Consider the following 57,671-nt stretch of genomic DNA (forward strand, 5'->3'; position numbering starts at 1 on the left):
GCAGGCTAGAGTTCGGTAGGGGAGATCGGAATTCCTGGTGTAGCGGTGAAATGCGCAGATATCAGGAGCGGCCGCACCCCTCTTGTGTGTCAGATCTCGTATGTCAGACCCGGGCCGCGATCTCGCCCAGGTACGCCTCCGCCTTGGCCGGCTCGTAGAAGAAGTTCTCGAAGTCCGACGGGTCGTTGAAGCCGTTGGCGAAACGGTCCGCTATCGGCTGGAACTTCCCCGCCGCGCCGATGATGTTCAGGACGTGCTCCGGCGGCGGGGCCAGCATCGCGTTGGTCCACTTCGTGACGTGCCGCGCCGTGTGCCAGTAGCGGTCGAACGCGGCCTGCATCCACTGCTCGTCGAAGGGCTCGTCGCCCCGCTCGACGATCGAGGCGAGGTACGAGGCCGCGCATTTGGACGCCGAGTTGGAGCCCTGCCCGGTGATCGGGTCGTTGGCCACGACCACGTCCCCGACGCCGAGGACCAGGCCGCCGCTGGGCAGCCGCCCGATGGGGTGGCGCACCGTCGGGGCGTAGCGCCCGGCCAGCGTGCCGTTGGCGTCGGTCAGCTCGACCTTGGTGGCCCGCGCGTACTCCCAGGGCAGGTACCGCTCCAGCAGCTCAAGGGTGACCGCGAGGTGCTCGTCGGGGTCCTTTATGCCCTGGAAGACGTCGAGCGGGCCGCCGGGCACGCCCTCCCAGAAGAGGATGTCGGCCCGGCCGGAGTTGGTGAGCGTCGGCATGACGAACAGTTCGCCGACGCCGGGCACCAGGTTGCAGCGGACCGCGTCGAAGCCGGGGTGCTCGGGGCGCGGCCCCATGCCGTGCACATAGGCGACGGCCAGCGCGCGCTGCGGCGCGGCGTACGGGGAGCGCGAGGCGTCCCGGCCGAACATCGACACCAGCTCGCCCTTGCCCGCGGAGACCAGCACCAGGTCGTAGCGGCGGGCGAAGAAGTCGAGGTCGGAGACTGCCGCGCCGTGGATGACGAGCTGCCCGCCGCGCTGCGCGAAGGTCTCCATCCAGCCGGCCATCTTCACCCGCTGGTCGACCGACTGCGCGTACCCGTCCAGCATGCCGACCCAGTCGACGGCGCGCGAGGAGTCGGGGGCCGCGACGGAGACGCCGAGGCCCTTGATGCGGGGGGCCTGGCTCTCCCAGAAGTTGATCTGGAGGTCGCGCTCGTGCTGGAGCGCCGTGTGGAACATGCACTGGGTGGACATGACCCGGCCGGTGCGGACCTCGTCGGCGGTGCGGTTGGACATCAAGGTGACCTCGTAGCCCTGCGACTGCAAGCCGAGGGCCAGTTGGAGGCCGGACTGGCCGGCTCCTACGACGAGTATCTTCCGCATGGTTCTCCAGCTCTTATTCGGGGGTGACGTCGTGCGCGTGGCCGACCATGGCCAGCAGCGATTCGACCACCGTGATACGTCTGCGGGCATCCATGATCACAACAGGTACGCGCGGAGGCACGGAGAGCGCGTCGCGCACGTCCTCCTCCTCGTAACGGGTCGTGCCCTCGAAGTGGTTGACCGCGACGATGTACGGCAGCCCGCAGCTCTCGAAGTAGTCGAGCGCGGGGAAGCAGTCCTCCAGCCGCCGGGTGTCGGCCATCACCACCGCGCCGATCGCGCCGCGCACCAGGTCGTCCCACATGAACCAGAAGCGCTTCTGGCCGGGCGTGCCGAAGAGGTAGAGCACCAGGTCGTCGTCGAGCGTGATCCGGCCGAAGTCCATGGCGACCGTGGTCATGGTCTTCTCCGGCGTCGCCGCCAGGTCGTCGACGTCCTCGCTGGCCGCGGTCATCACGGCCTCGGTCCTGAGCGGGGTGATCTCCGAGACCGTGCCCACGAACGTCGTCTTGCCGACGCCGAACCCGCCGGCCACGACTATCTTCGTGGCGACCGGCGCCCGGGTACGGTCCGTCTGCCAGCTCTGCAACCCCTCCTCGGCGGCCGGCGAGGCCATCACCGTGTCAGAGTCTGCGAAGTCCACTCAACACCCTTTCCAGCAGCGCGCGGTCGGGCTGGCCGGTGCCGTGCCCGGTGCCGTAGACGCGGATCTTTCCTTGGTCGGCCAGGTCGCTGACGAGCACGCGCACGACGCCGAGCGGCATCTTGAGCAGCGCGGAGATCTCGGCGACCGAGCGCATCCGGCGGCACAGCTCGACGATGGCCCGCATCTCGGGCATGACCCGCGAGTTGAGGCCGCCGGATTCGAGCTCCCGCCGCTCCTCGGCGGCGTCCAGCGCCGCCACGAAGGTCTCAACGAGCAGGACGTGTCCGAAGCGGGTCCGTCCGCCGGTGAGCGAGTACGGGCGTACCCGCGCGGGTTTCTTGTCCGAACCGCGGACGGGCAATCGGCGTGCGGAGGTCACTGTTCTGCCTGCCTTGGCTCCATCGACTTCCGCAGCTCGCTGCGGAGTTCAGGGGTGAGGACATGACCGGCCCGGCCCACGAAGAGCGCCATGTGGTAGGCGACGATGTTCATGTCGCAGTCGGGGGCGGCCTGCACGCCGAGCAGCGAACCGTCGCTGATCGCCATGACGAACAGGCTGCCCTCGTCCATGGCCACCATCGTCTGTTTGACGATGCCGGCTTCCATGAGCTTGGCGGCGCCCGTCGTCAGGCTGCCGAGGCCCGAGACGATCGTGGCGAGGTCGGCGCTGGAGCCCCGGGGCCCCTCGTGCGCCGCCGGGCCGGGGGCCGCGGCGCTCTGCTCCGGGTCGGAGGAGAGCAGCATCAGGCCGTCCGAGGAGACGACGGCCACCGACCGTACGCCCGGCACCTCTTCGACCAGGTTCTCCAGCAGCCAGTGCAGGTTACGGGCCTCGGTGCTCAGCCCGTACGTACTCGGCGCATTCAATCGCGTGCCTCCTCGGCAGTGCCATCCTCATCCAGCGCCCCCGCTTGCTGATGGTCAGTGTTCCGCATCTTCATCCCCGCCGTGATCTCGGCCTCGGCGTCCCGGCGTCCGTCCCGCGCCCCCTGCTGGAAGCCGCCGAGCTGACGCCGCAGCGCCTCCGCGTCGACTCCCCTGCCCTGACGTGGTGCGGAGCCCTGGAGTGTCACGGTCCGCGGGGTGCGCTTGGGGAGGCCCTTGCCCGTGGTCCGCTGATCGGCTTCATCCGCGAACGGGTCGGCGAAGGGGTCGGCGAACGGGTCGGCGGGGACGGATTCGGCGGGGCGCAGCCGGGCCGCCCCGGCGGGGTGCGGCAGGTCGGCCGCGGGCCTCGCGTGCTCGTCGGGGCCGGGCGCGTACGCGCTCGCGACCTGGCCGGTGACGGGCGGCGGCACGGCCCCGGTCGGCGCGTCCGGCACGGCTCGTACGGGCCGCTCGGACGCGTCCGGTGGGGTGGTTTCCGCGCCGGAGGAGGTCTCGCCGGACCGCCGGGCGTGTCGGCCGGCCGGCGGCTGCTGCGGGTCGGGGATGGCGGCGAGCTGGATGGTGCGCTCGGCCGCCTCGATGAGGGGGTCCGGGTCGGCTTTCCGCTCGGGCGGGGCGGATTCGGGCGTGTCGGGGCTCTGGGCCGGGGTCTGGTCGCGGCCTTGGCCTTGGCCCTCCTGGTCGCGGTCTTGATCCCGGTCCCGGTCCCGGCCTTGGTCGCGGGCTTGGCTCTCGCGATCCCGGCCTGGGGTACGGCCCTGGTCCGGCGACGGTCGCGCCGGCGCCGGTTCCCACGGTCCGATCGGGTTCGCCTCGGCGGCCGGGCCCGGTGTGGGCTGCCGCTCCGGGCCGGTGTTCTGGCGCGGCACCGCGGCCGGTTCGGCCGGCGGCGTGCCGTGCTCCGGACCGTCCCCGCGCGTCCCCGGCCCGCCCGCGGCGAGCGTCTCGCCGGTGCGCGCGGCGTTGCCCGGGAGCGCGTTGGAGTTGGCTTCCGCTATCGAGCCGGGCAATTGGACCGCCGGAGCCCCGGCGCCGCCCGGCACGACCGGCGCCGGTCCCAGCCCCGAGGGCCCGGTGGGCAGGAGCGCCTTCGGGAGGACGACGACCGCGGTCATGCCGCCCTGCTGCTGGGTCCGCAGCTGCACCCGCACGCCGTGCCGGGAGGCGAGCTGCGCCACCACGTAGAGCCCGAGGCCGAGCGTCTGCTCGCCGTCCGCGGTGTGCGCCTCCTGCGGGTCGGCCGCGGTCAGCAGGGCGTTGACGGCGGCCAGCCGCTCGCCCGGCATGCCGATGCCCTCGTCCTGTACGGAGAGCATGACGTCGCCGCTCTCCAGCAGCCAGCCGGAGAGCTGCACCCGGGCGTCGGGCGGCGAGAACGCCGTCGCGTTCTCCAGGAGCTCCGCGACCAGGTGGCTGGTGTCGTCGGCCGCGAAGCCGGTGACCTGCGCGTGCGGCGGCAGGGCCTGGATCTGCACCCGCTCGTACTTCTCGATCTCGCTGATGGAGGCGCGCAGCACGTCCAGCAGCGGCACATTGCCGGGGTGTCCCGAGCCGTGCTCCGCGCCCGCCAGGACCAGCAGGTTCTCGCTGTGGCGGCGCATGCGGGTGGCGAGGTGGTCGAGCTTGAAGAGCGTCTCCAGCCGCTCGGGGTCCTGCTCGTTGGCCTCCATGGTCTCGATGACGGCCAACTGCCGCTCGACGAGGCCGAGGGTGCGCAGCGAGAGGTTGACGTACGTGCCGTGCACGGTGCCGGTCAGCGCGGCGATCCGCTCGCGCAGCCGCGCCTGCTGGGCCTGGAGCTCCGTGCGTTCGTCGGCGAGGGCCTGGCGGGCGCCGATGAGCCGGGTCCGTTCGCCCTCCAGCTGGGTGATGCGCTCCCGCTGGCCCGCGGCAGTCTCGTGCAGCGTGTTGACGGACCGTACGACCTCGGCGAACTCGTCGTCGCGCCCCTTGAAGGCGACGGGCCGCTCCCCCGCCGGGTCGGCGGCGACGCGCCGGGCGCCGAGCCGCAGGGCGGCGAGCGGGCGGGTCATGGAGCGGGCGGCCTGGGCGGTGGCGCCGACGGCGACGAGGAAGCAGAGGGCGAGCAGCGCGGCGTCCAGCTCAAGGGCGGTGACGTCGTCGTCCCGGAGCTTCTCCAGCCGGGTGGTCTCGCTGCCGGCGAGCGCCGATTCGACGCCGCGCATCCGGTCGATGCGGGCGGTGAGGGCGGATTCGACGTCGCTTTTGGAGAGGTCGCGGTCGGCCGCGGAGAGTTCGGAGCGGGCGGTGAGGCGGGCGAGGTAGTTGTCGGCCGTGGTGACGTCGGGGCCGTTGACGGTGGCGCTGTAGGAGTCGCGGGCGGTGGCGGGGGCGAGCTGCTCGAAGTCGGCGGCCGCGGACTTCTCGCGGATCTCGGTCCGCTGGGCTGCGGCGGTGAGCTGGTTCTGCGCGGGGCCGTGCGCGGAGAGCGCGCCGAGGAGCAGGCCGCGGGTGGCCGACGCCTCTTCGACGGCCCGGCCGAGCGGCGGCAGGGCGGCGGCGGAGCCGATGCCGGCGCGGGCCGGGAGCTGCTGCGCGAGGGTGTCGGCGACGCCGTGCAGGGCCTGGACGGTCTTGGTGTAGGCGTCGAAGGTGTCGACGGCCTTGCCTGGGCCGGTCAGGGCCTGCTGGCGGGTCTTGGGGAGCGCGTCGAGCAGGGCGCGTACGGGACCGGGGGCCTGGCCGCGGTACTCGGCGACCTGCCGGTCGACGCGGGCGCGCTGGCTCTCGGTGACGCCGCCGGTGCCCGTGGCGCGGCCGGCGGCGACGAACTGGGTCATCGAGTCGCGCTCGTCGGCCAGGGAGTGGGCGAGGGCGACGGCGCCTCTGTTGGCTTGGGAGAGGTCCACGAGGTGCTGCGCGTCGTGGAGGTCGTCGACGGCGCCGAGTATGCCGGGGACGCCCGCGCCGAGCACGGCGACGGCCGCGACCGCGACGGAGACGACCAGTCGGTTACGTACGCGCGCGGTGCGCCGTCGCGCGACCGTCGTCTGCTGCTCGTGTGTACCGCCCCGAAGCCGCTTTTTCCGCACCGGTGCTCACAATCTTCGCTCGCCTGTCCCTATGTGGTGCCAGGAGGTGACGACGGTTCGGTCAACGGCGCGGACCACCCCTGGTGCCGATTTCGACTTTTGACCCTTTCAGCCCGGATCAAGGGTGGGTGCCCATCGCCTCCCCAGCCACTCCAAGGAGTGAACATCAACCAGAAGCTGACCCTCAACTTCTGTGCGGGGCCTGTGCGGCCCTGGGAAGGGGGCCGGCTGGAAAACCTCTTGGGGGCCTGGAAGGATGCCCGCCCGCAGCTCAGAGCCCTGCCGGGCGCCCGGCCGCCGATTCGCCGGCCGCCCCGAGGATGCCGCTCCCGGCTCGGGCGGGTCCCGGCCGCGCCCCGCGCGACCCGCGCCGCGCGTCCGCGTGCGGCCTCCGGCAGACTGGCCGGATGCGCATCGAACTCGCCACCCGGCCCGGAGATCCCCAACGCCCCAATGAGGACTTCGTGTCGGTGGCGCTGCCCGCAGGTGGACAAGGTGGAGCAATAGTGCTGCTGGACGGCGTGACGCCGCCGCCGACCGACACCGGCTGCACGCACGGCGTCCCCTGGTTCGCGTCCCGGCTGGGCGGCTCGCTGCTCGAACTGTGCGCCTCGCGCCGGGAACTGACGCTCACTGAGTGCCTGGCCGAGGCGATCGTCCGGACCGCCGACGCCCACCGCGAGAGCTGTGACCTTTCTCACGTCCGCACCCCTCAGGCAACCGTCGTCGCGGCCCGCTGGGACGCGGAACGCGTCGAACATCTGGTTCTGTCCGATTCCGTACTGCTCATCGAGCGCCCGGACGGCTCGGTGGACCCCGTCCTCGACGACCGCATCGACGCGCTGGCCGCCCTCGGGCCGGTGACGGACGACCAGCGCAACGCCGAGGGCGGGTTCTTCACCGCCGCGGCCGACCCCGCCGTGGTCGCCCGCGCGGTGACCGGGACGGCGCCGCGTACGGACGTACGGGCCCTGACCGCGCTCACCGACGGGGCGTCGCGCTGGGTGGAGATGTTCGGCGAGGGGAGCTGGCAGGACTGTCTGGCGGTGCTGCGCAAGGAGGGGCCGGACGCGCTGATCGACCGGGTGCGGGCGGTGGAGAACACCGATCCGGACGGCGGGGCGTTCCGCCGCTGGAAGCGCCACGACGACGCGGCCGCCGCCTTCATCGAGCCCTGACCTGCCGGGCTCCGCCGACGGGCGCGCCGGAGGTCAGGCTTCCGCGCGGGCGTTGAACTGGTGCAGCAGCCGGGCCAGTTCGGCGATTTCCGCACGGTCCCAGTCGGCGAGCCTGCGCACGTACTGCGCGCGGCGGGCGTCCCGTACGCGCGTGAAGCGGGCGCGGCCCTCCTCGGTGAGGGAGAGGAGCGAGGCGCGGCCGTCGGCCGGGTCGGGGGCGCGGGTGACGAGGCCCAGCTCGTCCAGGGCGCGCAGTTGGCGGCTCATGGTGGCCTTGCCGACGCCGAAGTAGGCGGCGAGGTCGGTGGCGCGCTGGGGGCCGCACTCCTGGAGCCGGACCAGGAGTCCGTAGGCGGCGGCCTCCAGTTCGGGGTGGACTTCCCTGGCCATCTCGCCCGAGGAGGCGCGGGCCCGGCGCAGGAAGACCGCCAACTCGCGCTCCAGGGCGAGGAACGCGCGGTCGTCCGCGCTTCCGGCAACGGTGCGGTCGCCGCCCTCCGCGGGCGGCGGGGTCCCGGTGTTGTGCACGTCAGCGCCCTCTCCAGCTGTTCAGGTCTGAAACTTTCCGCTCACCGCGGTCGTATCGCCGCAGCTTGGCCAGTATTTCGCAGGATTAGACCAACGGCAGCACCCGGCCCCTCTATCGCCGCACCCTTCCGCGCCCGTAGCGTCTGGCCTGTCATGGCCACTCCAACCCATGGTTTCTACACCGGCAAAGGGCGGGAACAAGTCATGATGTATGAGGACATCCCCCACTGAGTCCCTCGGAGGCACGCATGCCCGAGCACAGATCCGGTCCGGCCCGCCGCGGACTCCGCGCGCCGGCCGGGAGCCCCTTCGCTCTCGTCTCCCTCTGCTCCGCCCTCGCCCTCCTGCTCTCCCTCCTGGCGCTGCCCGCGACGGCCGCAGCCGCGGACGGCGCCCGGACCGCCCGCCCGGACCGCGGCTCCGAGCCGTCCCACCCGGACCGCGACTGGATGGGCTCGACCCTCCCCTCCCACGAGCCCCACGCACGCGCCGGCCACGTCCCGCGGCCCCGCCTCAGCGCCTCCGTCGAGGGCGTGGACGTCTCCAGCCACAACGGCAACGTCAACTGGCAGACCCTGTGGAACAGCGGCGTCCGCTGGGCCTACGTCAAGGCGACCGAGTCCACCGGCTACACCAACCCCTACTTCGCGCAGCAGTACAACGGCTCGTACAGCGCCGGCATGATCCGCGGCGCGTACCACTTCGCCACCCCCGACACCTCCTCCGGAGCGGCGCAGGCCGCCCACTTCCTCGCCCACGGCGGCGGCTGGTCGCGGGACGGCAAGACGCTGCCCGGCGCGCTCGACATGGAGTACAACCCGTACGGCGCGGCCTGTTACGGCAAGAGCGCGAGCGCGATGGTCGACTGGGTCCGCGACTTCTTCAACGCCTATAAGGCGAAGACCGGCCGCGATCCGGTGATCTACACCTCGACCAGCTGGTGGAAGGCGTGCACCGGCAACTACGCCGGGTTCGGCGCCGCCGATCCGCTGTGGATTCCCCGCTACGGCCCCTCGGTCGGCGAACTCCCCGCCGGATGGGGCTTCTACACGATGTGGCAGTACACCTCGACGGGCCCGACCGTCGGCGACCACAGTGTCTTCAACGGAGCGTACGACCGGCTCCAGGCGCTCGCCAACGGCTGACGGCGACCGGCCGGACGAGGGCGGGCGCCCCCTGGACGTGTACGGGCGGACGCGTCCGTACACACGAGGGCGGGCCCCCGGGCATCGGTGCCGGGGGCCCGCTCGCTCGCTCAGCCGCTCACATCAGGCGGTGATGTCAGCCGCACAGCCCCGCCGGGCGGGTGCGCGTGACGAGATCGGTGTAGCCGGTGGTGCCGTCGATCCACACCACCTGCTTGCCGCCCGCCGCCACGGGCGAACTCTGCTCGCCGCGGTTGCAGGAGACCCGGTTCCTGGCCTTCCCGTCGAGCGAGAGCTGCCAGAGCTTGGGCAGCGTCTCGTTGCGGTACTCCGTGTCGGGCAGCACCGTGTTGACCGTCACCGCCTCCTCGGAGACCGTCAGGTCGAAGGGGAAGAGGGCGTTCGGGCCCGTCTCCTTGCTGATGTCGGCCGCCCCGGTGCCGTCGGGGTTCGCGCGGCGCACCGCCATCTGCCCCTCGTCCGTGGCCACCTCGTCCGCCAGCCAGTAGACGCCGGAGCCGTTGATGCCGGTCTGGCCGATGCCCTCGGGGGCGCCGAGCTGCCCCATCAGGGTCGTCTTGCCGGACTTGAGGTCGAGCACCTCGGTGCCCAGCTTGTACGTGCCCGCCTCGGGGTAGAGCTTGGCGTACGCGATCCGGCCGCCGTGGATCGACGGCAGCGCCGAGCCCAGCTGGTACTTGCCGCCGTCCACGTAGGTCGGCTCCCGGTCGCCGGGCCGCAGGTAGCCGACGTGCCGGCCGCCGAACGGGTCCATGGACTCGAAGGCCACCACGCCGGCCTCGACCCGCAGGCCGGAGACGTCGGTGGTGCTGGTGTAGAGCTTCTTGATCGGGCCGCCCGCCAGCGGCCGGGACAGGATGTCCAGGCTGGTCGTGCCGTAGGCCGCCCAGACCACGGTCTTGCCGTCGGTCGCCGGGTAGACGTGGAAGCGCCCGTCGTTGGGGCTGATGAGCTTGGGGTGGCCGGAGCCGTCGGCGCGGCCCGCGTAGACCGAGTACGGCTCGGAACCGTCGTCGTTCGACTTGGACGTGACCCACCAGCCGCCGCCCGCGCCCACGCCCGTACCGGCGGTGTTGAGCTTGCCGAGGAGCTGGTCGGAGTCGACGCCGAGGGCGTTCTCCCAACCGGGCACGATGCCATGGGCGTTGAACGACCGCTTGACGGCGTTCAGGTCCTTGGCCGAGACCTTGAGGTCCTTGGCGGCCGCGAGCACCGCGTTGCGCCCCTCGGTGAAGCCGTCGAGCGGCGTCATGTACGCGGTCAGCGCCTTGTACACGATCTTGTCGGCGAGCACCCGGCCGACGTCCTCGCGGATGTCCCACAGCGCGCCGGAGAAGATCGTCGAGTTGAGGTGGACGCCGCCGTTGTCGGTGGCGAAACCGACGCCCAGGAAGTTCTTGGACGTGGTGTGCCCGTCGTTGAGGTCGCGGAAGGCGCACTCGCGCGGGGTCTTGGTGCGGCAGAGGTGCTCGCCCAGCAGCCCGGAGTCCGGGTCGTCCATCGCCATGCCGGCCGAGTCGACGTCGATGGCGTTGCCGAAGTAGTCGGCTATGCCCTCGTTCAGCGCGCCGGACTGCCCGGCGTAGACGAGGTTCGCGCTGTTCTCGACGACGCCGTGGGTCATCTCGTGGCCGACCACGTCGAGGTCGGCGGAGAGCGTCTTGTACTCGTCGTCGCCCTGGCCGTACACCATCTTGGTGCCGTCCCAGAAGGCGTTGATGTACGGCAGGCCGTACTGGGTGACGCCGACGAGCGAGTTGATGGTGCCGCCGCGCCCGTCGAGGCTGTCCCGGCCGTGCACCTTCTTGTAGTAGTCGTAGACCTTGCCGGCCGCCCAGTGGGCGTCGACGGCGCCCGCCTCGGTGGCGTCCGCGCCGAAGGCCGGGGTAGGGGAGCCGAACTCCTTGATGCCGGCGGGCCACCGCCCGGAGACCTCGCTGACGTCCTTGCCGCGCACGTCCCAGGTGGAGACCAGGTTCTTGCTGGTGCCCCACATCCGCGAGTAGTCGTTCATCGTGTACTCGTTGCGGGACGCGTCCTTGTAGAGCCCGAGCGACACGGCGCTGCCGTCGTACTTGACGCCCGATCCGGTCGTGCCGGGGAAGTCGACGGCGGGGGCGCCGGCCGTCGCCTTTCCGCCGTTCGCCCGCGTCTTGGCCGACTTGAGCGCTTTGGCTGTTTTATTCGCCGACGTGCCGAACGTCTTGATACTGCTGTACTGAAGAAGCGGGAATCCCGCCTTCGCGTCGACATAGACCTCGCGCTGAACCGGCTCACCGGTGGCCGGATTCGTACCGTGCACGGTGACGTGGTGCGCGAGCATCCCCTCGCCCTTGGGCAGCACGACGAGGCCGCGGGAGGTGCCGGTCAGCGCCTTGGCCGACGCGGTGCGGACGCCCTTGGCCGGGGCGATGTCGCCCTTGTCGAGCTTGGCGCCGCCGAGCTGACGGGCCGTCGCCGTGACCGCCCGCCGGACGGCGGTCTCCTGGGAGACCGTCGCCTTCGTGTCGGCCTTCAGCCCGGTGAAGTACTTGCCGGAGGTGCCGGTGACGGTCCGTTTGCCGCCCTGGCGCTCCATGCGCACGACGTACTGGCCGCCGAGCACGTCGACGCCGTGGTGCTTCTGCTGAAGCCGTACGGTCTCGTCCGCGCCGCTGCGCACCGACTGGGCGGGCGCGAGGTCGCGCCGCGGGTCGGCGATCCGGTAGCGGCTCTCCTTGCCGGCGAGGTGGGCGCGCGCCGCGTCGGCCGCGCTGCCCGCGCCGTCGGCGGCCTCGTGAATGCCGGACACCAGCGCCGGAGTCTCGGTGCCCGTACCGGGGATCACCTCGGCCCCGGGCGCCTGTCGCGGTGCGGCCGCCTGGGCGGGGACCGCGGTCACGACAAGAGCGGCGGCGCCGATCAGCGCCGCCACTCCCGTCATGCCGCCGGCCCCGCCGGCTCTCGATCTTCCTGTACGTGCTCTGGACTTACGCAAGGTTCCCCTCCCGTACGTACCTGACCGCCGGAACATCTCTGGGCAGCGATATGCAACCTGTGATGAGTCGGACTATCAATGGGGCGGGGTGGGTTGGGGGCTGTTATCGGACACATGTGCCGACTTGGAGTCAGGGCGCGATTACGGATACCATGATTTTAGTTGCCATAGGCAACTAACAATAGGGGCAAAAACGCCTGCGTGAAACGCCGCCGGACCGCGCCGACCAGCGCTCCGGCTACGGGAGGAACCCTCAATGTCCAACGCCGACCCCACATTTCGCACATACGTGGAGGAAATCCTTGAAGCCCTGACCAACACCCCCGACCGCGAGGCCCTGGTCCACGGGGAACGCCGGATCAGCGCCGGGGAGTTCACCGAACTCGTCCACCGCATGGCGCGGGCGCTGGACGCCCAAGGCGTGGCCCGCGGCGAGACCGTGACGCTGCTCAGCGGCAACCTGCCGGAGACCGTGGCCGCCCGCTACGCCGCCGGTCTGCTCGGCTGCCGCGTCAACCACCTCTACAACAAGCTCTCCGCCGAGTCCCAGGCGGTCATCGTGCGCGACGTCGAGACCCGCGCACTGCTCGTCGACCCGCGCCTCACCGACCGGGCCGCGGAGGTGGTCGCACAGGCCCCGGTGGAAACGGTCCTGACGCTGGGTCCGGCGGCGACCGGCGCCGACCTGCTGGAGCTGGCCGCCGCCCAGCCCGCCGACCCGTTCCCCAGCCAGGCGCGGCCCGAGGACGTGGCCACCATCCGGCACACCGGCGGCACCACCGGCCACCCCAAGGGCATCTGCACCACCTACGGGCAGGGCCGCTGGTTCCGTTCCGCGACGCTGGATCTGGAGGACTCGCACCGGCAGCTGGCGTGCACCACCCTCGCGCACGCCGCGGGCATGATGGCCGACGCCACCCTGACCGGCGGCGGCACCGTGGTACTACAGGACGACTTCGACCCCGCGGCCGTGCTCGCCGCGATCGAGCGCGAGCGGATCACGCAGCTGTTCATGCTGCCGCCGCTGCTCTACCGGATGATGGACCACCCGGACGCGGCCCGCACCGACACCTCCAGCCTGCGCAACCTGGTCTACGGCGGCTGCCAGTCGTCGCCCGCCCGGATCGCCGACGCCATCCGGCGCTTCGGCCCCGTGCTGGTCCAGGGATACGGCCAGAACGAGGCCGGCGGCATCAGCATCCTCGGCACCGAGGACCACGACCCCGACCGCCCGGACCGGCTGCGCTCCGCCGGGAAGGTGATGGACGGCGTCGAGGTCGCGATCCGCGACGAGGACGGCCGAGACCTGCCGCACGGCGAGCACGGCGAGGTCTGCGTCCGCTCCTCCCAGCTCATGGAGGGCTACTGGAAGCAGCCCGAGCTGACGGCGGAGGTGCTGCGGGACGGCTGGCTGCACACCGGCGACATCGGGTTCCTGGACGACGAGGGGTATCTGACCATCGTCGACCGGCTCAAGGACATGATCGTCGTGGTCGGCGGCCATGTGTACACGACCGAGCTGGAGGACCTGCTCAACTCGCATCCGCGGGTCCTGCAGAGCGCCGTCTTCGGCGTCCGGGACGCCGACCGCATGGAGCGCGTGCACGCCGTCGTGGTGCCGGCGCCGGGCCATGAGGTCGACGGTCAGGAGCTGCGGGACATGGTGCGCGAGGAGCGCGGCGCGATGTACGAGCCGGCGCACATCGCCTTCATGGACACGCTGCCGCTGACGGACGTGGGGAAGCCGGACAAGAAGGAGCTGCGCCGCCTGGCCGAGGCGGAGCGGGAGCTGACGGCGGCTCACTGACGGGAACGGCCCGTACGCGGCGCGGGCCGCGCACACGGAACCGGCCCCTCCCCCGGGCCGCCTGGGCGACCTGGGCGGAGGGGCCGGTTCCACCGGGCGGCCCGTTCGCGTCCGTCACGGCCCGTCACGCCGCGACCGGGACCTCCGTACCCGTCGCGGCCGCCGCGGCGGGCTGAAGCGCCAGTTCCAGGACCTGGCGGACGTCCGAGACCGGGTGCACGTCGAGCCGGTCGAGGATCTCGGCGGGTACGTCGTCGAGGTCCGGCTCGTTGCGCTTGGGGATGACCACCGTGGTGATACCGGCCCGGTGCGCGGCGAGCAGCTTCTGCTTGACGCCGCCGATGGGCAGCACCCGCCCGGTCAGCGACACCTCGCCGGTCATCGCCACGTCCGGGCGGACCTGGCGGCCGGAGAGCAGCGAGGCCAGCGCGGTGGTCATGGTGACGCCCGCGCTCGGCCCGTCCTTCGGCACGGCCCCCGCCGGTACGTGCAGGTGGACGCCGCGCTCCTTCAAGTCGCCGACGGGCAGCTCCAGTTCGGCGCCGTGCGAGCGCAGGAAGGAGAGCGCGATCTGCGCGGACTCCTTCATGACGTCGCCGAGCTGCCCGGTCAGCGTCAGCCCCGCGCCGCCCGTCTCGGCGTCGGCGAGCGACGCCTCGACGTACAGGACGTCGCCGCCCGCGCCGGTCACGGCGAGACCGGTGACCACGCCGGGCACGGCGGTGCGCCGCTCGGCCGGGTCCTGGGCCGACTCGGGGGTGTGGTGCGGCCGCCCGATCAGGCCGCGCAGTTCGCCCGCGCCGACGGTGAACGGCAGCTCCCGCTCGCCGAGTTCGTGCTGGGCCGCGACCTTGCGCAGCAGCCGCGCGATGGAGCGCTCCAGGTTCCGTACGCCCGCCTCCCGGGTGTACTCGCCGGCGAGCTTGCGCAGCGCCTCGTCCTCCAGCACCACCTCGTCGTCGCCCAGCCCCGCGCGCTCCAACTGCCGCTTGAGGAGGTGGTCGCGGGCGATGGTGACCTTCTCGTCCTCGGTGTAGCCGTCGAGCCGGACCAGCTCCATGCGGTCGAGCAGGGCCTCCGGGATGGCTTCGAGGACGTTGGCGGTGGCGAGGAAGACGACGTCGGACAGGTCGAGTTCGACCTCCAGGTAGTGGTCGCGGAAGGTGTGGTTCTGCGCCGGGTCGAGGACTTCGAGGAGGGCGGCGGCCGGGTCGCCCCGGAAGTCGGAGCCGACCTTGTCGATCTCGTCGAGCAGGACGACGGGGTTCATGGACCCGGCCTCCTTGACGGCCCGTACGATCCGGCCGGGCAGCGCGCCCACGTACGTACGGCGGTGGCCGCGGATCTCGGCCTCGTCGCGGACGCCGCCGAGGGCGACGCGGACGAACTTGCGCCCCATGGCACGGGCGACACTTTCGCCCAAACTGGTTTTTCCGACGCCCGGCGGGCCCACGAGCGCGAGCACCGCGCCGCCGCGCCGCCCGCCGACGAGCCCGAGGCCCCGGTCCGCGCGGCGCTTGCGGACCGCGAGGTACTCGGTGATCCGCTCCTTGACGTCCTCCAGCCCGGCGTGGTCGGCGTCCAGGACGCCCTTGGCCCCGGCGATGTCGTACGCGTCCTCCGTCCGCTCGTTCCACGGCAGTTCGAGAACGGTGTCCAGCCAGGTCCTGATCCAGGACCCCTCAGGGCTCTGGTCGGAGGACCGCTCCAGCTTGTCGACCTCCTTGAGGGCGGCCTTGCGGACGTCGTCGGGCAGCTCGGCGGCCTCGACGCGGGCCCGGTAGTCGTCGCCCTCGGCCGCATCCGACTGGGATTCGCCGTTGAGCTCGGACAGCTCCTTGCGCACGGCCTCCAGCTGGCGGCGGAGCAGGAACTCGCGCTGCTGCTTGTCGACGCCCTCCTGGACGTCCTTCGCGATGGACTCGGCGACGTCCTGCTCGGCGAGGTGATCGCTGAGCCAGGACACGGCGAGCCGCAGCCGCGCCACCGGGTCGGCGGTCTCCAGCAGCTCGACGCGCTGCTGGACGGAGAGGAACGGGGAATATCCGGAGTTGTCGGCGAGCTGAGAGACATCGTCGATCTGCTGCACCCGGTCCACGACCTGCCAGGCGCCCCGCTTGCGGAGCCAGCTGGTGGCGAGGGCCTTGTACTCCTTCATCAACTCGGCGACGGCGCCGGGCACGGGCGCGTCGGGAGCGCTCTCCTCGATCTGGACGCCCTCCACCCAGAGCGCCGCCCCGGGCCCGGTGGTCCCGGCCCCGATCCGCACGCGGTGGACGCCGCGGATCAACGCGCCGGGGTCCCCGTCGGAGAGCCGCCCGACCTGCTCGACGGTGCCGAGCGTGCCGACGGCGGCATACGTCCCGTCGACGCGCGGCACCAGCAGCACCTTCGGCTTCCCGCCGCCGGAGCCGCTGGACCGCGCGGCGGCCTGCGCGGCCTCCACGGCGGCCCGTACGTCGGTGTCGGAGAGGTCGAGCGGCACCACCATGCCGGGCAGCACGACCTCGTCGTCGAGGGGCAGCACAGGGAGGGTGAGCGGTGTGGACGTCGAAGCCATGATCTTCCCTTCAGCAGGCAAGTTGAGCTATATGGACTCAATGCATATGAGGCTCCTGTTGTTCCCCGGCGGGTGTTCGCTGTGAGCGATCACGGCGGGCTGTCCTGTGGTGCCGAACTCTGCACATTCCAGCTTTACTCTGCATCCGATCTTGCGTAGGTCAGAGTTACCTTGCGTCGAGGGGCGGAGTTAGCAGAACGTGGTCAGTGCGTTAGGGGTGGTGCCCGGCGGTGTGCCGGGGCCGCCGCGGGTGGGGTTCGAGGTCGGGTACATCGACGCGGGCGGGTCGGAGCTTCGGCGCCCGCTGGCGGATGTGTGGGCGGTGCGGTTCGAGGATGCTGCGCCGGTACGTAGGTTCAAGCCGTACAAGGGACAGCGGCATCTGCCGGGGCTGTGGTGGTCGTCGACGGTGGGCGGGCACATCGGGTACGAGTCCTGGCTGGAGCGCGATCATGTGATGTTGCTGGACTTCGACCCGGCCGTGGTGGGGATCTCCTCGCAGCCGTTCTGGCTGTTCTGGGCCTCGGAGACGGGCAGGGGCGTCTCGCATGCGCCGGACTACTTTGCCCGCCGGGACGACGGCGGCGCGACCGTGGTCGACTGCCGTCCGGTGGATCGCCGGGGGTCGCGGGACTGGGCGAAGTTTGAGGAGACTCGGGCGACCTGCGCCCAGGTGGGGTGGGAGTTTCGGCTGGTGGGGGCGCCGGATGCGGTCGTGGTGCGCAATGTGCGGTGGCTGGCGGGCTACCGCACGCCCCGGCACCGGGTGGAGCCGGTTGCCTCCGGGCTGCGGGAGGTGTTCGCCGAGCCGCTGGCGCTGATGGACGGGGCCGCGGCGGTGGGGGATCCGGTCGCGGTGTTGCCGGTGCTGTTCCATCTGCTGTGGTCGCACGAGCTGGTGGTGGATGTGTCGGTGCCGCTGCACGCCGGGACGCTGGTGTCGCCAGGGGCGGTTCGGTGACGGCCGGACGGAATGTCCCCGTGCTGCGGCCCGGGGACTGGATCACTTATGACGGCGGGAACCACCAGGTGGTGGGCCTGGCGGGGGCGTCGGTGCGGCTGCGCTCGCAGGGCGGGGTGGAGTCGGTGGTGCTGGCGTCGTATCTGATGGCGTCGCCGGACTTCGCGGTGACCGGCTCGGATCCGCTGCCGGCGCTGGAGCCTTCGGGTCTGCTGGCGGCGCTGCCGGAAGCGGTGCGGTCGGCGGCACACGAGTGGGAACGGCACATGGTGGAGGTCGAGACGGGTCTGCCTCTTGGTGCCAGTCCGGGCATACGGCCGCGGCCCGAGTACGACCCGGCCCTGCGTTCGCTGATGGAGCGGATCGCGGCGAAGGCGGACGAGTTGGGGGTGAGTCTGCGCACGATGCAGGCCCGCAGGTCACGTTACGTTCAGCAGGGGGTTTGGGGACTGGTCGACCAGCGGGCGACGCGGACGTGGGAGACGACGGGACGGGCGGATGCCCGGCTGGTCACGGCGATCTGTGAGGCCCTGGACGCGGAGACGAACACGTCGACGGGGACCCGGTCCCGGCTCATCCGCCGGGTGGTCAAGATGGTGGAGGCCGCCCACGGCGAGGGGGTGGTGCCGCTGCCGAGCAAGAGCACCTTCTACAAGCTCGTCGATGTGCTTTCCACGGGGAAGCACACCTTCGGTTCGGCGGTCACTCGGCGGCAGGCGGGGAACCGGCCCGAGGGGCCGTTCACGCCGACGTTCGCGGACCGGCCCGGGGAACAGGTGCAGATCGACTCCACCCCGCTGGATGTGATGGTGGTGCTCGATTCAGGGCTGACCGCCCGCGCGGACTTGACGATCGCGGTCGATGTCGCGACCCGCACGATCTGTGCTGCGGTGCTGCGGCCGGTGGGCACGAAGGCGGTGGACGCCTCGCTGCTGCTGGCCCGGATGCTGGTGCCCGAGCCGATGCGGCCGGGCTGGTCAGCCTCGCTGCGGATGGCTGCTTCACGGATGCCGCACCTGCGGCTGCTGGACGTGGACGCGCGGATGGAACAGGCCGCCGCGAAGCCGGTGATCGTGCCGGACACCGTCGTCATCGACGGCGGGAAGGTGTTCATCTCCGACACCTTCATCCGGGCCTGCAACCGTCTCGGGGTCTCCGTCCAAAGATCAAGACCACGCACGCCTACCGACAAGGCCATCGTGGAGGCCACCTTTTCCGCGATCAACTCGCTGTTCACTCAGCATCTCGCCGGCTACACCGGAGCGAACGTCTCCCGCCGCGGCGAGAAGGTCGAGGACCAGGCCGTCTGGACGCTCCCCGAGCTCCAGGACCTTCTTGACGAGTGGCTTCTGGCCGGGTGGCAGGCCAGACGGCACGACAGTCTGCGCGACCCTTATCGGCCGAAGCAGGCGATGTCGCCGAACGACAAGTACGCCTCGCTGGTCGCGGCCTGCGGCTATCTTCCTCTGGTGCTGCGAGGCGAGGACTACCTGGAGCTGCTGCCGGTGGCCTGGCGGGCGGTCAACGACTACGGCATAAAGATCAGCTACCGCACCTACGACAGCGCGGACCTGGGGCCGCACCGGCGCCAGCACTCCGGCCATTCGGCCAAGCGCGGGCTCTGGGAGGTGCATTACGACCCCTACGACCTGTCCCGGGTATTCGTACGCACCCAGCAGGGCTGGATCGCCGTTCCGTGGGTCCATCTGCCGCTGGTCAACGCCCCGTTCGCGGACTTCACCTGGAGCCACGCCCGCCGTCTGGCCGCCGAGGCCGGTCTCGATGACACCAGCGAGGCGGTCGTCGCCCGCGTGCTGGACGAGTTGCTGACCCGTGCCGAGCACGGGCCGGACAAGCGCACGGCCAAGGTCGTGGGCCGCACCCGGGTGGCGGCCGCCGTCCATGCGCCCGCCGCGGCCCCCGCGATCGACTCCGATGCCGCATCCGAACCGGAGCCCGAGGTCCAGCCGTCCGCGACGGTGGTGCCCTTCGGGGTCTTCGATGCCCACGCCGAAGCCGAAAGGTGGCTATGAGCAAGCCCTCCCCTGCCCGCACCCCGGACACGGACATGGCCGACCAGGCTCCGCCGGACAGCCCGCTGACCACCAAGGAGGGCTGGCGGCACTTCGTCGGGCGCGAGCCGGTCCCGCCCCGGCTGCTGACCGCCGCCGAGCGGGCGGCGCTGAGCCGGTCCGAGCGTCTTGGTGAGGATGAACGGCGCCGGGAGTATCACGCCGACCTGCCGATGGTGAACACTCCGACCATCCGCAAGGTCATCGCCACGTCCCGGCTGCTGATTCAGCTCAACCGCAACCAGATCTCCGCCCGCCGCGGCGTGATCCTCTCCGGAGCCTCCGGCACTGGGAAGACGACCGCGCTCACGCAGTTGGGGCGGGCTCACGAGCTGGCCATCCGCAAGCAGCACCCGCGGGATCGTCACCGGCTCCCGGTCGTCTATGTCACCGTCCCGCCAGCGGCCACACCGAAGATGCTCGCGATGGAGTTCGCCCGCTTCTTCGGCCTGTCCTTCCCCACCCGGGCCAACGTCACCGACATCGTGGACGCGGTCTGTGCGACGGCCGCCCATGTCCATGCCGACCTCGTACTCGTCGACGAGCTGCACAACCTGAACCTGGCAACGCGGTCCGGGGCTGAAGCATCCGACCAGTTGAAGTACTTCGCGGAACGGCTGCCCGCCACCTTCGCCTACGCGGGCATCGATATCGAGTCCCGGGGCCTGTTCGCCGGCACCCGGGGACGGCAGATCGCCGGTCGTTTCGTCGTCATCCCCGCCGCCCCGTTCTCCCACGCCACCGACCAGGACCACGGCACCTGGCGGGCGCTGGTCGCCACCCTGGAATCTATGCTCCGGCTGCACCGCCACGAGCCTGGCACGCTCGCCGAGTTGAGCGAGTACATCTTCCACCGCACCGGCGGCATGATCGGCAGTCTCTCCCAGCTCATCCGCGGCGCCGCCGTCCTCGCCGTCGAGGACGAGAGCGAACGCATCACGCAGGACCTGCTCGCCCTGGTCCCGATCGACTTCGCCGCCGAGCAGTCCGAGCAACTCACCGCACCGGCCAAGCCCCCCTCCCGCCGGAGGCGCGCGGCCTGATGCTCGTGCGTACTCTGCCCGACCCCGTCCCGCCCGCCCGGCACGAGATCGCCGCCTCCTACATCAGCCGCCTGGCCACCCTCCACGGCCTGGACGTCAACGGCCTCTGGACCCAGGTCACCGAGCGGGAGAAGTCCGGCGGCATGCGCCGCGTCGTCGTCCCCGAACGGCTCGCCGCCCTCACCGGCCGGAGCGTTCACGCCCTCGCCGGAGCCCTGCCGGAACTGCGCGACCCACAACCCGAGTGGGCGATGTTCCGCCACCAGCCGCAGACCGGCTGCCACCGCTGCGACGCCCAACATGCCGGCGGAAAGGTGACCCGGCTCCTGCCGCACCACCGCTACGTCTGCCTGCGCCACCGCACCTGGATCGGACCGCCCGACGTCAACCAGCCCGCGGCCGACCTCGACGAGATCCCGGCCATCGTTCACTCCCAGCGCCGTCACCTACGGCTGCTGCGTCGCCATGGCTGGGCCGCCACCTACGACGCGGTACTGACCGCCTTCAGTTTCTGCGGGCACATCTGGGACACTGTCCGCCCGCCCGAGGACCGCCGGCACGTCTGGCACACCTGGGACGCACGGGCCCGCGTCCTCATACCCGACGACGAGACGACCGCCTTCCGCACTTACAGCACCTCGAAGCTGTTCGCCGCGGTCTATCCCGAAGCCGTCGGCCTGGCCACGCTCATCACGTCGCCCCACTGGCGCCACCGCGCGGGCGGGACTCTCCTCGACCAGCTCCGCTTCCTCGACGAGATCAGTCGCCGCATCAGCTACCCCTACACCGACAAGCCCGAGCTCGGCGACGCCATAGCGCACTGGGCCACCGTCGACTCCTGGCGACCGCCGTCCTCTCCGACGAACACGTACAGCCCAGCCAGGGCCCAGTGCCTCCTCCCACCTCTCCACGGCGGCAGCCTCAAGCGGCACGAGAAGAGCGCGCTCTGGTTCAGCCGGAACCGCAAGGCCGGATCCGCCCTGCTCCGGCACAACCACATCCGCCCCGTCATCGACCGCGCCTGGGCCCAGGACTACGAACGGATCGAAGGAGCCATCTGGCATAGCAAGCGCACCGACCAGCAACTCCTCGACCAGACAGCCCGCGAGCGAGTGGAGCAGAAAGCGGGCCGCTGACCATCCGACCTCGAAGTGCCGAGACAGCAGTCCGCCGGGGCCGATAGGTCTCGCAGTTGAAGAAGTCGAGTCGGCCCCGTTCAAGCAGACACCTCATACGTTGCCGGTCAGCCAGCCGCCGAGAACCACCCCACAAATCGTCACCTACAACTAGTCCTCACATGTCTTCCTAGCTGTGTTCCTAACAGTTTTCATAGATGGATTCCTAAGGCACCCGCTGAAGTGATGAGTCGGTGTGCCCAGTCGCGCCGCTCAGTCACTGAGGTCCCGTCACGAACTGTGGCAGCATGGCCATATGACGACGGCAAGCACTCCAGCAACCTCTCCAGCTCAGCCGGGAACACTGCCCCAGCGGGACACCATCCGCCTCCTCCTGGAGCGCTCATCACGCCCCAACCGCACCGTCCCCATCCGCAGGGAGTTCCTGCAGAAGGGCCCCAAGGGGACCCCTACCCCAGGCCAGCTCTGCGAGCTCGTCCGCAAGTCCCAGCCGCGGGCGCTCGACCTCTACCTGCTGGTCAGTGCCGTCACAAGCGGCGGCGACTTCGACGTCACTGAGTGGGCGACTACGTGGGCCCGCTCGGTGGGCAACTACGACGAGACGGCCGGGCCAACTACCGTCTCCAGGGCCTGGAAGGCACTCCTCAACCTGAAGCTGATCGAGAGGAAGAGGGGTGAGAAGGGGAAGGCCACCATCATCAAGCTCCGCGAGGACGGTTCGGATACCCCCTACACGCCGCCCAGCAGCAGCGGCGGGGACCCGTACTTCCAACTGCCCTACGAGTACTGGGACCACAGCCTGAACGAGTCCCTGAGCCTACCGGGCAAGGCCATGCTGCTGATCACTCTCAGCCAGCGCAAGGAACGATTCACACTCCCCCAGGATCGGATGCCGAGTTGGTACGGCATCTCTGCCGACACTGCTGGCAGGGGGCTCACGGAACTCCAGGACAAGGGCGTTCTTGCGCATGTCGAGGACGAGCCGTTCGACACGCTCAAGACCCGGACCGGCTTGGCTTCCAGGCCCGTCTACTCCCTTCTGGCTCCGTTCACGCCGCGCGGCCTGGGATACGCCACACCGCGGTCGGGATCGACGGCCGACGGCCATTCCAACGTGCAGTCGAAGGCGTCTTGACAGCGCCAAGCTCCTGCATGCCGCACCGCTCCGCCCCTGGTTGGCGCCGGAAGGAACGGTGCGGCACTACCGCCAGTAACTACCTGACAGTTGGAGAACACCAGTGAGCAACCCCGAAGTGCAGCGTCGCCCCGAGTGTTCCCCCCTCCATGATGCAACGTCGCCGCTGGAGCCGACCAGCCGCACGGCTGACAGCAACGAGTCGGCACCGTCCGCCAACTCCGTCCACGTGGTCATCAACGGCGCCGGGTCACACGTCAACATCACCTCCGCCATCGCCAAAGACAACAGCGAGAGCAAGGTCGGCGTCGGCAAGGAAGCAGCAGATCAGCGCTCCCCCCGGACCAAGAGGAAGATCTGGGCCGCCATCGCCACCGTCATCACGGTTCTCGGCTCCATCGCGGGTGTGCTTGCTCTGTTCCTCTGACCCACTCAAGGCATCGGCGGCACTCACCCTGGGAAGTGCCGCCGACGCCTTCACTGGGTTGCGCCAGTCCCCGCAAAATGCAAAGTAGATCTGCAGAGATCGCTCCACCGGCGACCCAAATCACTCTGCCTCTCCCAGGCCACAACCTTGCCGGATGCAGAGATCAGTCGCACAGGACAGCGGGCGCTGCCCTGTAGCGGCTGACCTTGCATCTGCCAGGTTGGCCTGGCACTTGTGGCTGCATAGCTCAGTTGGATCTTGCGCAGAACTGCGGGCCGAAGGAGACGGAGGATCGCGGACGGCATCGTAAGCGACAGCGCGCACAGGAAATCGGCTGCACCCTGCTGATCTGCCCAGGTGCAGCGGACCAGGGGCTCTGCCACGAAAGGAGCGCGCGCGAGAGTCTGTAGCCACGGATCTCACGGACGTTCGACAGCACCCTGCGAGCCCCCGCACTCTGCTGGCCAGAGACGGAGCCGATCAGGAGGGCGTGACAGTGGACATCCGGAGCATGCGCAGGCGGCGGGCAAAGCGGCGGCGCAGGCTGGCCGAGCTGATCCTGGGGCAGATGGGGCACCGCAGAATCAGCCGGGGCGCGATGGCGAGGCGGGTGGGATACGACCGGTCGGTGATCTCCCGTGCGCTCTCTGGGCGCTCGCAACCGACGTGGCCTGTACTGATCGCGATGATCGGGGCCCTCGATGGTGCCAGGATCGGCCCACGCCAGCTATGGCATGAGCAGGCCCAGGACCTGTGGCGGGAGGTGGACGATTTCACCCGTCGGATCCATCGGGCCAGAGCCGCAGCACGCTGGGAGGGAGGGCCCCCCGGCGGCTTGCACGAGCACGCCGACCTCCTGGTGGCCCTCGCCGCCCTCTTGCAGAAGCGCTCGGTGTCGAGGCGGGAGGTGGCTCGACACAGCGGCTGGTCGCCGTCCGCCGTCAGCGCAGCCCTCCGAGGGGATCGCGGCCTCCCGCAGGAACTGATGATCGCGATCGTGCGTGCCTGCGGCGAGGATGAGCAGGCAGTGAACCTCTGGCTGGAACGGTGGGTGGCACTCACAGCGCCAGAGCTGCGCGAGCGCCGGCGCCGCAGATGGCGGGGCTACCAGCGCCGCTGGTACGCCCAGCAGGCGGATGCCTCATGAGTCGGTCTGCGCACCGCGCCCAGATCCGGAGGCCGTGCACCACCCTGGAGGTGCGCGTGGAGGACGTCCTGTACCTACGGCTACGCATCGCGCGGCTCCCCCGCTGGCTGCCGTACACGGTACCCACTGCGCTGTCCACGCTCGCCACATGGCTACTGGCGCGGTAGCGGCTCCAGCCATGGCCCCTGCCGATCACACATGGCCACCGAAGAGGCAAAATCATACTGACCAATCGCAGGACTGCTCGTACAAGTTGTCCTTCACCTCGCTCGTCATCACCACCGAGCGATGCAGCCCTCAATCGGATCGGACAGGCGCTGCCCTGTGACGTCGAAAGCCGCAACCGCCGTGCGACACAGTCCCGGCCACCCCCACAGCCGGGGTACGCGTTAGCCTCGGGGGATGCGTGTACTGATCACTGGGGCGACCGGCTATGTCGGCCATGCTGTCGCGGTCGCTCTGGCCGGGGCGGGGCATGAGGTCGATGCCCTCACGCGGGATCCGGACTCGGACAGGGTGCGGGGGCTGCGGGACCTCGGTGTCCGGCCGCTGCGCGGGCGTCTCGCGGACCGTGCCGTGCTCGACGGGATACTCGCCAGTGCGGACGCCGTGGTCCATACCGCCTTCGATGCGGATGACCCCGTCGGCGCCGATCGTGCTCTGTTCGGCGCTCTCGCCGACGCCGGTGGCCGCCGGCATCTGGTGTATACGACCGGCTGCTCGGTCTACGGTGAGCACGCCCACGCGGTGCTGACGCCTCAGACCCCCGTCGACGACGGCAATCGACGTGCGCGGCTGGAAGCCGAACTGCGCGGTACCGGGCTGCCGCACACCGTGCTGCGCCCCGGGATGGTGCACGGCGGTGATGCGCGCAGTTCGATCGTCGGGGACTGGTTCCGCGAGGCCCGGTCCTCCGGGCCGGTGCACCGGGGGCGGCGGGACAAGGTGTGGTCCTGGATTCACGTCGAGGACCTGGCGCGTGCGTACACGGCTGTGCTGCGTGCGCCCGAGGAACATGATGGGCGCGCCTACCTGCTGGCCGACGCACATCCCGTGGCCCCGCTGGCCGTCGTCGAAGCCGCTGCCCGGGCGGCCGGCAGCACCGACGCTCCGGCCTTCGCCTCGATCGAGGACGAGAAGCCGGTGTACCGGGTGTTCGACCGTGACGAGGTCATCGACTCCTCCACCGCCCGGGACGCGTTGGGGTGGGCCCCGCAGGAGAGCGATGTCCTGGCAGCGCTGCCTGCTTCGTTCAGGCAGTGGTCGGCCGCCCGGCCCTGAGCGGAGTCTGCCGGGGAACGGAGATCGAGCCGCCTTGGTCGACGACGCGAGGCGGGTCCGCACAACCCCGGCGCGGCCTGCGAAGGAACACCTTTCGCTGCGCTGGTCGCCATACCCAGCCCGCCACAGCGTTCGACCGCACGGGACAGGCGCGCACGGGACGGCTGAATCCGCGCAGGCCGAAGCGTCACTTCGCGGGAGCCGAGCGAGGTGGAGCGCCACTGCGCGGGATACGTGCGAGGTGGAACGTCACTGCGCGGGAGCCGTGACCGCGCGGGAGCCGTGCGGGCCGGAGCGTCACTTCATCGGCGGGAAGGGACCGCTCAGGCGTCGACGGGGCCGGTGCCCGGCCGGCCGGGGAGGCGCAGGTTCTCGTGGACGATGGCGCGGGCGAGGGCGGTCAGGTCGGCGTCCGCGGCGTGGGCGTGGGTGCGCAGGAGGGCGAGGGCCTGGCCGGTGCTGAGGGCGTGGCGGTAGCTGATCATGCCGATGGCCTGGTGGACGACGGCGTCGACGGGCAGCAGCCAGGCGTCGGTGAGGTCGTCCCCGCCGGGCAGGGGCGCGGTCAGGAGCAGCAGTTCCGCGGCGTCGGTGTGCAGCTGGGCGGTGTGCAGGTCGCCGGGGGACGCCGGGCCGGGCCGGTCGCGGTAGAGGGTGAGGACGAGTCCGGCCCGCCGCGCGGGGCCGAGGCCGTTGCGGGCGGGCAGGGCGAAGGCGGCGCGGATGCGGTGGGCCCTGGCCTGCTGGGCGTAGCCGGCCCACTGGCCGGTGGCGTGCGGGTCGTCGAGATCGTCGGCGAGCACCGGCGCGCCCTGGCTCAGGGCCTGTACGCAGGGGCCTTCGCCGAGGTTGATCTGCAGGGTCTCGCCGCGGTCCGCGAGCGGGCCGACGGCGCACAGGGAGACCCGCTGGGCCAGGGCGGTGTCGGCCGTCAGCGTCAGGCCCACCGAGTAGGCGTCGTGCAGGGACGTGCGGCAGGCCTCGCCGAGGCGCCGGGCCGGGTGGGGCCGGCCCGCATAGGCGCCGGCGAGGGCGACGGCTTCGGCGCGGGGGCCGGTCACCGCGGGCTCCGTGCGCGGATGGGCGGGCGTGCGGTGCGGTGGGCACACATGGGTGCGTTCCGATCTCCGGCGTCTGCCGCCGATGCTGCCCTGACCGGAAGCCAGTGCCAGGAGTGGTGGATGAGCAACGTCGCCTCGGCCGGCTGCTCCTCCACCCTACGCTTCCGCCCGGCGTCTCACCGTGCTTACGTCACCGTGCTTACCGGCGGCCGGTGACCGTCTCTCTCGCCCTCCGGCGTTTTCCGGCGACTTCCGTCCCCCGGCCCGGCATGGCCCGTCCGCGGCTGCGGGCCCGTCCCCTCGGGTCGACGTCGGCAAGTGAGCGGAAGAAGGGCGGAAGAGGGCGGAAGGGGCGGGAAAGTCCCTAGAATTGAGCCGCCGAAAACGTCGTTCCGCGCCGCGGGGCGGCTGCCGGACCCGGCTGTGCGGGAGGTGGGCAGGTGGGCGCCGACCGCGACCTGGCTGCCGTACTGGGGCATCTGGCCCCGTCCGGCGCCGATACGGGGCTGGTCGGCGTCGATCCGGCGGTGTGCGCCCGGGCGCTGGCCGTGGACGGCGTCGCCGTCTCCGTACTGACGGACAGCGGTTCGAGCGAAGTGCTGTGGTGCTCCGACGGCGCCAGCGCGCGGCTGGAGGAGCAGCAGTTCACGCTGGGCCAGGGCCCGGGGCCGGAAGTGGGCGTACGCTGCGCGCCGGTGCTGGTGCCGGACATGTCGCGGGTCCCGGCCGACCGGTGGCCCATGCTGCTGCCCGAGGCCGCGGCGCTGGGGATCGGGGCCGTCTTCTGCTTCCCGCTGCACGTGGGTTCGGCCTGCCTGGGCACCCTGACCCTGCAACGCGCGGCGCCGGGCCCGCCGGCGGAGGCCACGACGACCGGCGCGTGGCTGGTGGCCAACGCGCTGACCGCCGTCCTCCTGGAGGGCGGGCCGCGCTGGGACGCCTTCGCGTCGGCGGAAGGGGGCTCGGACTTCTACCGGGCCGCCGTCCACCAGGCCAGCGGCATGATCAGCGTGCAGGCCGGGGTGCCCGTGGCGCAGGCGCTGCTGCGGCTGCGGGCCCACGCCTTCCGCCACGGGCGCCGGGTGTCGGAGGTCGCCGAGGACGTGGTGGCCCGCAGGCTGAGCTTTCGAGACGATGGAGACGGGCCGGCCGCCGCTGCCGGTGAAGGGACTGACGGACCATGACACGTGAGGAACAACTGCTGGCGGCGATGGTGGAGGCCGTGGACACGCTGGTCGACGACTTCGACCTGATCGAGTTCCTGCACCAACTGTGCGACCACTGCAACGAGTTGCTGGATGTGGCGGCCGTGGGTGTCATGCTCGCCGACCCCGAGGGCGGACTCCAGGTGATCGCCGCCTCCGACGAGCACACCCGGCTGCTGGAGCTGTTCGCCCTCCAGACCGAGCAGGGGCCGTGCGTGGAGTGCTATCGCAGCGGCGCCGCCCGCCTCAACATCAGTCTCGGCTCCCCCGTCCAGAGCGCGGCGTTCCCCCGCTTCGCCGCCCGTGCCCGCCGGACCGGCTTCACCACCACGCACGCCCTGCCCATGCGGCTGCGCCAGCAGGTCGTGGGCGCCATGAACCTCTTCGACACCCGCGAGAAGGACCTCAGCCCGACCGACGCACGGGTGGCGCGCGCCCTCGCGGACGTGGCGACCATCGCCATCCTCCAGCAGCGCACCATCGTCTACGGCGACGTCGAGCGGGCCCAGTTGCGGGCCGCCCTGTCCAGCCGCATCTGCGTCGAACAGGCCAAGGGCATACTCGCCGAGCGCCGGCACACCGACCTCGACGGCGCCTTCGACGCTCTGCGCCGCCACGCCCGTGCTCATCGGATGCCCCTGACGGAGCTGTGCCGACAGCTCATAGACGGCACCCTCGACATCTCGGCCGTCCAGCACCCCTGAACCCGCTACCCGGCCCGGTATCCGCCCCAGCCCCCGGCGGAAGGACGTGTTCCGCTGCGTTCCCCGCCCGGCGCTCACCCCGCAGCAGGGACACGCTCATGGACCACGACCATCACGCCGCGGCGTGGCAGCGGCTCAGCGCCGCCGTCTTCACCAGCGGCTTCACCCTCGCCAGTGCCTGCCGGACCTGCGCCGACGACCTGGACGCCGACTTCGCCGGCACCACGCTGATCACCTCCGGGGAACTGCGCCTGCTGGCGGGCGCCACCGACGAACGGGCCCACCTGGTGGAGGACGCCCAACTGGTCACCGGCGAAGGCCCGTGCATCGACGCCTACCTCCACCGTGAGCCCGTCGACGTCACGGATCTGCGCCAAGCGCACGCCCGCTGGCCCGCCTACGCCCCCATCGCCTGCGAACAGGACGCCCGCAGCGTCATGGCCCTGCCCCTGAGCCTCGGCAGCCTGGTCGTCGGCGCCCTGGACCTCTACCGCAGCACCCCCACGCCCTTCACCCCGGACCAGCGGGCCCGGGCCGTCGCCTACGCCCGCATCATCGCCCTCCTCGCCGTCGACGAACACCCACACCTGCTCGCCGGCCGGGACCGCCCGGTCCAGCGCGGCCCCCAGGGCTACCCGCCCACCGTCCACATCGCCGCCGGCATCCTCGCCGCCAAATACGGTCTCCTCCCGGACGACGCCCTCGCCCGGCTCCGCGCCCACTCCTTCCGCCACAACCAGCCCCTCCTCCACACCGCCCAGTACGTCCTGACGCACCAGAACCTCGACTAGCGCGCGGCAGCACCGGGGGGGCGCGTACGAGCCCGTAAAAGCCGTGTCCGAACCCGCCCCGAGCCGACGGCGTCAGGCTTCCCCGGTCCCGGAGGGGCGGCCCCTCACCTGGCGCCAGGCGCCCGGAGCCATGCCTTCCCTGCGCAGGAACGCGCGGCTCAGGGCGCTGCCCGTGTCGTAGCCGACCCTGACCGCGATCTCCTGGACGCTCAGCGGCGTCTCGCGGAGCAGGGTCTTCACGCGGTACATGCGCCACGCCGTGAGGTAGCCCAGCGGGGTGTCCCCCGCCTTCTCCTTGAACAGGACGGCGAACGCCGAGCGGGACATGCCCGCCATACGGGCCAGGGCCTCGACCGTCCAGGGGTGGGCCAGGTCCTCGTGCATCTCGCGCATGACCGGGGCCAGCCGCGGGTCCCGCAGCGCGGCGAGCCAGCCGACCGCGCCGCCGCCGAACTCCGCGCAGCAGGCCCGCAGCGCCTGGACGAACAGCACGTCGGACAGGCGGCTCATGACGAAGCCCGCGCCGATCCGGCCGGTCGCGCCCTCCGCGGCGATGAGGTCGAACGTGGAGCGGAGCAGGCGGCCGGCCGTATCGTCCAGGCTCAGCCGGAACAGCGGCGGCAGGAGGGTGAACAGCAGCTCGGCCGCCACGGCGTCGAAGGCGAACCGGCTGGAGACGATCTCCGTCAGCGCGCCGTCGCCCCCGGCGCGCGCCACGGCGCCGGGGGCGTGGGCGAAGACGTCCGCACAGTCGACGACCGGCCTGCCGCGCTCGTCCTGGAGCGTGAAGCCGATCCCCGCCCGCACCAGGAAGCAGTCATCGGCCGTCAGCCGCCGCGGGCCGTCGAGGACGTCCGCGGTCAGCAGGCACGAGCCGCTGGAGATGAGCACCAGCCGGGCGAGGTGCCGGGGAGGGAACGAGATGCCCCAGGGGGCGCGGGCCGCTATCCGCACGTACCGGGCGTCCTCGATCTTCATCGTGGCGAGGAGGTCGTCGATCGGGTCCACTCCCACCTCCTGGACGATCGGCACCGAATCCTGGACTCGATGGTACTTTCCGTCCAGCCGCCCGGCCCTAGCGTGAAGGCGTGAGAGCTACAGCCGCCGGTGCAGCCGGAGAAGAGCAGTCCATGCGCGCGTTCGAGGTGAGCGGCGGCCCCGGCGCCCCGGTCGTCCCCGTGGAGCGGCCCGTGCCCGTCCCGGCCGCCGGGCAGTTGCTCGTACGGGTGAAGGCCGCCGCGCTCAACGCGCGGGACCGGCTCATCGTCAGCGGTACGTACTCGGCCCCGGTGCCGCCGGGGCGCGTACCGGTCTCCGACGGCGCGGGCGTCGTGGCGGCGGTCGGGGACGGCGTCTCGCGGTTCCGGGCCGGCGACCGCGTCATGAGCAGCTTCCACCCGGACTGGCTCTACGGGCCGTTCCCCGGCTGGGGCGAGCTGTACGGCGTGCAGCGCGACGGGTGGCTCACCGAGTACATCGCCGTCGACGAACAGAGCGTGGTCGGCGTGCCCGACCACCTCTCCTACGAGGAGGCGGCTACCCTCCCGTGCGCCGCGCTCACGGCGTGGTCGGCCGTCAGCGGTATCGGACCGGGCGACACACTGCTCGTCCAGGGCTCGGGCGGGGTGTCCGTCTTCGCGCTCCAATTCGCCCGCCTGGCCGGGGCGCGCGTGCTGGCCACGACGTCCAGCGCGGAGAAGGCCGAACGCCTGAAGGCCCTCGGCGCGTCCGACGTCGTCGACTACGCCCGTACGCCCGAGTGGGGCGCACGGGTACGGGCGCTCGCCGGCGGGCGCGGCGTCGATCTCGTCGTGGAGATCGGCGGGGCCGGAACGATCGCCCAGTCGGTCGACGCCCTCGCCGACGGCGGCCGGATCTCCCTCGTCGGCAATCTCGCGTCGGGCGGCGGCATGGACCTGACGCGGTTCTTCCGGCGCGGCGCGGCGCTGCGGACCGTCGTCGTCGGCAGCCGGAGCGACTTCGAGCGGATGAACCGGGTCATCGGTCAGCACCGGCTGCGGCCCGTCATCGACCGCGTCTTCCCGTTCGCCGCCGCGCCGGAGGCGTTCTCCTACTTCGAGCGGGCCGCGGGCCTGGGGAAGGTCGTCATCGGCCTCTGATTCCGCGCCCGCCGGGCACGGGTGATTAATGCGGCGATACGGACGGGCGGATGCAGCGCAGCGGTACGGACGGGCGCGCCGCGGCGGTACGGGCCGGGCCGCCCGGCGTGGCAGTCCGTCCGGCCCGGTCCGCCCGTACCGCTGTTGTCGTGCTCGTCCGCCCCTCAGGAGGCCCCGGCCGCCGGTCCGCGGGACGGCGTCGAGCAGGTCGGGCACCAGTAGCCCTCGCCGCCCTGAATGAAGATCCAGCCCAGCTCGGCGATGTGCGGAACCGCCTGCTTGGCCTCATGGAGCAGGAAGTTGGTGAGATCCAGCTCCTCGTCCGGTGGTGGTTCGGAGATCACCAGGTCGAAGGTGACCCGCTCCGTGCAGCCCCCGCGGTCGCAGGCGAGATAGAAACGCACCGGTCCCGGGGCGCGGCCTTCGGTCGTCAGGCTCATAGGGCATCGTTACGGAGCCCGGCCGCATCCGGCAACCCGTCGTCACGGGATACCGCCGGCATCCTTCCGACGTCCTTCGGGCATCCGGCCGGCGTCCGGCCGGAACGGGCCCGGCGCGCGGCCCGGACCGGCCGCCGGGCGGGCGTCTCACGCCGCCCCGGCGCCGAACTTCCGCCGCCAGGCCAGGGACACGTAGACCAGCGCGATCAGCACCGGCACCTCGATGAGCGGGCCGACGACCCCGGAGAGGGCCTGGCCGGAGGTGACGCCGAAGGTCGCGATGGCGACCGCGATGGCGAGTTCGAAGTTGTTGCCCGCGGCGGTGAACGCGAGGGTCGCCGTGCGGTCGTACGGGAGGCCGAGCCCCTTGCCGAGGGCGAACGTGCCGAACCACATGAGCGCGAAGTAGGCGAGCAGCGGCAGCGCGATGCGGGCGACGTCCAGCGGCTGCGAGGTGATCGTCCGCCCCTGGAGGGCGAAGAGGACGACGATGGTGAACAGCAGCCCGTACAGCGCCCAGGGGCCGATCCTCGGCAGCAGCTTCGCCTCGTACCGCTCCCGGCCCATCCGCCGCTCCCCCAGCCGGCGGGTGAGGAACCCGGCGACCAGGGGGACGCCGAGGAAGACGACGACGTTCAGGGCGATCTTCCCCATGGAGATGTCCAGGCGATGGCCGTCGCCGAGGCCCAGCCAGCCGGGCAGCAGGTCGAGGTAGAACCAGCCGAGCAGGCCGAAGGCGACGACCTGGAAGACGGAGTTCAGGGCGACGAGCACGGCGGCGGCCTCGCGGTCGCCGCAGGCCAGGTCGTTCCAGATGATGACCATCGCGATGCACCGGGCGAGGCCGACGATGATCAGGCCGGTGCGGTACTCGGGCAGGTCCGGCAGGAAGAGCCAGGCCAGCGCGAACATCACGGCGGGCCCGAGCAGCCAGTTGACGGCCAGTGAGGAGACCATCAGCTTCTTGTCGCCGGTGACCGCGTCGAGCCGGTCGTAGCGGACCTTCGCGAGGACCGGGTACATCATGACCAGCAGGCCGACGGCGATCGGCAGCGAGACCCCGCCGATCTCGACCGCCGCGAGGGCGTCGTTCAGGCCGGGGACCAGCCGGCCCAGGCCCAGTCCGAGCCCCATGGCCAGCAGAATCCAGACCGCGAGGAAGCGGTCGAGCGTGGAGAGCCGCGCGGCGACCGGGGACGCGGGCGGGGCGTCCGTACGGCCTTGAGCGGTCGCGGCGGGGTCGGCGCGGGTCACGGGCACGGCCTCCTGCGGTCGGCGGCCGCGGTCTCGCGCGCGGCGGCGGCCAGCTCCGCGAAGGAACCGGCCAGCGCCTCGACGACCTGCGGCCGCAGCCGGTAGTACGTGTAGTTGCCGCACGGCTCGGTGTCCACGACGCCTGCCTCGCGCAGCACTCTGAGGTGGTTGGAGAGGTTGGTCTGGCGGGCGCCGGTCTCCTCGACCAGGTGCGTGGTGCACAGCGTCTCGCGGGCGAGCAGCGTCACGATCCGGAGCCTGAGCGGGGAGGACAGGACCTGGAGCAGATCAGCTTCGACTGATGTCAGCATGGACTGATGCTGTCACATCGGCCCGCCCCGCCGCTACGTCACCCCGGCCGCGCCGTCACCGCCACCCGCGCCCCCGGCAGCGCCCGTACCCGCACCACCGCCGACCGCCCCCGCGCCACCGCGCGCGCGTCGCTCCAGGCCCGGCCCGCCACCGCGATCCGCCAGCCCCGCGGGTCCGGCGGCAGGGAGATCTCGGTGGGCGCCGGGGAGCCGGCGGTGTACGTGAGGCGGTAGCGGCGGCTCTCGGGGCCGTACGCCTCCCCGCGCACCCGGCCCGCGACCGCGGCGGCGTACGGGGCGGCGGTCCGGTCCTTGTTCGGGCGGAACCGGCCCGCGGCGTCGAGAGCGCAGTAGCCGCCGCCGTAACACCACACATAGCCCGCCCAGCCGGAGCTGTAGCGGGCCATCGAGGCGAGGGCGTCCCGGTAGAACTGGTTCATGTGCGGGAGACCTCCGTCGGGCGGCCCCCATTCGCCGATCACCACCGGGACGCCGTACCGCTTCGGATAGCCGGTGACGGCCGCCTCGTACGCCTCGATCCAGCCCGCCGCCGGGTCGTAGTCGCCGCCCGCCTCCATCGCCGTGCCGTAGAAGTGCGGGGCGTACACCACCCTCGGGTCCCCGATCCCGCCGAGCCCGGTCGGGACGCCCTCGCCGACGACCGGAGTGGGCTCCACGAACAGCCAGGTGCGGCGGTCGACGCGGCGGATCGCGCGGGCGAGGCGGCGGTACATGGGCGTGAGCTGCCCGGCCTCGATCCGGCGGGCCGCCGTCGGCAGGTCCTCGCCCGCCCGCGGCTCGCCCATCGGCTCGTTGACGAGGTCGTAGCCGAGTACGGCCGGGTGGCCGCCGAACCGGCCGGCGAGGACGCGCCACATACGGGCCTGGGCGCGCCGGAGGTCCGCGTCCTCGTAGAGGTGGGTGAAGGCGCGCTGCACGGCGGGCTGGAAGTACTCCGAGAACCAGTCGCCGGGGTTCGGGGTGAAGGGCAGCCCGTCGGTGCGCGTCGCCCAGCGGGGGATGCCGCGGTGCCCGAAGGCCGGGCCGAAAACATCCTGGTGCGCGTCGAGGAGGACGTGGACGCGGTACTTCTCCGCCCAGTCCAGAATCCGCCCGATCCTGCGGAGGTAGCGCTCGCTGTACCGGCCGGGGTCCGGCTCCAGGTCGTCCCAGAAGATCAGCAGGCGGGCGAAGTCGAAGCCCTGGCCGCGCAGGTCGCGGAAGTGCTTCTCGGTGACGGCGGTCAGCGCGTCGGGGCCGCGATGGGCCTTGTCCTCGACGTTCCAGCCGCGCAGCGTGACGGCCCGGCCGCGGTCGTCGGTGAGCGGCGGTATCCCGGAGCCGGGGGCAGGAGCCGCGTCCGCTCGTACGGCCGGGACTGGAGCCGCGTCGGGGGCGAGGCCCGCGAGAACGAGGACGCAGGCGATCCCCACGGCTCTGGCGGCGAAAGGTCCGAAGGCTCGCATGGGCGGCACTCCCGGCGGTCGGATGCCGGAGAAGCCAACCAGGTTGACCGTGAACCTTCAATAAGCGCGGTACGGGCTCTTCCCGCCGGGCGTAATGCCGGGCGCCGAGCGGATCAGCTCCAGTGCCCCGGCCGCGTCAGCGCCCCGGGCAGCTGGGTGGCGGCGTCGCCCTTGGCCGCGTTGAGCTGGGCCTGGGTGAGGAAGATGCTGCCGGTGAGGTCCGCGCCGCGCAGATCGGCGTCGCGGAGGTCGGCGCCGATCAGGTCGGCCGCGCGCAAGTCGGCGCCGCCCAGGTCGGCGGCGATGAGGTAGGCGCCGCGCAGGTTGGCGCCCCGCAGGTCCGCGCCGCGGAGCCGGGCGCCGATGAGGTCGGCGCCCCGATGGTTCTTCTTCTTGCGCCCCGCGACACCGGCCCGTACCAGCTCGCTCGTCCGCAGCAGCAGCGCGTTGACCTCGCCCCGGTGCGCCGCCACGTCCAGCTCCGCCAGCTCCTCGGCGCTGCCGCCGGTGAGCCGCTCGGTCCGGCGCAGGGCGTCGCGCAGTTCGCCGTGGAGGGAACGGGCCTGCGGCAGGGACAGCGCTTCGGCGAGGTACCACAGGAGTTCGTGGAGCTGCCGCATGACGGGGAACACGTCGAACATCGGGCGCGCGGTGTCCGGCGCCTGCCGCCAGTCCCGGCCGCCGAAGGTGACCTGGGAGACCTTCTGGCCCGCGCCGAAGCAGTCGAAGACGGTGCAGCCCGAGAAGCCGCGCTGCCGCAGGTCGGCGTGGATGCCGCAGCGGAAGTCCGACTGAAGGTTGCGGCAGGGCTTGCCGGCGTCCTTGTCGATCGCGAAGTCCGCCGAGGCCGCGAAGGGCAGCGCGACGCAGCACAGCCCGAAGCAGCTGGCGCAGTCGGAGCGCAGGCCGAGCGCGTCGGCATCGTCGGCGGAACCGGCGGGCCCGGTGGTCGGTTGTGCGCGGTCGGCGTCGGACAACGTGCGTGAGCTCCTGATACGAGGCGGGCGCCGCCCGTCGGGGCGGCCCCCCATTCTCCCAGCCCGCGCCCGTTCCCTTCAGAGCTTTTACGCGCCCAGGAGCCCTCAGAGCCGCGTCATCGCCCGTTCCCGTTCGCGTTCCCTCGCCCGTACCCGCTGCCGGATGGCGGGCCAGCAGGCGATGCCGACCAGGCCGGCCAGCGGATGGCCCCAGGCGGAGAGCGGGTCGAGGTACTCCAGCAGGTCACGGGCGCACAGCAGCCCCGCCGACCCCAGCAGCGTCCACCGGGCCCAGGGCGGCAGCAGCCCGGCGAGCGCGCCCGTACACGCCATCAGCCCGAAGCTGATCCCGTAGTCGAGGCGGTGCAGGGAGGCCGTCGGCAGCTCGCCCATGGCGACGCCCCAGGCCACCGGAAGCTCCGTGGCCAGCGTCGCGACGACGTGGCCGAGGAGGAAGACGCCCACGGTGCGCAGGCCGCCGACGCGCCGTTCGAGGGCCGTGAGGATGAAGAGGAAGGCGACCCCGTACGCCGACTGGAGCCCGCCCGCGACCCACAGCGCGCTCGCGACGAGCACGAGCAGCGGCCGGTCCGAGAGGTGCGCGACGTCGGTGCTGGAGTCGCGGAGCAGCCGGCTCACGGTCTCCTGGTCGCCGTAGTCGGCGTACGCGGCGGTGGCCATCAGGACGAGGGCGTAAACGAAGGTGAACGGGGTGCCGAGCGGGGTCGGCAGAATCCCCCAGGGGCGCGCTTCGAGGGCCCGTCTCAGCCACGTCGGCGCGAGCGGGCGCGCGGCCTCGGGCTGGGTGACAACCGGCACATCGGCAGCGTCCACCAAGGTCACGGCGGTCGGGCCCCTTCCCTCCGGGCGGCCGTGTCCCTCGGTCGCTCCCAGAACATTAAGGTGCAGCGTCGACCGGGGAATCAACCCCTGTCAGTGACTCCTGTCACAATAGGCAACCGAAAATGAGTACGAGGCGTCCCGTCTCCACACCTTTCCCCCTCGTTCACCGCCGAGCCATCCGGAGGTCCCGCGCCATGTCGCCGCAGTACGACGTCACCGACGCCCCCGTCACCTTGGAGCGCCGCGAGGGCCCGTACGGCGAAGTGGTGCTCAGGCGGCGCCCGGCGTCCGTGGGCCGGTCCGGGCCGGGCGGCGGAGCGGGCGGTCCGGCCGGCGACGTCTACGAGATCATCGCCAACGGCTGCTTCCTGATGGACACCTCGGACGGCCGCTCCGAGCGGCTGCTGATCGACGCGGCCCTCGCCGCGCTGCCGCCCGAGCGGCCGGCGCCCGCCCTCCTGATCGGCGGCCTCGGCGTCGGCTTCTCCCTCGCGCGGGCCGCCGCCGAGCGGCGCTGGGGCCGGATCGCGGTGGTCGAGCGCGAGGCGGCCGTCATCGACTGGCACCGCGCCGGGCCGCTCGCCGCGGTCTCCGCCGAGGCGCTCGCCGACCCCCGGACCGAGATCCTGCACACCGACCTCGTCGCGTACGTGCGTGACGCCCCGCACATCTACGACGCGCTCTGCCTGGACATCGACAACGGCCCCGACTGGACCGTCACCGAGGACAACGGCGGCCTCTACTCCCCCGCCGGGCTGGCCGCCTGCCGCGCCCGGCTGAACCCCGGCGGCGTGCTCGCCGTCTGGTCCGCGCAGCCGTCCCCGGCCTTCGACGAGGCTCTCCGGAATGCCGGGTTCACGGGTGTACGGACGGAAGAGATCGCAGTTGCCCGAGGCGTACCGGACGTGGTCCACCTGGCGGTTCAGGGCGCGTAGCCGTCCCTTGCCACCTGCCCGTACTCTGCTTTGCGTAGAGGCGACCAGGCACGCAGGAGCCAGGCGTGACCAAGCACGACCGGGCACGGAAAGACGCTAAGGGCGGGGCGCATGGAGCAGACACACATCAGCCCGGGCGGCGCCGCGGCCAGTCCGGGCGCACAGCGCAGGGTGCTGGTGGTCGAGGACGACCAGACGATAGTCGACGCCATCGCGGCCCGGCTGCGCGCCGAAGGGTTCCAGGTACAGACCGCGGGCGACGGCCCCGCCGCCGTGGAGACGGCCGAGGCGTGGCAGCCCGACGCGCTCGTGCTGGACATCATGCTGCCCGGCTTCGACGGCCTGGAGGTCTGCCGCCGGGTCCAGGCGCAGCGGCCGGTGCCCGTCCTGATGCTGACCGCCCGCGACGACGAGACGGACATGCTGGTCGGGCTCGGGGTCGGCGCGGACGACTACATGACCAAGCCGTTCTCGATGCGGGAGCTGGCGGCGCGGGTGCACGTGCTGCTGCGCCGGGTGGAGCGGGCGGCGATGGCCGCGCACACGCCGCGCAGCGGCATCCTGCGCCTGGGCGAGCTGGAGATCGACCACGCGCAGCGCCGGGTGCGGGTGCGCGGCATCGACGTGCATCTGACGCCCACCGAGTTCGACCTGCTGGTCTGCCTCGCCAACACGCCCCGCGCGGTGCTCTCCCGCGAGCAGCTGCTGGCGGAGGTGTGGGACTGGGCCGACGCCTCCGGGACGCGGACCGTGGACAGCCACATCAAGGCGCTGCGCCGGAAGATCGGGGCCGAGCGCATCCGCACGGTTCACGGTGTGGGCTACGCGCTGGAGACCCCGGCGGCATGACGGGCCGCATGAGCGGCGAGGGGGCGGCCGGCCGTACGTACCGGCAGCCGCCCGGCCGCGACGTGACCGGCCGAGACGGGTTCGACCGCTACGTGATCGGCCAGGGCACGGACGGCCGCCACGCGACATGCGGTTCGACCGGTTCGACCCGTGGTGGCGCCCCATGAGCGGGACCGAGCAGACCAAGCGCACGGGCGCCTGGGGCCGGGTGTGGGAAGCGCTGCGGCCGCTGGACCCGTACCGGTCGGTGAAGGCCGCGCTCGGCGCGCTCGTCATAGGGTCGGTGACCATCACCACCCTGCTGGTCTTCGTCGCGATCCACTCCGCGACCGAGCTGCGCATCATCACCGTCTTCTCGATCATCGCCTCGCTGCTGATCACCCAGTTCGTGGCGCAGGGGCTGACCGCGCCGCTGGACGAGATGACCGAGGTCACCGGGGCCATGGCGCACGGCGACTACACCCGGCGGGTACGGGCCGACCGGCGCGACGAGTTCGGCGACCTGGCCACCGCCTTCAACCACATGGCCGCCGATCTGGAGGCCGTGGACACCCACCGCAAGGAGCTGGTCGCCAACGTCTCGCACGAGCTGCGCACCCCGATCGCGGGGCTGCGCGCGGTGCTGGAGAACGTCGTCGACGGCGTCTCGGAGGCGGACCCGGAGACGATGCGGATCGCGCTGCGCCAGACGCAGCGGCTGGGCCGGCTCGTGGAGCAGCTGCTGGACCTGTCCCGGCTGGACAACGGCGTCGTGCCGCTGCGCTCGCGGCGCTTCGAGGTCTGGCCGTACCTGGCGGGCGTGCTGAAGGAGGCCAGCATGGCCAACGGCAGCGGTTCCGCGCCGCACACCCGTAAGGACGTCCATCTCCACCTGGACGTATCTCCGCCGGAGCTGACCGCGTACGCGGACGTGGAGCGGCTGCACCAGGTGGTGGCCAATCTGGTCGACAACGCGGTCAAGCACAGTCCGCAGCGCGGCCGGGTCACGGTCCGCGCGCGGCGCGGCGAGGGCGAGGAGACGCTGGCGCTGGAGGTGATCGACGAGGGGCCGGGCATCCCGGAGTCCGAGCGGCACCGGGTCTTCGAGCGCTTCAACCGGGGCGGCTCGGGTCAGCAGGGTCCGGGCACCGACGGCGGCACGGGGCTGGGGCTGGCCATCGCGCGCTGGGCGGTCGATCTGCACGGTGGCCGGATAGGGGTGGCCGAATCCCCCCGTGGGTGCCGCATCCAGGTCACTCTTCCGGGAACGCCTCGCCCGGCGAGTTGACGTAGGGTCGACGTTGGAAGCACACATTCGAGGGTTGTGGGCGCTATCACCCGAACCCTCGGAGAGCCTTGGGGACCGCAAGGGCAGCGAAACTCCGTGTGTTTCCCGCCAAGTCATGCCCCGAAACCAACCCAACAATGTGACTTGCGCGACGACTGGCCCGTGTGGCCTGCAAGCAAGGTCCCAAGAGGCGTAGCCTTTATTCCCGCTGTCCACCACCTTAGGAAGCGGAAGAGGGCGGTTGCCGCCGTGTCGCCACAGTCCCCCAACACCTCGAGCATCTCGACCGAAGAGAACGGGCCGGGCAAGAGCCCAGCCGATGTCTTCGGCCCCAATGAGTGGCTCGTCGACGAGATCTACCAGCAGTACCTCCAGGACCCGAACTCGGTCGACCGAGCCTGGTGGGACTTCTTCGCCGACTACAAGCCGGGCGCCCCGGCGGCCCAGCCGCCGCAGGGCGTCACGGGAGCCGACACTCCGGCCCCCACCACCGCCCCACCGGCCGCCGCGCAGGCCGCTCCGCAGCCGGTGAAGGCCGCTCCGGCGGCCGCCGCCCCGAGCCCGGCGGCCAAGCCCGCCCCGGCCCCGGCGAAGCCCGCCGCGAAGCCGGCGGCCGCGGCGCCCGAGGGCACCGAGTACGTCCCGCTGCGGGGTCCCGCCGCGGCGGTCGCGAAGAACATGAACGCCTCGCTGGAGCTGCCCACGGCCACGTCCGTGCGCGCGGTCCCGGTGAAGCTGCTCTTCGACAACCGCATCGTGATCAACAACCACCTCAAGCGCGCCCGGGGTGGCAAGGTCTCCTTCACGCACCTCATCGGCTACGCCATGGTGCAGGCGCTGAAGCTGATGCCGTCGATGAACCACTCCTTCGCGGAGAAGGACGGCAAGCCGACCCTCGTCAAGCCCGAGCACGTCAACCTCGGTCTCGCCATCGACCTGGTCAAGCCCAACGGCGACCGCCAGCTCGTAGTCGCGGGGATCAAGAAGGCGGAGACGCTCAACTTCTTCGAGTTCTGGCAGGCGTACGAGGACATCGTCCGCCGCGCCCGCGCGAACAAGCTGACGATGGACGACTTCACCGGCGTCACCGCGTCGCTGACCAACCCCGGCGGCATCGGCACCGTGCACTCCGTGCCGCGCCTGATGCCCGGCCAGGGCCTGATCCTCGGCGTCGGCGCGATGGACTACCCCGCCGAGTTCCAGGGCACCTCCCAGGACGCCCTGAACAAGCTGGGCATCTCCAAGGTCATGACGCTGACCTCGACGTACGACCACCGGGTGATCCAGGGCGCCGCCTCCGGCGAGTTCCTGCGGATCATGAACCAGCTGCTGCTCGGCGAGAACGAGTTCTTCGACGAGATCTTCAAGGCGCTGCGCATCCCGTACGAGCCGGTCCGCTGGCTCCGCGACATCGACGTCTCGCACGAGAACGACGTCACCAAGGCCGCGCGCGTCTTCGACCTGATCCACTCCTACCGGGTCCGCGGCCACGTCATGGCCGACACCGACCCGCTGGAGTACCGCCAGCGCAAGCACCCGGACCTCGACATCATCGAGCACGGGCTGACGCTGTGGGACCTGGAGCGCGAGTTCGCGGTCGGCGGCTTCGCCGGCAAGTCGATGATGAAGCTGCGCGACATCCTGGGCGTGCTCCGCGACTCGTACTGCCGCACCACCGGCATCGAGTTCATGCACATCCAGGACCCCAAGGAGCGCAAGTGGATCCAGGACCGCGTGGAGCGCGGTCACTCCAAGCCCGAGCGTGACGAGCAGCTGCGCATCCTGCGCCGGCTGAACTCCGCCGAGGCGTTCGAGACGTTCCTGCAGACGAAGTACGTCGGCCAGAAGCGGTTCTCGCTGGAGGGCGGCGAGTCCGTCATCCCGCTGCTCGACGCGGTCATCGACTCGGCCGCCGAGTCGCGCCTCGACGAGGTCGTCATCGGCATGGCCCACCGCGGCCGGCTGAACGTCCTCGCCAACATCGTCGGCAAGTCGTACGCGCAGATCTTCCGCGAGTTCGAGGGCAACCTCGACCCGAAGTCGATGCACGGCTCCGGCGACGTGAAGTACCACCTGGGCGCCGAGGGCACCTTCACCGGTCTGGACGGCGAGCAGATCCAGGTCTCGCTGGCCGCCAACCCCTCGCACCTGGAGACCGTCGACCCGGTGGTCGAAGGCATCTCCCGCGCCAAGCAGGACGTCATCGGCAAGGGCGGCACGGACTTCACGGTCCTGCCGGTCCTGCTGCACGGCGACGCGGCCTTCGCGGGCCAGGGCGTGGTGGCCGAGACGCTGAACATGTCGCAGCTGCGCGGCTACCGCACCGGCGGCACGGTGCACATCGTCATCAACAACCAGGTCGGCTTCACCGCCGCGCCGGAGTCGGCCCGCTCCTCCATGTACGCCACCGACGTGGCCCGCATGATCGAGGCGCCGATCTTCCACGTGAACGGCGACGACCCGGAGGCCGTGGTGCGCGTCGCGCGGCTCGCCTTCGAGTACCGCCAGGCGTTCAACAAGGACGTCGTGATCGACCTGATCTGCTACCGGCGTCGCGGTCACAACGAGACCGACAACCCCGAGTTCACGCAGCCGCTGATGTACCACGTGATCGACAAGAAGCGCTCGGTGCGCAAGCTCTACACCGAGTCCCTCATCGGTCGCGGCGACATCACCCTGGAAGAGGCCGAGCAGGCGCTCCAGGACTTCCAGGGGCAGCTGGAGAAGGTCTTCACCGAGGTCCGGGAGGCCACCACGGCCCCGGCCCCGGCCGAGGTCCCGCAGCCGCAGGCGGAGTTCCCGGTGACGGTGAAGACCGCGATCTCCCAGGAGGTCCTCAAGCGGATCGCCGAGTCCCAGGTCAACATCCCCGACCGGGTCACCGTGCACCCGCGGCTGCTCCCGCAGCTGCAGCGCCGGGCGACGCAGGTCGAGGAGGGCACGATCGACTGGGGCACCGGCGAGACGCTCGCCATCGGCTCGCTGCTGATGGAGGGCACCCCGGTCCGGCTCGCCGGCCAGGACTCCCGCCGCGGCACCTTCGGCCAGCGCCACGCGGTGCTGGTGGACCGGGAGACCGGCCAGGACTACACGCCGCTGCTCTACCTCTCCGAGGACCAGGCCCGCTACAACGTCTACGACTCGCTGCTCAGCGAGTACGCGGCGATGGGCTTCGAGTACGGCTACTCGCTGGCCCGCCCGGAATCGCTGGTCATGTGGGAGGCGCAGTTCGGCGACTTCGCCAACGGCGCGCAGACCGTCATCGACGAGCTGATCTCCTCCGCCGAGCAGAAGTGGAACCAGACCTCCGGGGTCACCCTGCTGCTGCCGCACGGCTACGAGGGCCAGGGCCCGGACCACTCCTCGGCCCGGATCGAGCGGTACCTCCAGCTCTGCGCGCAGAACAACATGACGGTCGCCATGCCGACCCTGCCGTCGAACTACTTCCACCTGCTGCGCTGGCAGGTGCACAACCCGCACCACAAGCCGCTCGTCGTCTTCACCCCGAAGTCGATGCTGCGTCTGAAGGCGGCGACGTCCAAGGCGGAGGAGTTCACCACCGGCAGCTTCCGGCCGGTGATCGGCGACGACGCGGTGAACGCCGCGGACGTCCGCAAGGTCGTCTTCTGCTCGGGCAAGGTCTACTACGACCTCGTCGAGGAGCGGACCAAGCGCGGTCTCACCGACACCGCCATCGTCCGCATCGAGCGCCTCTACCCGCTGCCGGGTGAGGAGCTGCAGGCCGAGATCGCCCGGTACTCCAACGCGGCGAAGTTCGTGTGGGCCCAGGAGGAGCCGGCGAACCAGGGTGCGTGGCCGTTCGTCGCGCTCAACCTGATCGACCACCTCGACCTGGCGGTCGGCGCGGACATCCCGGCCCCGGAGCGGCTGCGGCGGGTCTCCCGCCCGCACGGCTCGTCGCCGGCGGTCGGCTCCAACAAGCGCCACCAGGCCGAGCAGGTGGCCCTGGTCAACGAGGTCTTCGACATCTGACCCCGGCGCCAGTACGTCCGAGAGGCCCGGTCCCGCATCACGCGGGGCCGGGCCTCTCGGCGTCCGTAGGTCCGTAGATCCCGTAGGCAGCCGCCGCCGTTAGACGGGCTGTGGTTCGAAGTCCCAGAACGGGCGGATGCGGGTGCGGGCCGCGACCGTGTGGCGGTGCTGGGCGCCGAGGGTGCGGGAGAGCTGCTGGAGCGCGTCGTGCTCCAGCTTGTCCGCCTCGTCGCGCTGGCCGAGGCCGCGCAGGTCGGCGGCGAGGCCGACCTCGCAGGAGAGGGTCAGCGGGTGCTGGCCGCCCAGGACGCGGCGGGCGCGGGCCAGGGTGTCGCGGCTGAGTTCGGCCGCGTCGTCGACCCGGCCGATGAGGTTGCGGCAGCTCGCCGCGTTGAGGGCGCACCCCAGCGTCCAGGGGTGGTCCTCGCCCATGGCCTCCCGCATGCGGCTCAGCGCCCGTTCGGCCGTCTCGAACGCCTCCTGTCGCTCGCCCGCCTCCCGCAGTACGAGCGCGACGTTGCCGTACGCGCCGATGGCGAAGGGGTGTTCCGCGCCCATGGCGGCGGTGTACCGGGCTGCCACGTCCTCGGCGCGGCGGCGGGCGTCGCCGAGGTCGGTGCCGATGGCGCGCAGCAGGCTGGCGTAGTCGCAGGCGACGCGGAGCGAGCCGGGGTTGTCGCGGCCGAGGACCCGCTCGCTGCGCTCCAGGGTGGAGCCGAGCAGCGCTTCGGAGGCCGAGAGGTCCATGTCCTGGCGGCGCATGCACATGGCCAGGTTGTGCTGGGCCATCAGGGTCTGCGGGTGGTTGCGGCCGAGGACCTGGAGGTGCAGGCGGACGCCGAGCTCCTGGCGGGAGGTGGCCTCGGTGTAGCGGCCGAGGAGGCGCAGCCCCCAGGCGTAGTTGAGGGCCGTGCCCAGCGTGCTGGGGTGCAGGGTGCGCAGCACCCGCTCGTGCGCTTCGAGCGAGTCGCGGTCGAGGTCGAGGGCTTCCTGGTACCTGCCGCGGAGGCGCAGCACGACGTTGACGTTGTTGCGGGAGCTCAGGGTGCGGGGCTCGTCGTCGCCCAGCAGTTCCCGGTAGCGCTCCCAGACGGTCTCCAGGAGGCCCTGGGCCTCCGGGTAGCGGCCGCGGGCCATCACGTTGGCGGCCAGTCCGCTCATGGCCTTGAGGAGTTCGAGCTCGTCGGGTTCGTCCTGCGAGCTGAGCTGGTCGACGGCGGTCCGGCTGAGCGCCTCCGCCTCCCGGTAGCGGCCGAGCATCCGCAGCATGTTGGCCTGGTGGTGGCTGAGGATGATGAGCTGGCCGTGGTCGGCGCCGAGGAGGGCGGTCCAGGCCACCCGGACCTTCTCGCTCAGTTCCAGGCCGGTGCGGAACTCGCCGCGCTGGTAGAGGTAGCGCAGGCAGTTGAGGACGAACCGCTGGACCTTGGGGTCGTCGCTGTCGAGGGCGCCGCAGGATTCGAGGTGCGGCACGAGTTCGGCGTAGCGGGGCCAGAGCCGGCTGTCGGAGGAGCGGCCGGGGTCGGCGGCGGCGAGGGATTCCTGGACGACGCGGGAGAGGGTGGTGTGCTCGCGGTCGGACATGGTGTCGCGGACGAAGCCGTGGACCATGCGGTGCATCTGGACGGTCTCGACGCCGGTGCCGGCGTCCTCGGAGATGGCCTGCTGGTACTCGATGCGGACGACGGCGTACTGGATCAGGATCTTGAGCGCCCGGTTCCACTTCAAGGTATCGCTGGTCAGCCAGCTGAGCCGCTCGGGCAGCCGTCCCGCGCCCATCTCGCGCAGCAGCCGCAGCGGTACGGGGCCGGGCGCGAAGAAGACGCACAGCCGGAGCAGGTCGACGGCCTCCTGCATGTTCTCGCGCAGGGTGTTGAGCAGTATGTCCCACGCCTTGGGGAACGCCTCGGGGTAGGACGGCGAGGTCTGCAGGACGTCCTCGGAGTCCGAGACGGAGCCGCTGACCAGGGCCACGTACTCCTCGACGGGCATCGCGGACTGGCCGAGCCAGCCGGCGGTCTGGTCGAGGAGGAGCGGCAGGTCGTCGAGGGCGGCGGCGAGGAGGTGGGCCTCGGCGGGGCTGAGCCGGCCGGCGCGGCGGCGCACGAAGGCGACGCTCTCGTCGCGCGCGTACACGGGCACGTCCATCAGCTCGGCGTCGTGGCCGCCCCAGTCGCGGTTGCGGGTGGTGATCAGTACGTGGCCGGGGCCGGAGGGCACCGCGTCGGCGACGGCGGCGGGGTCGTCGGCGCCGTCGAAGACGAGGAGCCAGCGGCTGTGCGGGCTGCCGATGCGCAGGGCCTCGTGGACGGCGCGGATGCGCTCGCCGTACTCGCTGCCGGCGTCGACGAGGCCGAGGGCGGGCGCGAGGGCGGCGAGGCCCTCGCGCATGGCGGCGCGGGTGTGCGCGGGCACCCACCAGACCAGGTCGTAGTCGGAGGCGAAGCGGTGCGCGTACTCGGAGCCGAGCTGGGTCTTGCCGACGCCGGACATGCCGTGCAGGGCGCAGACGGCGGCCCCGCTGGGGGCGTCCTCGAACCAGTCGTGGAGGGCGCTGAGCAGGGTGTCGCGGCCGGTGAAGCGGGGGTTGCGGCGCGGCACCGGGCCCCAGACCGCGGGCGGGTCGTCGGGGAAGCGGGGGGTGCCGGGCCGTTCGTCCTCGATGTACGGGCCCTCGGTCGGCAGCCCCAGTCGGCCCAGCACCCGTCGTTCACTCTCCTCGGCGCCGATGCGCCACAGGTCGGCGGGGGCCAGCAGCCCGGTGCCGTTCGGAAGTTGACGGGTCGTCACGCTCACGGCGGCGAACCGGTCGGTGTGCGGCTCGACGACGGCGTGCAGCGCGGCGTTCCACTCGTCCTCGGTGCGCGGGCCGAGCGAGAAGTACCAGTCGCTGAGGATCAGCAGGGTCTTGCCGGGCTGGTCGAGCAGGTCGGCCAGCGCGCTCTCCAGGGGCTGATCCACCGAGCCGTCCCAGCGGCGGAGCACCGGCCGGTGGCCGAGGCGTTGCAGCCGGTGGCTGATCCACGCGGCCCAGGGCCGGTTGTAGCCCGCGTAGCTGATGGTGAACTGCTGTGACCCGGCGCTCTCGCCGGGTCCTCGCTGTGCGGCCATCCGACCGTTCCCCTCGTGTCTGAGCGAAAGCGACAGCCGGGTCGGCGGGGTCGTCCGGCGCCCACCCGGTGTTTCTCTCTGTCTTACCGCAGAGCCGTGCCCGTGCGCCGTCCTATCCGGCCGCGCCGCGCCGCCGCCACCTCGGCGGCGGCTCGCGCCCGTGGCCCGAGCGCGCCGGGGTACGCGGGCGACCGAGCGTACGCGTCGGCCATGGCGTGCGCGAATTCCCTTCCCTCGTCGGTGAGTTCGGGCGCCTGTACGAACCCGGGGAGGACGGCTCCGGCCTGGGCCCAGCAGCGTGCGTGGGCGTCCCACGCGGCCCGCTCCCCCGGGCCGCGGAGCACGGCGATACGGCCCCACAGGTCGGCGAGGGCCAGGTGCGCGTACAGGCCCTGCAAGAGACCGTCGAACGGGCGCGGGTCGGGGCGCCAGGGCGCCCAGTGGCGCGCCTCGCGGCCGGCCCGGTGCAGCGGCACGAGGTCGAGGACCGCGGCGAGCTTCGAGTGCTGGATCTCGTGCGCCAGGGTGGTGGCCAGGTCCACCGCGGTCGCGGGCCGGGAGGCGAAGGCCGCGCCGAAGGCGTCCGGCATGGTCGCGGCCACCAGGCCGCTGGCCGGGGCCCGCAGCGGGACGACGCAGCCGAGCAGCGCGGAGAGCTCGGCGGCGCGCTCCGGCGCGGCGCGCTCCAGGAGCGCCGCGGCGTCCCGCCACAGGGTGTGCCAGCGCCCCTGTTCGGCGGGGGTGGTGCGGCCGGCGGGCACCACGGCGGGGCCGGAGCCGCCGTCGGGCGAGCAGTGCGGGTCGAGGTCGTCGAAGGCCACGGGGGCGGAGTGCGGCCCGGCGGGCGGCAGATGGGCGAGCGGCAGCCAGCGGTAGCCGGCGGGGCAGGGCGCGTCCCCGCCGCTCTCGATCAGCACGTCGCGGGCGGTCGGGTGGGTGACCGCGCCGAGGGAGGGCAGGACGAGCGTGCCGCGGCGCAGCGGCAGGCGGACGCGGAAGGGCACGCCGGCGCGTAGGGCCGCGGCGGCGGCGATGGCCGCGAGGCCGTCGGAGAGCTGGTCCGCGAAGCCGGCCGGCGGCGTGTCGCGGCGGTGCGCGAGGCGGAGCGTACGGGCGGCCCAGGCGCCGACGAGGGGGTAGCCGATGGCCTGGCGGGCGGCCCCGGGGTCGGCGCGGTCGGCCGCCGCCAGCAGGGTCCAGTGGGCGTCGAAGCGCGGGTCGCCGCCGGCCTCGTCGGCGAGGGCGCGGAGCAGCAGGAGCCGCTTGCTGTACTGGGAGGCGGTGAGCAGCTCGGCGGCGGCGGGCGGGCACTGGGTGCGGGCGAGGGCGCGCAGCACCGGTGCGGGCATCCGGTGGGTCATCGGGCCGCCGCGGTGTGCCGGGCGCGGCCCGCGGACTCTTCGAGGCGGCGGGCCGCGTGCCGGATGAGGCGCCGGAGGTCGGCGCAGTAGACGGAGGGGTGGTGGAACCCGGAGCCCGCGCGGTAGCGGTGGGCGTAGTTGCCGCCGCCGCACACGCGCTGGACGGGGCAGGCGAGGCAGGTGTCGCACAGGGCGCGGGCGCCGAGCTGGCGGGCGGCGACGCCGGGGTGGTCGAGGGCCGCGTCGAAGGGGTGGCGGAAGACGTCGAGGCCGGTGGCGGCGGCGCCCTCGTACGCGGACTTCAGGGAGTCGACCTGCTCGATCGCGCCGTCGGCCTCGACGACGACGGTGGCCAGGGGCGAGGTGCCCAGGGCCTCGGTGGCGCTGGGCGCGCCGAGGAGCAGCAGCACGGCTTCCTCGAAGAGCCTGATCCGGGGCGCGCCGGGGCCCGCGTCCCACCAGCGGTCGAAGAGCCGGGCGAGCCAGTCGCCGTAGGCGGTCCGGCGGCCGGCCGGGTCGGCGTGCGGCGGCGGCGCCGACCAGTTGGCGTGCGGGAGGAGGAAGTCGAGGGCGGGCGGGCGGAAGGCGAGGAGGGAGTCGTAGAGCTCGTCGGGGTCGGTGGCGGGGTCGGCGGTGCTCAGGATGCCGGCGTAGGCGTCGGGGCGCTCGGCGAGCAGCCGCAGTCCGCGGGCGACGGCGTCGAAAGAGGGCCGTCCGGCGTGGTCGACGCGGGCCCGGTTGTGGCGGGGCAGCCCGCCGTCGAGGCTGACGCCGACGCGGATGCGGGCGTCGGCGAGGCGGGTGACGCGCTCCTCGGTGAGGAGGGTGGCGTTGGTCTGGGTGGTCGTGGTGAGTTCGGTGCCGGCGTCGAGGCGGGCGCGGATGGCGTCGCGCAGGCGCAGCAGCGGTTCGACGCCGGTGAGCAGGGGTTCGCCGCCGTGCAGGACGGCTTCGACGGCGGGCAGCCGGTGGGCGCGGGCGTGCTCGGCGATGCGCTCGGCGGTGCGCTCGACGGTACGGGCCGAGACGGTGGCGGGGCGGTCGCGCCAACTGCCGTCGGGGCCCTCGTAGATGTAGCAGTAGGAGCAGGCGAGGTTGCAGCGGCTGTGCACCTTGAGGACGAACTGGCGGAACGGCACGGGGGCCACGCCCTGGGCGCGCAGCGCGGCCACGTCGAGCCGGTCGTACGGCCAGGGCGCGTGCTGGTGCGCCATCGTCGGCCTCCCCCCTCGTCTCTCTCGTGGCCGCCCCTCCCCGGGCGGCCTGGATCACCGGTCAGGACGAGTTCTGGAAGGCGCAGAGCACGCCCGTGGGCTCGACCGTGCGGCGCACCAGCACGTCGAGCACCGTCGACAGGGCCGGACTGTCCAGGGAGCGCAGCGCGTCGAGGTCGATGCCCGTCAGATCGGGCAGGGCCCCTTCCCCGTCCTCCGGTCCCGGGGGACGGACGTCGGTGCCGTCGTCTGTCAACCTGCTCTCCTCACAAGCGCGTTGCCCAGCTGAGAACATGTGCCCACTCGCCATCGCGCGGAAACTCATGGCCGGTGATCCTCTGCGAGCAGGCGGAGGCGTTCCTCGGTGTCGGCGCGCCCCTCCCCGTCCCCGGCCGGCAGCAGATCCCACCAGTACAGCGACCGCTGGTACGAGCGCTGCGCCGCCACCGGCAGCCCGGCGGCGAGCAGCGCCTCGCCGCCGCGGTGCAGGGCGCTCGCCGCGAGCCGCATGGCGGCCCGGCGGGCCGATCCGGACAGGCCGTCGCGGGCGAGCAGCGCGGCGCTCGCGGCGGACTCGTAGCTGTCGGCCGCGCGCTCGGGCTGCCCGAGCAGCTCCTGGGCGCGCCCGTGGTCGTACCAGGCCTCGGCGGCCCGCATCGGGTCCTCGGCGCCGCTCGCCGCCCGGCTGAGGATGAACTCGCCCTCCCGCAGGTCGACGACGTCCCATTCGTCGGCGTACCGCTGGAGCAGCGCCCGCCCGAGGAGCAGCAGCGTCCGGTTCAGCCGCGGGTCGTCGGCGACCATCTCGGCGCGGGCCTCGCGCAGCACGCGCACGGCGGCGGAGGCGCCCGCCCGGTCGGGCGCGAGGCGGGACAGCTCCAGGGCGGTCTCGCCCCAGTCGGTCAGCACGTCGGCGTAGGCGGCGTCGCCGGCGCGCAGCGCCTTGCGGGCCGCCGCGTACAGCCCCACGGCCCGGTCCAGCTCCGCGGGGTCGCCGGAGACCTCGCACCGCTGCCGGTGGACGCGGGCGGTACGGGTCAGCGCCTCGGCCTGCACGGGCGTTCCCTCGGTGAGCCGCCGGGCGCGGTCCAGCACCGCCAGCACCCGCTCGTGCCCGGCCTCGCCGCCCAGCAGCAGGGCGTCGGCGAAGTCGAGCAGCGCCCGTACGTACAGCTGGAAGTGGGCTTCGACGGGTTCGAGCAGTTCGACGGCCGCCGACAGGGGCGGCACCGCCTGGAGCGCCAGGAAGCGGGCGGCGTCCGGCGCGGACTGGGCGCCGGCCAGCGCGAGGAGCGCGCGGCCGAGCTGGAGGTCGAGGGGGCCCAGCCGGCGGCGGCTGGTGGAGGAGTCGCCGACCAGCTCCGTCAGCTCCTCCACCACCCGCTCCAGGAAGGCGTGTTCGCCGGTCTGCCGCCACAGGTCCCACATCACCCAGGACCATTCGAGGGCGGCGTCCAGGACCGCCCGGTCGACGGCGCCGTCGCGCGCCGCGGCCTGCCGCAGCTCCCGTTCGGCGGCGCGCAGCAGCTGCCGGGCGTCGGCGGGTTCGTTGGCGGAGATCAGCTCGCGGGCGCTGGCGTGCAGGACCTTGCCGAACACGCGGTGGGCGCGCGGGCCGGCGTCGGGGCGCGCGGCGGCGGCCGCCGCGGGCCCCTGCGCCTCCCGCAGCACGCCGGGGTCGCCCTGGTCCTCCCACAGCCGCAGCAGCACCTCGGCGAGCAGCACCTCCGCCTCGGGGAGCGGGCCGGCCGCGGACTGGGCGGCGTAGCGCAGCAGCCGGGCGGCCTCCAGCAGGTATTCGACCGCGCCCCGTTCCTCGTAGCGCGCGAACTGCTCGCGGGCGCGGCGCACCGCTTCGGCGCGCCCGCCGGGCGGCGCGGCGGGGGACGGCGCCGCGGGCTCGGCGGGCCGGGTCGGCAGATAGCGCTGGAGGACCTGGTAGGAGACCTCCGCGAAGGGGCGGGGCAGCCGGTCCTCGGGGCGGCGCGCGCCACTGGCGGGCAGCGCGGCCTCCGGCGCCGCCAGGTGCGTCTCGCCGGCCCGCTGCACGCCGGTGAGCTGGGCCGCCGCGACGGCCGGGAAGTTGCGGGCCCCGGTGCCGAAGCGCTGCGCCACGTACTCGGAGCAGTGCTTGAGCACCAGTGTGGCCTCGTCCCGCGGCAACGGGCCCAACAGGACGTTCCGCACGCCGTCGTGGAAGTCGTACCACTGCTCCCCGTCGTCCGGCTCCGCCGCCGTCAGCTGCCGCAGCATGCCGCTGAACAGCACCTCCGCCATCTCGGCGGGCCCGGAGTGGGGCAGCATCGTGCGCTGCACCAGCTGCATGACGGGCAGTGTCAGCGGGGCCGCCGCCAGGTACACGGCGAGCTTCACGGCGGCCGGGGAGGCGGTCGAGCGGAAGCGCTGCACGATCTCGCGCGGGGAGCGCTGCGGGGGGCCGCCCTCGACGGTCGCGGCGGCGTCCTGGTCGGCCCGCACCCAGCCCACCGCGCCGGGGGCGGCGGCCGTCCCGGTGCCGGACAGCAGCCGCGCCCAGGTGCCCAGCGCGGCTTCGGTGGGCGGCAGTACGGGCACGGGCAGCGCTCCTTCGGCGGCGGGGTCGGCGGCGGCGCCGTCCCAGCTCGGGCCGCGCCGCGCGGAGGCGAACCGCAGCCGGGCGCCGGGCTCCTCGTCGCGGTGCAGGGTGCCGGGCTCGACGGGCAGCCTCGTGCGCGACCACAGCCGCTGCGGCAGCGGCTGGAGCACGGCGACGGGGGCCTGCCGCCCCCAGCGGTGCAGCAGTTTGTGCGCCTGGCCGCTGCGCCACAGGGGGCCGACGCAGTCGCTGATGAGCACGGTGAGGCGGCGGCCGGTGGGGTCGCGCAACTGGTCGGCGGCGCGCAGCCGTTCGCGGCCGCGCGGCCCGGTGCCGATCAGCGGCTTGCCGCCGGGCACCTCGTGCAGCCGGTGCACCTGGACGTCGCGGAACGCGCCGAGCTGCTCGCAGACCTGCCGGACCTCCTCCAGCGTGCGGTCCCACACGGCCATCGAGGGGGAGGCGTCGATGAGCAGGGCGAGGCTCGTCTCGCGCCGCTCCACGGCCTTGAAGACCGGCAGCACCATCCCGGCGCGGGCGCTGCGCTCGGCGGTGGCGCCCTCGTCGAGGGTGTGCCGGACGGCGGGCGCCGAGGGCCGGTAGCGCTGCAAGGGGCGCAGGGCGCGCTGGAGTTTGAGGAGGCTGGGCAGGGTGGCGGCGGCCGGTACGGCGATGGGCACCCCGCCTAGGGCGCTCCGCCCGGACGTGCCGCCGACGGCGTGGATGGCGACGTCGTCCGGCCCGTCGGTGCCGTCCGCGGCCGTCGGCTCCGGGGGCGGCATCGACTCGCGCGGCCGCTGCTCCCCCGGCCGCGCGCCGCGCTCGGCGGCGCCGTCGGCGAACCGCGGCGCGTCGGGGGCCGGCTCCGGCGGGGCGGAGCCGGCGGGTGGCGTGACGTAGTGGGCGAGCCACAGTCCGTCGGCGACGTCCTCGGCGGACGGGTCGAGGCCGTGCTCGCGCAGCAGGCCGATCACATCGGCCAGGGGGTCGTCGGGCACGGCAGGCACATCCATCACCTCGACCGGTCGAGCCGCCGCATGAGGGTCTTGGCGAGGTCCTCGGTGCTCTTGGTCGCGTAGCTGGACAGGTAGATGGCGTTGAGCAGTTGGTCGGCGGCGACGAGCTCGGTGGCGGAGCGGGTCAGGAACTCGTTGATCAGCTCCTGGCCGGAGGCCACTCCCGCCTCGCCGAAGTGGGCGCGGACCATGGCGGCGAGGCGGTGTTTGTCGGGCCGGCCGAGCGGCAGGTGTATGCAGCGGCGCATCAGGGCGGCGGGGAAGTCCCGTTCGCCGTTGCTGGTGAGCACGACGAAGGGGAAGGCCCGGCAGCTGACCCGGCCGCCGGTGATCCGCACCCGCCGCCCGTCGTCGGTGAGCACGTCCACCTCGGGCTCCCGGTCGGCGATGCGCTCCAGCTCGGGGATGGGGAACTCGCCCTCCTCCAGGATGTTCAGGAGGTCGTTGGGCAGGTCGATGTCGCTCTTGTCGAGCTCGTCGACGAGCAGCACGCGGGGCCTGCCGAAGGGCAGCATGGCGGTGCCGAGCGGGCCGAGCCGGATATAGCCGCCGATGCCGCGCGGCGCCGCCGCGTCCACCGCGTGGTCGGGCCCGCCGCCGAGCTGGACGTCCTGGAGGCGGGCTATGGCGTCGTACTGGTACAGCCCCTCGGTCAGGGTCGTCCGGCTCACGATCGGCCATCGCAGCACCCGGCCCAGGCCCAGCTCCCGGGCCACGGCGTGGGCCAGCGTGGACTTCCCGGTGCCGGGGTCGCCGGTGACCAGCAGCGGCCTGCGCAGATAGAGCGCCGCGTTGATCAGCTCCAGCTCCTCGCCCTCCGGGCGGAACAGCTCGGCCTCCCCGACCGGCCCGAGCCGGCGGCTGGAGGAGCTGTCGGGGGCGTCGGCGGGCTCCAGTTCGGGCCCGCCGTCGAAGTCGCGCCATGGCGGCGGGGCGGGGAGCTCGTCGATCCGACGGTGCGGCTCGCCCGTGCCCCGGTAGATGAGCCAGTCGTTCACGTCTCGCTCCTCGTCACAGCGGTTCCCACAGATATTCCTCTTCGGGCGGTGCTTCCGCGGCCGGAGCCGGGTCGAACAGCAGTGCCACGTGCTCGGCCCAGAACGCCTCCGGGTCCCGTGCGTAGGCCCCGGCGCGGAGCCGGTGCAGGGCCGTCGGCAGCGCGTCGGGCCGCGGTACGGACGCGAGTGCCCCGCCGAGACGCCGTTCGAACTCCCGCCACCCGTACCGCCAGGCGGCGTCCCTGTTCCATACGGCGATTCCGTGACCGGCGCTCACCACCCGCAGCAGGATCTCCTCCGTCACCGGCCCCTCGGCCGGGCAGAACAGGGCGGGCACCGCCTTGGGGTCCGCCTCGCGCAGCTCGGACAGCGTGATGGTGGAGCGCAGCGCGCCGTCCTCGCCGTGCAGCGCGTACAGCCGCAGGGGGCCGTCCGCTATGCCCTTCCAGCGGCGCTCGTGGGCGCGCCGCGGGCTGTCCTCCTCGGACTGCCGTCCGGGCGGCGGCTCCCCGGGCCCGGGCCGCTCCGCCCAGCGTACGGTCACCGGGCGCTGCGCGCCGAGCGGATCGCGCCCGGCCACCGTCCAGTGGTCCACGGGGAGGTCGAACAGGCCGATCGGCAGCCGGACTTCGACGGCCGCGGGCCGGCCCGGCCGGTCGGCCCAGTCGAAGGCCCGGCCCAGCGGCCTGAGCAGCCGTTCGGCGAGGTCCTCACGGAGCACGCCGCTGTCGTCCTGGTCGCGGAAGCCGGTGTCGAACTCGTCGCCGTCGCTGCCGTACAGCGTCCAGCCGTAGTGGACCGCCCGCGAATGGCCCGCGTCCGCCCGGTAGTAGAGCTCGTAGACCTCCAGCCGCACCAGGGGCGCGAGGCCGGTGTCGGCGCGCTCCTCGCGGACGGCGCCGCCCCAGGCGCGCAGCCCCTCGCGGGGGCCGCTGAGCCGGTCGAGGAGGCCGTCCTCGCGGGCGGTGTCGGTGTACCAGGCCAGCAGCCGGCGGCGCGGTTCGGAGTCCTCCAGGGCGTCCTGTTCGGCGACGGCGACGCTGTAGAGGAGCGTCGCCTCCAGGGCGGTCCTGCCGCGCACGTCGTACAGCAGGTCCAGTCCGTCGCGCCACAGGTGCGGGGTGGTGTCGGGCTCGATCCAGTCGCCGCGCACCGCCTCGACGGCGGCGATGACGCTGCGCGGGTGCTCGGGCGGCTCCACCGCGGCCAGCAGGCCGCGCAGCTCGGTGCGCCGCGCGTGGCCGAGGGCCCCTTCGGGCCGCCCGTGCTCGGGCGTGGCCCGCCTCCGTACGGTCGTCCAGCTCTCCATGCCGCGCAGGGCGCCGTCGGTCCGCGCGGGGCAGAAGTGGTGGGCGTAGTGGGCGTGGTCGTGCGCCTGCCACAGCAGGTGGTAGAGGTCGCCCGCGCCTTCCGCGAAGAGGCCGCGCAGTTGCAGGAGGGAGGAGGCGAGGCCGCCGCGCCGGCCGTTGGCCTGGTGGGTGACGATGCCGATGACCTCGGCGCGCGCCCGGTGGTAGACGGGCCCGCCGGAGATGCCGCGGGGGACCGTGAGGCCGTCGAGCAGGTACTGCTCGTTGGCGCTCTCGCCGCTGGTGCCGGCCACGGTGCCGCCGATCGTGCCGACGACGCTGATGGGGCGCAGCGGCCCGGTCTCGCGGGAGTAGCCGAAGAACAGGATCTGGTCGCCGGGGTCGCCGGTGTCCTCGGACAGCGGCAGGAAGACGTGCGGCTCGGCGTCGTACGCGCGGATGACGGCGATGTCCACGCCGTCCTCGGGGCGGTGCAGGGCGTGCCGCACCTCGCCGACGGTGCTGCGCCCGTCGAAGACCAGCCCGACCTCGCGCACGCCGGTGCCGCCCTCACCCATCCCGATGCCCCCCTCCTCCCGTCGCAGTACGTGAGCGCAGGTGAGCACCCAGCCGGGCGCCACGAAGAACCCGCTCCCCCATGCGGACTGCTCGTCGGCGTCGGGGAGGAGCCCCCCTTCGGCATACCCGTCGGCGCTCGAATGGATGCGCACCGTGGCACGTTGGACACGACGCGCGAGAGCGTTCCACGAAACGGTCACGCGCCGTCGCTCCCCCCGGTTGCGCCGTCGGGCGCGGCCAGCGAGCCTCCCTTCCAGGTAAGGGTCACATTGATCGCGGCCTTCGACTCCCCGGCGGCGAGCAGCGAGAACACCTTGCCCGGCCCGCCCGTCAGCTCGATCCCGAACTCGACCGTGACCTCGTCCGGCCGGGCCCGCCTGGTGGCCTCGCGCAGTGAGCCGGCGACGCCCTTGACCAGCTCGTTGAGCCCTTCGACCTTGGCGGCGACGGCGTCGCCGAACCCCGTCTGGGTGTAGTTGCCGGCGGCCCCCTCGGCGAGCGAGATTCTCGCCCAGACGGGCGTGCCGTCCGGCAGTACCACCTGCTTGATCGCGTCAGCCATGCCGTCCCCCGTCAACTGGGCCTCTCGACCTACCTGTTGAGTCCGGCAAGGGTATCCCCGGCCAGTGTCGAGCGCACCCCCCGCGCCCGCCGGGCGGACCCGGCCACGGGGCCAATATCCTGGTGGGACGGGGCCTCGCGCATTCCTCTTCGGGGCCCCGCGACACCTTTTCGAATCCCGCGGGCCCTTCTCGGGCCCGCCGGACTTCCCGGAACCATTCGGAGCGACTCTTGTACTTCACCGACCGCGGCATCGAGGAGCTGGAGAACCGGCGTGGCGAGGAGGACGTGTCCCTCGGCTGGGTGGCCGAGCGGCTGCGCGAGTTCGTCGATCTGAACCCGGACTTCGAGGTGCCGGTGGAGCGGCTGGCGACGTGGCTGGCGCGGCTGGACGACGAGGACGACGAGTAGCGCCGGGCAGTCCCGAGCAGGGGCCATCGGCCGCCGGCTCAAGCCATATCGCGACCGCCCGTCGATCCATGGGCCACCTGACTTGACATCCCGAGTCCGCGATATATCGTGTGTTGCAGAGACGCGATATATTGCGTCGCCCATCGACTCAGGGAGGCCCTGGATGCCAGCGCCATCGGAGTGGTCGCTCGACGCACCGCGGAAACTCACCTTCGACGAACCCGTCACCACGCTCCACGTACGACTCGTCGGCGGCACGGTCAACGTCGTGGGGAGCGACAGCGGCCCCGCGCGGCTGGAGCTGTCGGCGATCGAGGGCCCGCCGCTGACCGTCACCCACCAGGACGGCCACCTCACGGTCACCTACGACGACCTCTCCTGGAAGTACTTCCTCAAGTGGTTCGCGCCCGGCGGGGGCCGGCGCAACGCCCATGTGACGCTGACCGTGCCCACGGACGCCCGCGTGGAGGTCGGCGTCGTCGAGGCCAGCGCGGTCGTGTCGGGGGTGTCGGGCCGTACGGACGTACGCGGCGTGACCGGCGACACCACGCTCGTCGGCCTGACCGGGGAGGTCCGCGCCGACACCGTCTCCGGCCGGCTCGAAGCCCAGGCCCTCACGGGCGACCTGCGCTTCAACTCGGTCAACGGGGACCTCACCCTGATCGAGAGCGGAGGCGGCGGCGTGAAGGCCGACTCCGTCAGCGGCGACATGGTCGTCGACCTCTCCCCCGGCACCAAGGACGCGCGCATCGACCTGACGACGGTCTCCGGCGAGGTCGCCATACGGCTGCCGCACGCCGCCGACACGGAGATCGACGCCAACACGGCCAGCGGTGCCGTCTCCAACGCCTTCGACGACCTCCGGGTCAGCGGCCAGTGGGGCGCCAAGCGGATCACCGGGCGGCTGGGCACGGGCAGCGGCACGCTCAAGGTCACCACCGTCTCGGGCTCGGTGGCACTGCTGCGCAGGCCGCCGTCCGAGGACGGCGCCGA

46 protein-coding genes (1 of these 46 running past the window's edge) are annotated in these 57,671 nt (G+C 72.4%); 22 read left to right on the top strand and 24 right to left on the bottom strand.

The genetic code is table 11. From position 1 onward, the window contains the following. Window positions 1-103 precede the first annotated feature (103 nt). From AB0I22_RS02270 to AB0I22_RS02290, 5 genes are read right to left on the bottom strand one after another with little or no spacing between them, the layout of a single operon-like run. Window positions 104-1,342, bottom strand: coding sequence for a styrene monooxygenase/indole monooxygenase family protein (locus tag AB0I22_RS02270; protein WP_363128711.1), 1,239 nt, complete (start codon window positions 1,340-1,342; stop codon window positions 104-106). Window positions 1,343-1,355: 13 nt separating this feature from the next. Then, window positions 1,356-1,958: an ATP/GTP-binding protein gene (locus AB0I22_RS02275; protein ID WP_363129080.1), complete on the bottom strand. Its 603-nt coding sequence runs from the start codon at window positions 1,956-1,958 to the stop codon at window positions 1,356-1,358. A 7-nt stretch (window positions 1,959-1,965) separates the two neighbouring features. Next, window positions 1,966-2,367, bottom strand: a complete 402-nt coding sequence (locus AB0I22_RS02280; protein ID WP_363128712.1) for a DUF742 domain-containing protein — start codon at window positions 2,365-2,367, stop codon at window positions 1,966-1,968. After that, window positions 2,364-2,855 (bottom strand): roadblock/LC7 domain-containing protein, encoded by a 492-nt coding sequence (locus AB0I22_RS02285; protein WP_363128713.1) that lies wholly within the window; start codon window positions 2,853-2,855, stop codon window positions 2,364-2,366. The genes AB0I22_RS02280 and AB0I22_RS02285 overlap by 4 nt, the downstream gene beginning before the upstream one ends. Continuing rightward, window positions 2,852-5,929, bottom strand: a complete 3,078-nt coding sequence (locus AB0I22_RS02290; protein WP_363128714.1) for a nitrate- and nitrite sensing domain-containing protein — start codon at window positions 5,927-5,929, stop codon at window positions 2,852-2,854. Before AB0I22_RS02290 ends, AB0I22_RS02285 begins: the two co-directional genes overlap by 4 nt. 407 nt (window positions 5,930-6,336) lie before the next feature. Here AB0I22_RS02290 and AB0I22_RS02295 point away from each other — a divergent pair, with 407 nt between their 5' ends. Then, window positions 6,337-7,107 carry a hypothetical protein gene (locus tag AB0I22_RS02295; protein WP_363128715.1) on the top strand — a complete coding sequence of 257 codons (771 nt, stop codon included), beginning with the start codon at window positions 6,337-6,339 and terminating at the stop codon, window positions 7,105-7,107. Between the two features lie 33 nt (window positions 7,108-7,140). Here AB0I22_RS02295 and AB0I22_RS02300 read toward each other — a convergent pair whose 3' ends face one another. After that, window positions 7,141-7,635: a MarR family transcriptional regulator gene (locus AB0I22_RS02300; RefSeq protein ID WP_363128716.1), complete on the bottom strand. Its 495-nt coding sequence runs from the start codon at window positions 7,633-7,635 to the stop codon at window positions 7,141-7,143. Between the two features lie 248 nt (window positions 7,636-7,883). Between AB0I22_RS02300 and AB0I22_RS02305 the strand changes: the two genes are divergently transcribed. Next, window positions 7,884-8,780 (top strand): lysozyme, encoded by an 897-nt coding sequence (locus AB0I22_RS02305; protein ID WP_363128717.1) that lies wholly within the window; start codon window positions 7,884-7,886, stop codon window positions 8,778-8,780. Between the two features lie 136 nt (window positions 8,781-8,916). On the opposite strand, the gene AB0I22_RS02310 is transcribed toward AB0I22_RS02305, so the two are convergent. After that, on the bottom strand, window positions 8,917-11,724 hold the full coding sequence (locus AB0I22_RS02310; protein WP_363128718.1) for a M4 family metallopeptidase: 2,808 nt from the start codon (window positions 11,722-11,724) through the stop codon (window positions 8,917-8,919). A gap of 310 nt (window positions 11,725-12,034) precedes the next feature. Here AB0I22_RS02310 and AB0I22_RS02315 point away from each other — a divergent pair, with 310 nt between their 5' ends. After that, the gene (locus AB0I22_RS02315; protein ID WP_363128719.1) at window positions 12,035-13,585 is read left to right on the top strand and encodes an AMP-binding protein; all 1,551 of its coding nucleotides are present in this window, start codon (window positions 12,035-12,037) and stop codon (window positions 13,583-13,585) included. A gap of 124 nt (window positions 13,586-13,709) precedes the next feature. Here the strand turns inward: AB0I22_RS02315 and lon are convergent, their stop codons facing one another. Then, on the bottom strand, window positions 13,710-16,145 hold the full coding sequence (gene lon / locus AB0I22_RS02320; protein ID WP_363128720.1) for an endopeptidase La: 2,436 nt from the start codon (window positions 16,143-16,145) through the stop codon (window positions 13,710-13,712). Between the two features lie 250 nt (window positions 16,146-16,395). Here lon and AB0I22_RS02325 point away from each other — a divergent pair, with 250 nt between their 5' ends. The 8 genes from AB0I22_RS02325 to AB0I22_RS02360 all read left to right on the top strand — a co-directional run bounded on the left by AB0I22_RS02325 (window position 16,396) and on the right by AB0I22_RS02360 (window position 25,347). Further along, complete coding sequence (locus AB0I22_RS02325) at window positions 16,396-17,106, top strand: TnsA-like heteromeric transposase endonuclease subunit (RefSeq protein WP_363128721.1); 711 nt, start codon at window positions 16,396-16,398, stop codon at window positions 17,104-17,106. Window positions 17,107-17,126: 20 nt separating this feature from the next. Further along, on the top strand, window positions 17,127-19,139 hold the full coding sequence (locus AB0I22_RS02330) for a Mu transposase C-terminal domain-containing protein (RefSeq protein ID WP_363128722.1): 2,013 nt from the start codon (window positions 17,127-17,129) through the stop codon (window positions 19,137-19,139). Next, a complete protein-coding gene (locus AB0I22_RS02335) occupies window positions 19,136-20,221 on the top strand; it encodes an ATP-binding protein (protein ID WP_363128723.1) in 1,086 nt (361 codons plus the stop codon). Before AB0I22_RS02330 ends, AB0I22_RS02335 begins: the two co-directional genes overlap by 4 nt. Continuing rightward, a complete protein-coding gene (locus tag AB0I22_RS02340; protein WP_363128724.1) occupies window positions 20,221-21,357 on the top strand; it encodes a hypothetical protein in 1,137 nt (378 codons plus the stop codon). The genes AB0I22_RS02335 and AB0I22_RS02340 overlap by 1 nt, the downstream gene beginning before the upstream one ends. Window positions 21,358-21,652: 295 nt before the next feature. After that, entirely contained in the window at window positions 21,653-22,492 is an 840-nt protein-coding gene (locus AB0I22_RS02345) for a hypothetical protein (RefSeq protein WP_363128725.1), read from the top strand. A gap of 103 nt (window positions 22,493-22,595) precedes the next feature. Further along, window positions 22,596-22,919: a hypothetical protein gene (locus AB0I22_RS02350; protein ID WP_363128726.1), complete on the top strand. Its 324-nt coding sequence runs from the start codon at window positions 22,596-22,598 to the stop codon at window positions 22,917-22,919. 490 nt (window positions 22,920-23,409) lie between these two features. After that, window positions 23,410-24,066: a helix-turn-helix transcriptional regulator gene (locus AB0I22_RS02355; RefSeq protein ID WP_363128727.1), complete on the top strand. Its 657-nt coding sequence runs from the start codon at window positions 23,410-23,412 to the stop codon at window positions 24,064-24,066. A gap of 402 nt (window positions 24,067-24,468) precedes the next feature. Beyond that, window positions 24,469-25,347, top strand: a complete 879-nt coding sequence (locus AB0I22_RS02360) for an NAD-dependent epimerase/dehydratase family protein (RefSeq protein WP_363128728.1) — start codon at window positions 24,469-24,471, stop codon at window positions 25,345-25,347. A gap of 323 nt (window positions 25,348-25,670) precedes the next feature. On the opposite strand, the gene AB0I22_RS02365 is transcribed toward AB0I22_RS02360, so the two are convergent. Further along, window positions 25,671-26,408: a GAF domain-containing protein gene (locus AB0I22_RS02365; RefSeq protein ID WP_363128729.1), complete on the bottom strand. Its 738-nt coding sequence runs from the start codon at window positions 26,406-26,408 to the stop codon at window positions 25,671-25,673. Between the two features lie 440 nt (window positions 26,409-26,848). On the opposite strand from AB0I22_RS02365, the gene AB0I22_RS02370 reads away from it, so the two are divergent. From AB0I22_RS02370 to AB0I22_RS02380, 3 genes are all read left to right on the top strand, one after another. Then, the gene (locus tag AB0I22_RS02370; protein ID WP_363128730.1) at window positions 26,849-27,592 is read left to right on the top strand and encodes a GAF and ANTAR domain-containing protein; all 744 of its coding nucleotides are present in this window, start codon (window positions 26,849-26,851) and stop codon (window positions 27,590-27,592) included. Beyond that, window positions 27,589-28,317 (top strand): GAF and ANTAR domain-containing protein, encoded by a 729-nt coding sequence (locus AB0I22_RS02375; RefSeq protein WP_363128731.1) that lies wholly within the window; start codon window positions 27,589-27,591, stop codon window positions 28,315-28,317. The genes AB0I22_RS02370 and AB0I22_RS02375 overlap by 4 nt, the downstream gene beginning before the upstream one ends. A gap of 98 nt (window positions 28,318-28,415) precedes the next feature. Further along, on the top strand, window positions 28,416-29,108 hold the full coding sequence (locus AB0I22_RS02380; RefSeq protein WP_363128732.1) for a GAF and ANTAR domain-containing protein: 693 nt from the start codon (window positions 28,416-28,418) through the stop codon (window positions 29,106-29,108). A gap of 72 nt (window positions 29,109-29,180) precedes the next feature. On the opposite strand, the gene AB0I22_RS02385 is transcribed toward AB0I22_RS02380, so the two are convergent. Then, on the bottom strand, window positions 29,181-30,140 hold the full coding sequence (locus AB0I22_RS02385) for an AraC family transcriptional regulator (protein WP_363128733.1): 960 nt from the start codon (window positions 30,138-30,140) through the stop codon (window positions 29,181-29,183). A 56-nt stretch (window positions 30,141-30,196) separates the two neighbouring features. On the opposite strand from AB0I22_RS02385, the gene AB0I22_RS02390 reads away from it, so the two are divergent. Continuing rightward, the gene (locus AB0I22_RS02390) at window positions 30,197-31,228 is read left to right on the top strand and encodes an NAD(P)-dependent alcohol dehydrogenase (RefSeq protein WP_363128734.1); all 1,032 of its coding nucleotides are present in this window, start codon (window positions 30,197-30,199) and stop codon (window positions 31,226-31,228) included. 164 nt (window positions 31,229-31,392) lie between these two features. Here the strand turns inward: AB0I22_RS02390 and AB0I22_RS02395 are convergent, their stop codons facing one another. The 6 genes from AB0I22_RS02395 to AB0I22_RS02420 all read right to left on the bottom strand — a co-directional run bounded on the left by AB0I22_RS02395 (window position 31,393) and on the right by AB0I22_RS02420 (window position 36,519). Then, a complete protein-coding gene (locus AB0I22_RS02395; RefSeq protein WP_363128735.1) occupies window positions 31,393-31,668 on the bottom strand; it encodes a hypothetical protein in 276 nt (91 codons plus the stop codon). A gap of 147 nt (window positions 31,669-31,815) precedes the next feature. Continuing rightward, complete coding sequence (arsB, locus tag AB0I22_RS02400) at window positions 31,816-32,922, bottom strand: ACR3 family arsenite efflux transporter (protein WP_363128736.1); 1,107 nt, start codon at window positions 32,920-32,922, stop codon at window positions 31,816-31,818. Then, window positions 32,919-33,233 carry a metalloregulator ArsR/SmtB family transcription factor gene (locus tag AB0I22_RS02405; RefSeq protein ID WP_363128737.1) on the bottom strand — a complete coding sequence of 105 codons (315 nt, stop codon included), beginning with the start codon at window positions 33,231-33,233 and terminating at the stop codon, window positions 32,919-32,921. Before AB0I22_RS02405 ends, arsB begins: the two co-directional genes overlap by 4 nt. Before the next feature lie 38 nt (window positions 33,234-33,271). Next, window positions 33,272-34,699 carry a cellulase family glycosylhydrolase gene (locus AB0I22_RS02410; protein WP_363128738.1) on the bottom strand — a complete coding sequence of 476 codons (1,428 nt, stop codon included), beginning with the start codon at window positions 34,697-34,699 and terminating at the stop codon, window positions 33,272-33,274. 113 nt (window positions 34,700-34,812) lie between these two features. Then, complete coding sequence (locus tag AB0I22_RS02415; RefSeq protein WP_363129081.1) at window positions 34,813-35,604, bottom strand: pentapeptide repeat-containing protein; 792 nt, start codon at window positions 35,602-35,604, stop codon at window positions 34,813-34,815. Window positions 35,605-35,781: 177 nt separating this feature from the next. Next, window positions 35,782-36,519, bottom strand: coding sequence for a rhomboid-like protein (locus AB0I22_RS02420; RefSeq protein ID WP_363128739.1), 738 nt, complete (start codon window positions 36,517-36,519; stop codon window positions 35,782-35,784). Between the two features lie 194 nt (window positions 36,520-36,713). On the opposite strand from AB0I22_RS02420, the gene AB0I22_RS02425 reads away from it, so the two are divergent. From AB0I22_RS02425 to AB0I22_RS02445, 5 genes are all read left to right on the top strand, one after another. Further along, the gene (locus tag AB0I22_RS02425) at window positions 36,714-37,454 is read left to right on the top strand and encodes a spermidine synthase (RefSeq protein WP_363128740.1); all 741 of its coding nucleotides are present in this window, start codon (window positions 36,714-36,716) and stop codon (window positions 37,452-37,454) included. 111 nt (window positions 37,455-37,565) lie between these two features. Beyond that, a complete protein-coding gene (locus tag AB0I22_RS02430) occupies window positions 37,566-38,303 on the top strand; it encodes a response regulator transcription factor (RefSeq protein WP_363128741.1) in 738 nt (245 codons plus the stop codon). Then, a complete protein-coding gene (locus AB0I22_RS02435) occupies window positions 38,300-38,470 on the top strand; it encodes a hypothetical protein (RefSeq protein WP_363128742.1) in 171 nt (56 codons plus the stop codon). The genes AB0I22_RS02430 and AB0I22_RS02435 overlap by 4 nt, the downstream gene beginning before the upstream one ends. Then, the gene (locus AB0I22_RS02440) at window positions 38,467-39,570 is read left to right on the top strand and encodes an ATP-binding protein (RefSeq protein ID WP_363128743.1); all 1,104 of its coding nucleotides are present in this window, start codon (window positions 38,467-38,469) and stop codon (window positions 39,568-39,570) included. Before AB0I22_RS02435 ends, AB0I22_RS02440 begins: the two co-directional genes overlap by 4 nt. 249 nt (window positions 39,571-39,819) lie before the next feature. Beyond that, a complete protein-coding gene (locus tag AB0I22_RS02445) occupies window positions 39,820-43,563 on the top strand; it encodes a multifunctional oxoglutarate decarboxylase/oxoglutarate dehydrogenase thiamine pyrophosphate-binding subunit/dihydrolipoyllysine-residue succinyltransferase subunit (RefSeq protein WP_363128744.1) in 3,744 nt (1,247 codons plus the stop codon). A gap of 99 nt (window positions 43,564-43,662) precedes the next feature. Here the strand turns inward: AB0I22_RS02445 and fxsT are convergent, their stop codons facing one another. The 8 genes from fxsT to AB0I22_RS02485 form a co-directional block, all read right to left on the bottom strand. After that, window positions 43,663-46,674, bottom strand: a complete 3,012-nt coding sequence (gene fxsT, locus AB0I22_RS02450) for an FxSxx-COOH system tetratricopeptide repeat protein (RefSeq protein ID WP_363128745.1) — start codon at window positions 46,672-46,674, stop codon at window positions 43,663-43,665. A gap of 83 nt (window positions 46,675-46,757) precedes the next feature. Next, complete coding sequence (locus tag AB0I22_RS02455) at window positions 46,758-48,023, bottom strand: HEXXH motif-containing putative peptide modification protein (protein ID WP_363128746.1); 1,266 nt, start codon at window positions 48,021-48,023, stop codon at window positions 46,758-46,760. Window positions 48,024-48,031: 8 nt separating this feature from the next. Continuing rightward, a complete protein-coding gene (locus tag AB0I22_RS02460) occupies window positions 48,032-49,249 on the bottom strand; it encodes an FxsB family cyclophane-forming radical SAM/SPASM peptide maturase (RefSeq protein ID WP_363128747.1) in 1,218 nt (405 codons plus the stop codon). Between the two features lie 61 nt (window positions 49,250-49,310). Continuing rightward, window positions 49,311-49,505, bottom strand: coding sequence for an FXSXX-COOH protein (locus AB0I22_RS02465; protein ID WP_363128748.1), 195 nt, complete (start codon window positions 49,503-49,505; stop codon window positions 49,311-49,313). Between the two features lie 65 nt (window positions 49,506-49,570). Beyond that, on the bottom strand, window positions 49,571-52,822 hold the full coding sequence (locus AB0I22_RS02470; protein ID WP_363128749.1) for an SAV_2336 N-terminal domain-related protein: 3,252 nt from the start codon (window positions 52,820-52,822) through the stop codon (window positions 49,571-49,573). A 14-nt stretch (window positions 52,823-52,836) separates the two neighbouring features. Next, complete coding sequence (locus AB0I22_RS02475; RefSeq protein WP_363128750.1) at window positions 52,837-53,838, bottom strand: MoxR family ATPase; 1,002 nt, start codon at window positions 53,836-53,838, stop codon at window positions 52,837-52,839. Window positions 53,839-53,851: 13 nt separating this feature from the next. Continuing rightward, window positions 53,852-55,858, bottom strand: coding sequence for a trypsin-like peptidase domain-containing protein (locus AB0I22_RS02480; RefSeq protein ID WP_363128751.1), 2,007 nt, complete (start codon window positions 55,856-55,858; stop codon window positions 53,852-53,854). A 44-nt stretch (window positions 55,859-55,902) separates the two neighbouring features. After that, the gene (locus tag AB0I22_RS02485) at window positions 55,903-56,268 is read right to left on the bottom strand and encodes a CU044_2847 family protein (RefSeq protein ID WP_363128752.1); all 366 of its coding nucleotides are present in this window, start codon (window positions 56,266-56,268) and stop codon (window positions 55,903-55,905) included. Window positions 56,269-56,498: 230 nt separating this feature from the next. On the opposite strand from AB0I22_RS02485, the gene AB0I22_RS02490 reads away from it, so the two are divergent. Together AB0I22_RS02490 and AB0I22_RS02495 are read left to right on the top strand one after the other, a co-directional pair. Beyond that, on the top strand, window positions 56,499-56,678 hold the full coding sequence (locus AB0I22_RS02490; RefSeq protein WP_251409023.1) for a DUF6104 family protein: 180 nt from the start codon (window positions 56,499-56,501) through the stop codon (window positions 56,676-56,678). A 163-nt stretch (window positions 56,679-56,841) separates the two neighbouring features. Further along, on the top strand, window positions 56,842-57,671 hold the 5' portion of the coding sequence (locus AB0I22_RS02495) for a DUF4097 family beta strand repeat-containing protein (RefSeq protein ID WP_363128753.1). It continues 55 nt past the right edge of the window; the window shows 830 of its 885 coding nt (coding positions 1-830); it begins with the start codon at window positions 56,842-56,844; the stop codon falls past the right edge of the window.

Source organism: Streptomyces sp. NPDC050610, assembly GCF_040654875.1.
In the GTDB taxonomy this organism is placed as follows: domain Bacteria; phylum Actinomycetota; class Actinomycetes; order Streptomycetales; family Streptomycetaceae; genus Streptomyces.

What these genes read in the sequence shown, in the direction of transcription:
- fxsT (WP_363128745.1), bottom strand. Translation starts at nt 46,674, where the DNA reads ATGGCCGCACAGCGAGGACCCGGCGAGAGCGCCGGGTCACAGCAGTTC.
- AB0I22_RS02310 (WP_363128718.1), bottom strand. Translation starts at nt 11,724, where the DNA reads ATGACGGGAGTGGCGGCGCTGATCGGCGCCGCCGCTCTTGTCGTGACC.
- AB0I22_RS02435 (WP_363128742.1), top strand. Translation starts at nt 38,300, where the DNA reads ATGACGGGCCGCATGAGCGGCGAGGGGGCGGCCGGCCGTACGTACCGG.
- AB0I22_RS02485 (WP_363128752.1), bottom strand. Translation starts at nt 56,268, where the DNA reads ATGGCTGACGCGATCAAGCAGGTGGTACTGCCGGACGGCACGCCCGTC.
- AB0I22_RS02410 (WP_363128738.1), bottom strand. Translation starts at nt 34,699, where the DNA reads ATGCGAGCCTTCGGACCTTTCGCCGCCAGAGCCGTGGGGATCGCCTGC.
- AB0I22_RS02305 (WP_363128717.1), top strand. Translation starts at nt 7,884, where the DNA reads ATGCCCGAGCACAGATCCGGTCCGGCCCGCCGCGGACTCCGCGCGCCG.
- AB0I22_RS02360 (WP_363128728.1), top strand. Translation starts at nt 24,469, where the DNA reads ATGCGTGTACTGATCACTGGGGCGACCGGCTATGTCGGCCATGCTGTC.
- AB0I22_RS02380 (WP_363128732.1), top strand. Translation starts at nt 28,416, where the DNA reads ATGGACCACGACCATCACGCCGCGGCGTGGCAGCGGCTCAGCGCCGCC.
- AB0I22_RS02275 (WP_363129080.1), bottom strand. Translation starts at nt 1,958, where the DNA reads ATGGCCTCGCCGGCCGCCGAGGAGGGGTTGCAGAGCTGGCAGACGGAC.
- AB0I22_RS02270 (WP_363128711.1), bottom strand. Translation starts at nt 1,342, where the DNA reads ATGCGGAAGATACTCGTCGTAGGAGCCGGCCAGTCCGGCCTCCAACTG.
- AB0I22_RS02395 (WP_363128735.1), bottom strand. Translation starts at nt 31,668, where the DNA reads ATGAGCCTGACGACCGAAGGCCGCGCCCCGGGACCGGTGCGTTTCTAT.
- AB0I22_RS02455 (WP_363128746.1), bottom strand. Translation starts at nt 48,023, where the DNA reads ATGCCCGCACCGGTGCTGCGCGCCCTCGCCCGCACCCAGTGCCCGCCC.
- AB0I22_RS02460 (WP_363128747.1), bottom strand. Translation starts at nt 49,249, where the DNA reads ATGGCGCACCAGCACGCGCCCTGGCCGTACGACCGGCTCGACGTGGCC.
- AB0I22_RS02430 (WP_363128741.1), top strand. Translation starts at nt 37,566, where the DNA reads ATGGAGCAGACACACATCAGCCCGGGCGGCGCCGCGGCCAGTCCGGGC.
- lon (WP_363128720.1), bottom strand. Translation starts at nt 16,145, where the DNA reads ATGGCTTCGACGTCCACACCGCTCACCCTCCCTGTGCTGCCCCTCGAC.
- AB0I22_RS02440 (WP_363128743.1), top strand. Translation starts at nt 38,467, where the DNA reads ATGAGCGGGACCGAGCAGACCAAGCGCACGGGCGCCTGGGGCCGGGTG.
- AB0I22_RS02375 (WP_363128731.1), top strand. Translation starts at nt 27,589, where the DNA reads ATGACACGTGAGGAACAACTGCTGGCGGCGATGGTGGAGGCCGTGGAC.
- AB0I22_RS02425 (WP_363128740.1), top strand. Translation starts at nt 36,714, where the DNA reads ATGTCGCCGCAGTACGACGTCACCGACGCCCCCGTCACCTTGGAGCGC.
- AB0I22_RS02405 (WP_363128737.1), bottom strand. Translation starts at nt 33,233, where the DNA reads ATGCTGACATCAGTCGAAGCTGATCTGCTCCAGGTCCTGTCCTCCCCG.
- AB0I22_RS02335 (WP_363128723.1), top strand. Translation starts at nt 19,136, where the DNA reads ATGAGCAAGCCCTCCCCTGCCCGCACCCCGGACACGGACATGGCCGAC.
- AB0I22_RS02345 (WP_363128725.1), top strand. Translation starts at nt 21,653, where the DNA reads ATGACGACGGCAAGCACTCCAGCAACCTCTCCAGCTCAGCCGGGAACA.
- AB0I22_RS02295 (WP_363128715.1), top strand. Translation starts at nt 6,337, where the DNA reads ATGCGCATCGAACTCGCCACCCGGCCCGGAGATCCCCAACGCCCCAAT.
- AB0I22_RS02315 (WP_363128719.1), top strand. Translation starts at nt 12,035, where the DNA reads ATGTCCAACGCCGACCCCACATTTCGCACATACGTGGAGGAAATCCTT.
- AB0I22_RS02340 (WP_363128724.1), top strand. Translation starts at nt 20,221, where the DNA reads ATGCTCGTGCGTACTCTGCCCGACCCCGTCCCGCCCGCCCGGCACGAG.